The following is a 43,377-nucleotide window of genomic DNA, read 5'->3' on the forward strand; positions in this document are numbered from 1 at the left end:
CGATCCCATCCCGAACTCGGAAGTGAAACGCAGCTGCGCCGATGGTAGTGTGGACTTCCATGCAAGAGTAGGTCACCGCCAGGGGCTTTATCCCTAAAACGCCTTCCCAACCGGGAAGGCGTTTTACTTTATGGCTTTGGCTTTGGCATCGACGGTGGCGAGGTCGGGCGTTGCAGGGGCGCGCCATCCGAGAAAAGGAGCGGGACGCGTGCACCATGGATCGCTGCGCTTGTCATCAGGGCAGGCGCTTCGAAGGCTCCGCGTCGCGAGAACATCGCCGTTATCGCCTAAGATGTATCCCCGGAATGCTCGACCAGTGCGCTCGTCGAGGAGAACGCCGTGTTTGTGAATGTGGAAACCCGACGTCAGCCGCGTCTGCATTGGGCGGCCATGCTGCTGATCTTAATTTGCGTGGTGACATTTGTCGCTTTGGCTTTGATGTCCCCGCCGCGGCGAATCACGTTCCTGCTGGAGTGGGGCACTGTTCCGGCCAATGTATTCGATACGCACCAACCCATCTGGCAACAGCTTCGAGATCCCGCTTTGCTACGCCTGGTCACGGCGCTATTCATCCACGTTGCGTGGCTGCATTTGCTGAGCAATCTTTTGTTCCTCATGATCTTCGGGATTCCAGCGGAGCGCACCTTAGGATCGATCCGTTTCCTGATCCTGTTCCTGCTTGGCGGCGTCGTGGCTAATTTTGCCGGAGCCATCTCGCTCGCCGGGGAAGTCAGGCCCATTATTGGTTGCAGTGGTGCGGTATCGGCTGTGCTCGGTGCATACGTTTCTCTGTTTCCGCGAGCACGTTTGGGGTTGGTCCTTCCCCTTGGCTTCTATCTGGAATTCGTACGTGTGCCAGCATTTCTGCTGATCGGAATCTGGGCTCTGCTGCAGTTGCTTTTCAGTTACCTGGGTGGGCCCAGCTATGGCGGATACGCCTGGTGGACACACCTGGCAGGCTTTTTGTTCGGCGTATTGTTCGCGCTGTTATCACGCGATGCCATCATGCGTCGCATGCGCCGGTAAAATAAGCACTATGCGCAATCAAAAACTCTACAAAGTAACTTTCCTGCATCTGGGCAAATGCTACGAGCTATACGCCCGACACGTTGCATCGAGCAGCCTCTGGGGTTTCACCGAAGTTGGCGATCTGATATTCGAGCCGGCAGGCGAGGGCATTGTGGTGGATCCCACCGAAGAACGTCTGCGCGAGGAGTTCAAGGACACGCGCGTGCTGCATCTACCCATGCAAGCCGTGGTGCGCATTGAAGAAGTTGATCGCAAGGGTGTGCTTGCCATCCGCGACGCGGCGGATGGACAAAAAGTTACTCCGTTCCCGATGCCCCCACGTAATCGCTAACGCGGCGCCTGGCTGAGCCCGTGATGTCTTGAAAACATCCTGAGCAAACGCCTTGCAAGAGGTGTTGCGGCCACCTGCCTATAAGTGTGGTGCGGATCGAAACCTTCGCGATGCATGTCATGATGCTTGCGCCGAATGTAGGCACGCATCACGTCCGCATTGAATTCGGGATGAAACTGCACGCTGACGGCGCTACGGCCATAGCGAATCAGGTGATGCGGATCGCGCGCAGAGCGAGCCAGCACTTTTGCACCCTTTGGAATTTCAAGCACGCTTTGTTCGTGCGTCGTGTGCGCGCGAAATTGGGTAGGTAGAAAGGCGGTCAATGCATCGTGTTCCGCGCCAGGTAGCAGATCGATCGGCAAGGTACCGATTTCTCGCCCGCCCGGCAGATAGTCGACCCGCCCGCCCAACGCGTGCGCCATGAGCTGATGACCGTAACAGACGCCGAGCAATGGCAGGTCCACGTCCACTGCATGACGGATCCATCCCGCCGTTTGTTCGCTCCACGGCGCGCGATCGGTCACCATCGCTGCTGAGCCGGTAATCAATGCGCCGGATATCTCCTGCGGCGGCGGCAACGCTTCTCCCGCCGCAACATTCACGACCCGCACTTGCTGCGGCGCTAATTGCGCACTTAAACGAAACCAATGAGGAAAATCGCCGTGGCGCGCTTTGATATTATCGGGCGCCTGGCCGGTGCGGATGATCAGGACTGGCTTCATGCGAGCAAAATGGGTGATCGGGGTTTCATCAAGGAGGTGAATCTTCGACATGCTCGACCGGCGGTAACACAGTCAGCACTTCCTGTACGGTGGTCAGTCCACGCGCAACCTGATCCGCGGCGGAAATGCGCAACGGGCGCATCCCTTCAAGCAAGGCGCCCTGGCTGAAATGGATCAGATCCAGTTGCGCGCCGATCATGCTGCGCAAGCGTGGGCTCAACGGCATCATTTCATAAATGCCGGTACGGCCCATAAAGCCGGTATGGCGGCATTCCAAGCAGCCCGCCGGCTTGTAGACGCGCTCGGGCACGGGCATCGACCAGCCATGCGTCAACACCGTCCATTCGTGCGGATCCTGCTGCGTTTCCAGCTTGCAATGTGGACACAACGTACGCACCAGGCGCTGTGCAACCACACCGGTGAGCGTCGATTGAATCAAGTAATGCGGCACGCCTAGATCGAGCAAGCGCGTTACCGCGCTAGGCGCATCGTTGGTATGCAACGTCGATAACACCAGGTGGCCGGTCAACGAGGCCTGCACCGCCATCTGCGCGGTTTCAAGATCGCGAATTTCGCCGACCATGATGATGTCCGGATCCTGGCGCAACAGCGTGCGCACGCCAGCGGCGAAATCCAGATCGATCGAAGGCTGCACCTGCATTTGGTTGAATTCGGGCGAGACCATTTCGATCGGGTCTTCCACCGTGCACACGTTGATATCTGGCGTGGCCAGATGCTTCAACGTGGAATACAGCGTGGTGGTCTTGCCCGAACCGGTCGGTCCGGTTACCAGCACAATGCCGTGCGGACGCTCCACCATGCTTCGCCATAGCGTGTCTTCGGAAGGCGAGAAGCCGAGCTGCGAGAAATCCTTGGCGACGATGTCCGGATCGAAAATACGCATCACCATCTTTTCGCCGAACGCGGTGGGCATGCTTGAAATACGCAGTTCCACTTCGCGGCCCGACGAGGCGCGCGTCTTGATGCGGCCATCTTGCGGGCGGCGTTTTTCTGCGACGTCCATGCGCGAAAGAATCTTGATGCGCGACGTGACTGCCGTCATCACCGGCGGCGGCAGTTCAAATACTTTGTGCATTACGCCGTCGATGCGAAACCGCATCATGCCCGCTTCGCGGCGCGGTTCCAGATGGATATCCGACGCGCGCTGTTCAAACGCGTATTGCAGCAACCAGTCCACAATATGGACGACGTGCCGATCATCGGCACCGACCTCACCGGCTTTGCCGAGTTCCAGCAACTGCTCGAAGTTGAGCAAGGCTGAGGAGTCGTAACCGCTCTGGTTCTTGGCATCCTTCGCCAACTGGATCGAACGCTGGACGCCGTAGAACTCCTGCAGATACCGATTGATATCAATCGGACTGGACACAACGCGATGCACATCACGGCGTAACATCTGCGCCAGATCCTTCGACCAGGAATTGTCGAACGGTTCTGCCGTGGCAAACGTCACTTCGCCCGTCGTGGCTGCTACGGGAAGGATGCGATGCCGCTGCGCATAGGCGTGGCTCACCACCTGCGTCACGGCGGCCACATTGATCTTCATCGGATCAATTTTGAGATACGGCAGGCCGGCCTGGCCGGCCAGCCATTCGGTCAGGCCTTCCAGGCTCAGCGGCCGGCCGGGATCGCGGCGATTGATCAGCTTGGCGTTGGCAATGATCACCAGCGGATTCAACTCTACCGAGCTGCGCCCGGCGCGATTGCCGATGCGCAATTGCTTGGCATCGTCCGCCGAGAGGTAGCCATCCACCACCAGGGCTGCCAGAACGTCGTCCAGCGCCAGCCGGCCGCGACGGCCCAACATGGAGGCGATTTGTTGCGTTGCTGGCATGGGCGGATTCCCCTTGTATCGCGCAGAAAACCGGCGAAAAGACGCGCTGCGGCTATACTAACCCGCTTTACACTCAGGTTAGGAAAGAGATGTCCGCGCCTACCTTCCAGGATGTGATCCAGACCCTTAACCGCTACTGGGGCCGCCAGGGGTGCGTGCTGCTGCAACCGCTCGATACCGAGGTTGGCGCGGGCACGTTCCATCCCGCCACGTTTTTGCGTGCGCTTGGTCCGGAGCCTTGGGCTGCTGCCTACGTCCAACCGTCGCGCCGCCCCACCGATGGGCGCTACGGCGAAAACCCCAACCGCCTGCAGCACTACTACCAGTATCAGGTGGTGATGAAGCCGAATCCGGAAAACATCCTTGAGCTGTACATCGGCTCGCTCAAGGAGCTGGGCCTCGATCCGCAAGTGCACGATCTGCGCTTCGTGGAAGACAACTGGGAGTCCCCCACGCTTGGCGCCTGGGGCCTCGGGTGGGAAGTCTGGCTCAACGGCATGGAAGTGACCCAGTTCACCTACTTCCAGCAGGCCGGTGGCCTGGAATGCAGACCGGTCACGGGCGAGATCACCTACGGCCTGGAGCGCCTCACGATGTATCTGCAAAACGTGGACAACGTCTACGACCTGATCTGGACCGAAGGCCCGCACGGCAAGGTCACCTATGGCGATGTGTTCCACCAGAACGAAGTGGAGCAGAGCATCTACAACTTCGAGCACGCCAACGTCACCGAATTGCTGCGCTGGTTCGATGTGTGCGAAGGCGAGGCCAACAAGCTGATTGCAGCAGGCTTGCCATTGCCGGCCTATGAGCAGGTCATGAAAGCCAGTCATACGTTCAATCTGCTGGATGCCCGTCGCGCCATCAGCGTCACGGAACGCCAGCGTTACATCCTGCGCGTGCGCACCTTGTCACGCAGCGTGGCGGAAGCGTATGTGGCGCAGCGTGAAAAGCTTGGTTTTCCCGGATTGAAGCAACAGAAGGAGCAGGCCGCATGAGCGCTGCCAAGTCATTGCTCATCGAGCTGGGCACGGAAGAGCTGCCGCCGAAATCGCTGGATGAATTGGGTGCATCGTTCCTGCGTGGTATTTGCGAAGGACTGGGCAAGCGCGGTATTGACGCACAGCTTGAGCAGGCCGTGCTATACGTAACACCGCGGCGTTTGGCCGTCCATGTTCCTGAAGTCGCTGTAGCGCAGCCGGAACAATCCATCGAACGCCGCGGCCCGGCGGTGAACGCGTCGATCGACGCGCAGGGCCATCCCAGCAAGGCACTGGTCGGTTTTGCGCAATCGTGTGGCGTTGGTGTCGAGCAACTGGAAAAGCTGGAAACCGACAAGGGTTCCTGGTTTGTATATCGCACGGTAAAACCAGGCCAGCCGGTCGCGGCGCTGCTGCCGGAAATCGTCGAGGAAGCACTTAAAGGCTTGCCGATTCCGAAGCCGATGCGCTGGGCCGATCACGACTACAGCTTTGTGCGCCCGGTGCATTGGCTGGTCATGTTGCATGGCGCCACCATCATTGATGGCCAGGTGCTGGGTTTGCGCAGCGGACGTCAGTCACGCGGTCATCGTTTCATGCATCCGCAACCCGTGCATCTGGCGGATGCGGATAGCTACGTCGATGCATTGCGCATGGCGAAAGTGTTGGCCGACCCGATGGAACGCCGCCAACGCATTCGCGATGAAGTAGCACGTGTAGCCAAGGAAACCCGCGGTACACCGCGGCTTGACGATGCGTTGCTGGATGAAATCGCCAACCTTACCGAGTGGCCCGTCGCGATCGCCTGCACGTTTGATAGCGCATTCCTGAGCGTGCCGCCGGAAGCGCTTGTCACCACGATGGAAGCCAACCAGAAGTTCGTGCCGGTGTTCGATGCACACGACAAGCTCACCGAGCATTTCATCGGCATCGCCAATATCGACAGCAAGCGCCCGAATGAAATTCGCAAAGGCTACGAACGCGTCATTCGCCCGCGTTTTGCCGATGCGAAATTCTTCTGGGATGAAGACCTGAAGACACCGCTGGCAAGCTATCAAGAAGCGTTGAAGAACGTCACCTATCAGCAAGCGTTGGGCAGCTTGTGGGACAAAAGCGTGCGCGTAGCCGAGATCGCGCGCATCGTGGCCAATCGCGTCGAGGTGGACGCCGGTCAGGCAACGCGCGCGGCTGCGCTGGCCAAATGCGATTTGCTCACCCGCATGGTTGGCGAATTTCCAGAGCTGCAAGGCGTGATGGGTCGCTACTACGCGCAGCACGACAAGGAATCGCCCGAGGTGGCCGATGCGCTGGATAGCATCTATCAGCCACGCTTCGCCGGCGACACGATCGCCGCGGGCAAAGTTGGGCAAGTGCTTGCGATTGCCGAACGCGTCGACACGCTGGCCGGCATTTTTGCCGTGGGGTTGAAGCCTGGCGGCAACAAGGATCCCTTCGCGCTGCGCCGCGCGGCCTTGGGTCTGGCGCGCACGTTGATCGAAGGCGGCCTTGAGCTCGATCACAAGGCATTGTTCGCCGAAGCGCTGGAGTTGCTGCCGGAAGCCGCGCTTGCAGCCGGCCTGAAACCAGGCAGAGACGGCAAAGCACCTGTCCTTGATGCGGGCCAACGCCGAGCTGCACTCATGTCCGAGCTCAGTGAATTCGTGCTCGAACGCCTGCGTGGCTACTACGCAGAAAAGGGCTTTACGACCGAGCAATACGAAGCCGTGCTGGCCGTCGCGCCCATCAGCCTGGTCGATTTTGATCGCCGATTACGTGCCGTGCTCGAATTCGGCCGGCAGCCGGAGGCATTGAGCCTGGCCGGCGCCAACAAGCGCGTCGCCAACATCCTCCGCAAGCAACAGGAAGAACACGGCGCCCAGAGCATCCGCGAGCACGTTGATCCGGCGCACTTCGAAGAAGATGCGGAGCGCGCTTTGGCGCAAGCCTTGGAAGCGGCCCAGGCTGACACGGCCACAGCGCTGCAACGCCGCGATTACACCGCGGTGCTCGCACGTCTTGCGCAGCTGCAGGCGCCGGTCGATGCGTTCTTCGATCACGTGTTGGTGAATGCCGACAACCCGGTGGTGCGCGCCAACCGGCTTGCGTTGCTTGGGCGATTGAAGGCGCAGTTCACGGCCATTGCCGATATTGCGCGGCTGTAACGGTTGAACAAAAAAAGCGGCCCCAGAGGCCGCTTTTTTATCTGTCCGGATACTTGAATCAGGACGCCAAACGAGTCGCCGCACGGCCTTTCAGGCGTTCGGCCAGCCGGTGGTTGAAGGCCACCATCGCGGTCGCATCCACATCGTTGCCGCCCGGACCGAGGATGTCATAAAGCTCGGCAAGCATGTCCGAGTTCTCGGCCAGCGTCAGATGGCTGTCCGCCAGATCCAGCTCCGATTGCAGAATGCGCAGCGCCGTGTTCAAGCGCTGCACATCCATGCCAGTGGCTTCCAGCGTTTCGGCCGCCGTGCGCAGCTTGGAGCGATGGCGCGAGACGATGGATTCGGAGCTGGTGGTGGCGTTCATATCATCCGGGACCACGGCGCTGGGATCCAGCATCGATCCCTCGCCAGCCACCAGCCAGACCAGCGAAATTCCCAAGGTGCGGGCCAAAGTGACGCAACGGGCACGCGAGGGATCGGTGTTTCCGTCGCGCCAACTACGCACCACCCCTTCCGAGAACCCACACATTCGAGCGATTTCCGTCACGCTGCCCACGCGCTGGATCAGCAACTTTATGCGATCGGCAAAGGTGGTGGCGGGGAGGGTGAGGGGTGTGTGCGTTTGCAGATTCATCGCAAAAATTCCACAGATTTCGAGCGTTGGGGACTGGTAAGTACTTGCCAGCGTTCCGGTTTTATAGACCAGCCGGCCTTCGTGAAAGTGTCGGCTGCCGCAACTTTCTGATGTCATGCCGCATGAATTTGCGGGTGGCGGCATGATTCGAAGTCATCCTAGGCCGCACAAACGCGTCAGTCTGTTCGGGGTTGACACATCGGTATTGCGATGGGGCAAGAAACTGCGGTTGAGCAGGAATGAGCCCGCGGCTCGCGCTTCTTTACGAATTGAGGTGTGGTAACAGGGCCCTGCATCCGTGCGATTTTTTCGACTTTTTAAGTCGCGAGCTATCAGACAAAGTCGGTCGGTCATTCGAATTTGGTCCGTGCGAGAAGTACCGCCTCAAAGATAAACATACGGTCACGAATGGTACATCTGGCCCGTTGACTTTTCCGTCCGTGGTCTTTGGGCTATGCTCTGAGGCTCCCCCGCGCTGTTTGCGACGCGATGCGTTCGGCAGGCATCGCGTTCGAATCGATCCAACCCGAGGTTTCCATCCCATGCGCAGCGTTGTTTGGTCGCTGATGACAGTGGCAGCGGTGGCACTAGCCGGCTGCAACAATTCTTCAAATCCGTCGTCGTCGACCGACACGGGAAATACCGAAGCAAGTGCGCCGGCCGGTCCCGCGCACAGCGTTACCGGTACCGTCACGATCCGTGGCGGCGGCACGCCTTCGCAGCAGAGCAAGCTCGACATCAGTATCGTCGACGTGACGGCACAGGGCTCCGCGCCGCTGGCCACCAAGGAAATTGCGCCCGCCACCACCTTCCCGCAATCGTTCGAGCTGGATTTCAATCCCGCCAACGTAGCCACCAACGATCTGTACATCGTGCAGGCGCAGCTGGTGGATGGTGATCGTCACTACACCATGCCGCTGCAGGCGCCGGTGTTGACCAAGGGCAACCCGACCACCAACGTCAAGGTTGAACTCACCCCCGAACAGACGCCGGGCGAAAAGCTCCTGGCACAGTTCCAGGGCGTGCAGAAGCAGATCGGCGGCATGAAGCGCTCCGCCGGCACCAAACTGGAGAAGGATGCCTCGCTGGCCTGGCAGGTCTTCCGCGATGGCGGCGAAGTGAAGTTCATCCGCGAGCTGGTCGATTACGGCGACAAGGGCTTTACCAGCACGGATTACGCCTACAAGGATGGCAAGCCGTGGGTGGTGCAGCAGCAGAAGAAGTCCAGCCAGAACGCCAAGCCCAGTTCGGTGGATACCGCCGGTTGGGGTGACGATGGTTCGCTGGTGCTGAAGACGCATGAGGCGGATGGCAACAATTCGCCGTTGAGCGATAGCGATGCCCAGAACCTGCAGCAGCAGTCCAAGGACATCCTCAATCTGGCAACGGGCGGCAAGGGCAAGTAAGCCCGCTTCCCGCGCTGGAATAAAAAAGCCGTCCAAACTGGACGGCTTTTTTGTTGCCAGGGGAAAGTACGGCTTAGAAGCCGTACTTCACTCCCACGTTGAAGCCGTTCATGCTCTGGCTGTGATCGGCGAAATGGCTGTTGAAGGCTACCCAGGCGGACAGGTTCGAGGTGACCTGCGCGCTCAGGCCAGCGTTGACCGAGCCCCAGTTCTTGTCCGGCGTGAAGCCAGCCATGTCGAAGCTGCCGTTCATGCTGTTGAGGCCAGCGGTGACCATGTCGGTGCCAGCGCGGCTGTCATGGTTCCAACCCAACTCGACATAGGGCGTCACGGCCATGCCCTGGGTATGCAGCGTGCCCTGCAGGCGCCAACCCAATGTGCTGATCAAGGCATTGCGCGACTGGTGGCCGAACCACATGGCGGTCGCGTCATTGCCGTTTTCGTTATAGCTGTCCACCCTGATGTTCTGATACTCGAAGTTCGCGAACGGACCGGTCTTCACCGTGCCCACGTCGAACCAGTAGCCGCCGTGCAGCCCTAAACCGACATACGAGCCATCGACCTTGCCGCTTTCGTTCGTACGAGCGTCGCCGATCATGAACACGCGGTTGACATTGGTGTAGCTGGCCTGGCCGAAGTCACCATAGACGCCGGCGTAAGCACCGCCGCTGTGCCAGGTGACATAACCCAGTCCCGTGAGGGCCTGCAGCTTGTAGCCGCCGCCGCTGGTGACATCGGCGGTATGTTCACCGATGCCCAGCGCGACACCCGCGGAGATGTTGTCCGTCGCGTGAATGTCCGCACCCACGGTGAGATCGACATTATTGCTGCTGGTGCGGGGAGCGCCGGCACGCTGATCGAAATGCTGATTCGAATAGCTGAGATCGGCGAACGCACGCGTGGTGCTGCCGAAGCTATCGGCCATCATCTGGTTGCGCACCACGGCCGTCTGCGTAGTCACCGCGGCGAGCGGTGCTTCCTGCAACAGGGAAATCTGCTGCGGCGCGGCCAGCTCGGAGAGCACCACCTGCGAAAGCATCACGTCTGCTGCTGTGGTGGGATGCACGCCATCCGCGAACAGGTAGGTCTGATTGGTGCCTGCGGCATAGGTGTAGGGCAGGCCGGAACCTTGCGGGCCGCATTGCACTGAACTTGAGCCTGCACCGCACGCCGGCGTGGTGACATTGCTAAAGCCGTACGCCCCGGGATTCGCCACGACCTGATTGAGCAGGGCAAAGGTGTTGACGGGAATGATGCCTTTGCCCAAGTGGCCAAGACCCGCGTTGAGCTGGCTGTTGTAAATAACGCTGAGCCCGGTCAGCGATGAAGCCGCCGAGGCGCCCTGTGCGAGTGCTTCGGGTGTCAGGCCGATATTGGGCAGGTTGAACACCACGATGTTTTTCGCGCCAGCCGCCTGCAGGGCACCGATCAGCTTCACTTCCTGCTGTCCGGCAGCGGCAACGGTGGTTTGCGCCTGGGTGGCCGTCTGTAGCGAGGACACACCCGCCGCTGCGGCCACCTGTGCATTCACCTGGGCGGTGACCAGTGGCGTGATCTGCGCTTCGAACGCGGCAATGGCCACCGGATTATTCGGAATCAGGCCGGCGGTAACTGCCTGGGAAGCCTGTGCAGCCAGTGTTTGTGCAATCAGTTGCTGCGCGACTGAGCCGGCGGCTACCGACGTGGCGGCGTTGAAAATATCGTTGGCGCCACCCCAGATGGCATACAGCGCATGCGGATTCACGCTACTGCTCGCCAGATAGCTGGTCACCTGGCTGGTGATGGTCGGCACGGTGGAGGGCGTGCCCGGCGAGTTGTTGGTGATACCCGCGCCACCCCAGGCGTAGTCGGTGCCGCCAGCCAGCGAAGCGGTCAGCGAATAGCCGAGGCCGGCGGCTACGTTCTGAATCGTCACATTGCCGGGATTGGTCGTGAACTTCAGCGGGGGCTGGATGCTCGGATCGGTCGCCAGCGAAATGTTGCCGGCATCGCTAAGGCTGTCGCCAAAAACCACCACGCTGTTGAACGTGGAATTCGGATTGCCGGTAGCGTGAACCGCGCCAACCATGCCGAGGGCCAGCGCCACGGCGCCAGCGATCTTTCGAGGGTGGAACATGTGTGGGTGCTCCTGCGTTGTTTGTTATCGGAGTGTTACGTTAATGCATGCCATACGGCAGCGCATGCTGCGCTGCCGTATGGGGAACTCCGCTAGTGCGCCTCATGCTTGAGGACGCAAGCCGCTATGACAGAAGCAGCAATGTCTGCGCGTCAGCGCTTCAACGCCCGCGAAAGCGCATCGGCAAAAGCACTGTTGGCAGGCGCCGAAGCCGGTTTCGCTGCTGGTGAACCGCCAGGCCGCGAGCCGCCGCGGTTGTCCCTGCCTCCTCGCGCGTCACCAGCGGCCGGCTTGCCGCTGCGTGCCTGTTGGCCGGGTTCGTCGTCCAGGCGCATCGATAGCGCGATGCGCTGGCGGGGGATGTCCACGTCCATCACCTTCACCTTGACAATGTCGCCGGCTTTGACGGCGTCGCGCGGGTCTTTCACAAAGGTGTGGGATAGCGCAGAGACATGCACCAGCCCATCCTGATGCACGCCGATGTCGACGAAGGCACCGAATGCCGCCACGTTGGTGACGCGGCCTTCGAGGATCATGCCGAGCTTGAGATCCTTCAGGTCTTCCACGCCTTCGGCAAAACTCGGCGCGACGAATTCCGGACGCGGATCGCGGCCGGGCTTTTCCAGTTCCTTGAGAATGTCGCGCACCGTCGGCACGCCGAATCGCTCGTCGGTGTACTGCTCGGGCTTCAGGCTGCGCAGGAAGGTGATGTCGCCGACGATGCTTTTCACCTCGCGGCCGCATTGCGCGATGATGCGCTCCACCACCGGATAGGCCTCGGGATGCACCGAGCTTGCGTCCAACGGGCTGTCGCCGTTGGGAATGCGCAAAAAGCCGGCGCATTGTTCGAACGCCTTGTCACCCAGGCGCGGCACCTTCAACAGGGCTTTGCGGTTCGGGAAGGGGCCATTGGCGTCGCGATGCTTTACCACGTTCTCGGCGACGCTGGGCGTAAGGCCTGCCACGCGCGACAGCAAGGCGGCCGATGCGGTGTTGACGTCCACGCCGACCGCGTTGACGCAGTCTTCCACTTTCGCATCCAGCGCGCGCGCCAGCTTTACCTGATTCACGTCATGCTGGTATTGGCCGACGCCGATCGCTTTGGGCTCGATCTTCACCAGCTCTGCCAGCGGATCCTGCAGACGGCGCGCGATGGACACGGCACCGCGCAAGCTCACGTCGAGATCCGGAAATTCCTTGGCCGCCGTTTCCGAGGCGGAATACACCGACGCACCCGCTTCACTCACTACGATTTTTGACAGCTTCAAATCCGCGTGTTTCTTGATCAGCTCGCCGGCCAGTTTGTCCGTTTCGCGTGACGCCGTGCCATTACCGATAGCGATCAGGTTGACGCCATGCTGCTTGCTCAACACCGCCAACCGTGCGATCGACTGATCCCACTGGTTGCGCGGTTCGTGCGGATAGACAGTGTCGGTCGCCAGCAGTTTGCCGGTGGCATCGACCACGGCCACTTTCACGCCGGTGCGGATGCCGGGGTCCAGCCCCATCACCGTCTTGGCGCCAGCGGGTGCGGCCAACATCAGATCCTTGAGGTTGTCGCCGAACACGCGGATGGCTTCGTCTTCCGCGGTTTCGCGCACGCGACCGAACAGATCCAGCGTGAGATGCAAGTGCAGTTTCACGCGCCAGGTCATGCGCACCGTTTCACGCAGCCATGCATCGGCAGCACGGCCGCGATCGATGATGCCGCTGTGCGACGCGACGCGACCTTCGCCTTCCAGGTGACCTTGTTCGGCTTCTGCCGCGGGCAACAGCTCCAATTCGATCACGCCTTCGTTGCGCGCGCGCATCAGCGCCAACAGGCGATGCGAAGGAATCTTGCCGATCGCTTCCATGTGATCGAAATAGTCGCGGAATTTCGCGCCTTCATTTTCCTTGCCTTCGACAACTTTGGCGCGGATCTGGCCTTTCTCCCACAGCCAGTCGCGCAACTCGCCCAGCAGCTGCGCATCTTCGGCGATGCTTTCCATCAGAATGGCGCGTGCGCCATCGAGCGCGGCGCGCACGTCGGTCACGCCTTTTTCCGCGTCCACGAATTGCTCGGCGAATGCTTCGGGCGACTGCGTGGGGTCTTCGCGCAGGCCGATGGCGAGCGGTTCCAGGCCGGCTTCGCGTGCGATCTGCGCCTTGGTGCGGCGCTTGGGCTTGTACGGCAGGTAGAGATCTTCCAGGCGTGCCTTCGTTTCGGCTTCGAGAATGTCTTGCTTCAGCGCGTCAGTGAGTTTGCCTTGTTCTTCGACGCTGGCGAGGATCGCCGTGCGGCGTTCTTCCAGTTCGCGCAGATAGCGCAGGCGTTCTTCGAGCGTGCGCAATTGCGTGTCGTCGAGACCTCCGGTGACTTCCTTGCGGTAGCGCGCGATGAAGGGCACGGTGGCGCCACCATCGAGCAATTCCACTGCGGCGCGTACCTGTTCGGATTTGGCGGCGATGTCCTGGGCGATGCGTTGTTCAATGCTGAGCATGGGACTAAACGAAATTCCTGGAGTTTGGTAATGCGACAAACGCGTCTGGCGAGAACGTCATGCGTTGCCGGTGGGCGAGCATGACAAAAAAAGCGGCGCAAGCCCAGAAGGCTGCGCCGTATCGAGGTGATCAATCAGGCATTGAAGTGGCCGGGTTGTTCGCCGTTTGCGCGGCTCGGCGGCTGTTCCTGCGCGGTGCCGTTGAGCACGAAGGTGCTGGCCCACAGATCGTGCAGGCCCTGCTTGCGCTGCGTCCAAGTGATGGCCAGGTAGCAGACGATCGGGATCAAACCGAACACCGCGCCCAGCAATCTCACGATATTGCGTGCAGCCGAACGGCCAAGCGTAATGCGCTGCCCATTGAGGTCGGTCACGCGCAGGCGCAGCGCCAGCTTGCCTGGCGTGGCTTGCAGCTTGGATGTTTCAAAGATCATGTAATACAGGAATGTGATGGCCAGTGATGCCACATTGGCGCCTTCCGTTGCCTTGGCGTAATCACGCAAGGCCGTGGCCATATCGGCGCCGGCTTGAATCTGATCGAGCAGATGCTTGTAAGCTTCTACGCCGCCAAGTGCGTAGGTCACGATCATGGAGGGAATCATCAGGATCAGCAGATCGATTACCCACGCGCCGAAGCGTTGCCAGAAGCTGGCGTAATCGAAATGGATGGCGCGGCTTGCCGGTTGCGCCTGCTGGGTTTGCTGCAGCGGCGGCGGGCCATAGGGATTGGGTGCGGGCACCGGTTTGTCTTGCGGAAACAGCAGCGATAGCGGTCGCCAGTCTGCCAATCCTTCGTACCAGCCGAGATCCTCAGGACTGAGCTGGCCGCTGCGCAGCCACTCTTTCACCTGTTCTTCCTGATAAGGGCCGTGACGTTCGCCGTTGCGACCGATCCAAACTTCCATCGCTCAATTCTCACAGAGTGTAGCTGCGGATGATGCCATGCGGCACATGACCGGAGGGCGGGACGCGTGGCGCATCGTCAATCGAGCACTGTAAACACGCGGATTGTGGATCGCGGAGTTGTCACGAGCGCTGACTGGACGGACATGTGCTGCTGTCAGCATCACGCCGCGTCGCGACGCTTCAGATGCACCAGCAGCAATGAAATGGCTGCTGGCGTGACGCCACTGATACGCGCTGCCTGCCCGATCGTCGCCGGCGTGCTGCGTTTGAGCTTCAACAGCACTTCGGCAGACAGGCCGCGCACTTTGTCGTAATCGAAGCTGGCGGGAATAGCCGTGCTTTCATGGCGGCGCTGGCGTTCGATTTCCTCGCGCTGGCGTTCAAGATAACCGGCGTACTTGGTTTGGACCTCGACCTGTGCGGCGACGTCTTCGCGATCGACCATCGGCCCCAGTTCGGGCACCTTGGCCAGCGCTGCGTAGTCGAGTTCGGGCCGGCGCAGCAGGTCCAGTGCGTTGGTTTCACGGCTCACGGCAATGCCGAGCTGCCGTTCGATCGCCGCGCCCAGCGTGTTGTTCGGCGCCGCCCACAAGGCGCCCAGGCGCTGCGTTTCCCGTTCCACGGCTTCGCGTTTAGTGCGCAGCGCATCGAAGCGTGCCTGCGGCACGACGCCAAGCGCGTGGCCGGTTTCGGTAAGGCGCAGATCCGCGTTGTCCTCGCGCAGATGCAGGCGGTACTCCGCGCGCGAGGTGAACATGCGATAGGGCTCGATGGTGCCGTTGCTGGTGAGGTCGTCGATCAGTACGCCGATATAGGCTTCATCGCGACGCGGATACCACGGCGCCTTGCCCTGCACCGCCAGCGCGGCGTTCAGGCCCGCAATCAGTCCCTGCGCGGCGGCTTCTTCGTAGCCCGTGGTGCCGTTGATCTGGCCGGCGAAATATAGCCCGGGGATGGTCTTGGTCTCCAGCCAGGGGTGCAGGCCGCGCGGGTCGAAGTAGTCGTATTCGATCGCATAGCCGGGACGCGTGATGTGCGCCTTCTCGAAACCCTTGATCGAATGGACCAGCTCCAGTTGCACGTCGAACGGCAGCGACGTGGAGATGCCGTTCGGATAGATCTCGAAGCTGTCCAGGCCTTCCGGCTCGATGAAGATCTGGTGCGAGCCCTTGTCGGCAAAGCGCACTACCTTGTCCTCGATGGAAGGGCAATAGCGCGGACCGACGCCCTCGATCTGGCCGGTATACAGCGGCGAGCGATCGAGCGCGCCGCGAATGACGTCATGCGTGCGGGCGCTGGTATGGGTGATCCAGCAACTTACCTGGCGCGGATGGTCCTCGCGTGAGCCGAGATAGGAAAACACCGGCGCGGGATCATCCCCCGGCTGTTCTTCCAGGCCGCTGAAATCGATGCTGCGCATATCGATGCGCGGGGGGGTGCCGGTTTTGAGGCGGTCGGCCGCGACCGGCAGTTCACGCAGGCGTTGGGCCAGCGTGGTGGCCGGCGGATCGCCAGCGCGCCCGCCCGCGTATTGGGCGGGCCCGATATGGATCTTGCCGGCCAGAAAGGTGCCCGCCGTGAGCACTACAGACCTGGCACGGAAGGAAACGCCCATCTGCGTCACTACGCCGACCACGCGGCCTTGTTCGATCAGCAGATCGTCGACGGCTTGCTGGAACAGCTCCAGGTTCGGCTCGGTTTCCACCATGCGGTGGATGGCGGCCTTGTACAACACGCGATCCGCCTGGCAGCGCGTGGCGCGCACGGCCGGTCCTTTGGACGCGTTCAGCGTGCGCCACTGGATGCCGGCACGGTCCGCCGCGTGGGCCATGGCCCCGCCCAGCGCGTCGATTTCCTTCACCAGATGACCCTTGCCGATGCCGCCGATGGCGGGGTTGCAGCTCATCTGGCCGATCGTCTCGATGTTGTGGCTCAGCAGCAGCGTGCGCGCGCCGCAGCGCGCCGACGCAAGCGCGGCTTCAGTGCCGGCATGGCCGCCGCCGATCACGATCACGTCGTAGGGGGTCGGGTGAAGCATCGGAGGGTAAATGCAAGAAAGGACAAGCGCTTATGATACTGCGAAGCGTCCGTCAGCGATGACCTACGCATGCTTACGCCAAGCTGGCACGCTTTCTGCATTTGATAAATCGCACTTTCACGGGCAGATGCCGCGCGATTTGCGCGCTGAGACAGGACGGCAGGGGTCCTTTCGCGTACCGGGTGAGGAAGCAGAGACGGCGCCCTTTCGGGGCGCCGTCTATTTTTTTGATCTCTTGAAGAGAGATCTGGCGCCCGGCGGTCTCAGGAACAGGGGGAATCCAGGATGACCGTAGTGCCGGGCGCCAGAAACTGGTGGCCCATCGGGCAATAACGGATAAAGACCGCAACCCCCCGTGGCGTGAGAGGCATCATCGCCCCGCACGTGTGAATATGAAGTGACTGAAACGCAAATTTCTGTCGGCTAACGGCAACTGCTGACAGAAAAGGTCACAGCGTGATGTAAGCCAATGTGAAGATGTGAACTGCATCACGCGATGGCACGCCTGTTGCTCTGCATTCCATGCAACGCAGAGAAAGGGGTGTGTCATGGATAGCAGTAACGAATTTGCACCGGTGTATTTGCGGCATGACTTGATGGTGGAAATCGGTCGCCTCGAAATGGCGATGGATCACCTCGTCGAGCGCGATCCGGTCCAGCAAGAACAGCTTCGCCCGCGCATCGAATCGCGCATGAGTCATCTGATCAGCGAACTGGATCATCTTCCCGCTTGACGGGATCTTCAAAATACCGCCTCGCAACGGCGACCACATCGGTCGCCGTTTGCGTTTTCAACGCTGCAATACGTTGCCGGCGATTTCGCTCAAGTTAGGTGACAGTCCCTCGCGTTGTACCAATCCTTCCAGCGCTTGCCGTGCTGCATGTCGGCGCACGGGTTCGAGCCGCTGCCAACCGTTGAACGCCGTGGCAAGCCGCGCGGCGATCTGCGGATTAAGCGCGTCCAGTTGTGCGAGACGTTCGGCGAGAAATTGATAGGCCGCGCCATCCACACGGTGGAATCCACTCGGATTGCCGCTGGCGAATGCGCCGAGCAGGGAGCGGGCACGATTGGGATTCTTCAGCGTAAAGGAGGGATCGCTTTCCAGCAGCTTGACGATGGCAAGCGCAGGCTCGCCCGGCACCTGCGCCTGCACGGTGAACCATTTGTCCAGCGCCAGCGGATTGTTCGCATAGCGTTCGCGGAAATGCGCCAGCGCTGTGGCTGCCTGCGGCGCGCGATGGCGCACCAGTACGCTGAGCGCGGCGAGGCGATCGGTCATGCCGGAGGCAGCATCGTACTGCTTGGCCGCCAATGCAAACGCTTGCTCGGCATCGACCAGGGCCAGCAATTCAAGCACGCGCCGCTTCAGGCGGCGCTTCGCTTGGCTGGCGGCATCCAGTTGTGATGCTCCCGCATACGTGGCGAGGCTGCGATAGCGTGCAAGCAAGTTCTCGATGCCGATCTGCTCGGCCAGGCGATGCTGCATGGCCTGGCGTTGCGCATGAATGCGTGCCGGATCCACTTCGCTCTGCCGATCGGCAAACTCGATTTCGCCCGGCGGCGTCAGCAGATCAGCGAGCAACGCATCGTCGATCATTTCCTGCTGAAACAGAGCCGCCAATGCCTGCCGCCACGCCTTGCACGCGGCGGAATCATCGCCGTCACGCGAGGTGTCGAAAGCCAGCATGGCCAATTGCTGTCCTGCTTCCCAACGGTTGAATCCATCCGCATCGTGCGTAAGCAGCAGCGCCAATTCGTCCGGTGTGTAATCACATTCCAGCACTACCGGCGCAGAAAAGCCGCGCAGCAGCGACGGCACGGGTGGCGATGGAACTCGCTGGAATACGAAACGTTGGGACGGCCTGCTGAGCACGACAACCGTTTCGTTGCCATGCGCCTGGCCATCCAGATGCAGAGAAAGCATGTGGCCCTGGCGATCGAACAACGACAGCTTTACCGGAATGGGTACAGGCGCCTTTTCGACCTGGCCCGGCGTGGGGCGCATCTGCTGCGAAAGCGTGAGCGTGTATTCGTGCCGCGTGGCGTCGTACTCGCCCCTGGCTTGCAAGCGCGGCGTGCCTGCCTGCGCATACCAGGTGAGATACGGCGTCAGATCGATGTGATTGGCCTGTCCCAGCGCAGCCAGAAAATCTTCGATCGTCGCCGCCTGTCCATCGTGCCGCTCGAAATACAAATCCATGCCACGACGAAAACCTTCCTGCCCCAGCCGCCCGGCGATCATGCGCACCAGTTCCGAGCCTTTCTCGTACACCGTCGCGGTATAGAAATTGTTGATCTCGCGGTACTCGGCCGGACGCACCGGATGCGCCAGCGGGCCAGCATCTTCCGGAAATTGCGTGCGGCGTAGCAAGGCCACATCTTCGATGCGCTTCAAGGCCGCGGAGTTCATGTCCGCAGAAAATTGCTGTTCGCGAAATACCGTAAGGCCTTCCTTGAGGGATAGCTGGAACCAGTCGCGACAGGTGACGCGGTTGCCGGTCCAGTTATGGAAATATTCGTGCGCGACGACTGCTTCCACGGCGCGGTATTCGTCGTCCGTGCTGGTGTCCGGATCGGCCAGCAGGAACTTCGCGTTGAAAATATTCAGCCCCTTGTTCTCCATTGCGCCCATGTTGAAGTCGTGGGTGGCGACGACATGGAACACATCCAGATCGAAGTTGCGGCCATAGGCGCGTTCGTCCCAGCGCATCGAGCGTTCCAGTGCGTCGAGCGCGTAATGGCAGCAGTCGATCACGTTGGCTTCGGACCAGATCACCAGTTTCACCTTGCGCCCATCGGCCGTGATGTAGTCGCGCTGGATGTTCTCCAGGCGCCCGGCCACCAACGCAAACAGATAACAGGGCTTGGGATGCGGATCCACGAATCGCGCCCAATGCCGTCCATGGGGTAGCTCGCCGCCGCCTGCGGGGTTGCCGCCCGCCAACAGCACGGGAAAGCGTTCGCGATCGGCCCGCAAGGTCACCGTATAGCGTGCGAGCACATCCGGACGATCGGGAAAAAATGTGATGTGCCGGAAACCTTCCGCTTCACACTGCGTCAACAGAAAACCATGCTCGCGCGAACCGGACAGGTACAAGCCCTCCAGCGTGGTATTGGCCGCAGGCTGCACGCGCACGCGTGTTTCCAGCGCGCTGCCGTCGCGTGCGCCATGGATTTCCAGTACGCCTTTCTCAAAGCGATAGTCGCCGGCATCAAGTGCACGGCCGTCGAGCGAAATCGCCAACAGTTCCAACCCTTCACCATCCAGCCGCAGTGGCGCCGGCTGATGTGGATCGCTGCGTAGCGTGAGGCGCGAAGAAACTTCGGTCGTGTCGATCCCCAGGTCGATGTCCAGTTCGATGGTGTCCACCGACCATGCCGGAGGCTGATAGTCGCGCAAGTGGATCGGAGCAGTTTCGCTGACGAGGTTCATGTGCAGGAGCCAGTGAAGAATCGAGATATCTCAGGCTAACATGAGGCACTTTGGTCGACAGGACAAGCGAATGAGCGGATTCAGTCTCGAAAAGGTCCGGTGGGGCGAGCATGACATCGTCGTCTTATGCGATGCCAAGCACGGTCGCCGCGCCAGCGTGGCCCATCGTGGTGCGAATCTGGTCGCGCTCGAGCAAACGACGGATGGCACGACGCATGCGCTGATTGATGGCTACCGCGATGCCGGCGAGCTGGAACGCAGCCAGAGCGCGCGTTCCGCGATCATGGCGCCGTTCGCCAATCGCATTGCGGAGGCCCGCTACGACTTCGACGGCACGACCCATGACATGCAGCCTGGCGTGGAAACGCAGCGTGGCATTCGACACGGCTTTGTGCGCACGCTGGATTTCGACGTCGCCAACCAGCACGCTGATGCGCACGGCGCACACGTCACCTTAACCACCTCGGTCATTCGTCCCGGCGTGTTCCCAGGCTATCCGTTCGCGATCGATCTGGCGGTTACCTACACGCTCGATGCAAAGGGGCTGTCGCTGGCGGTGAGCATGCGCAATGTCGGTAGCGATGCCGCGCCATGCTTCTTCGGATGGCATCCGTATTTCCGTTTCGATGGCAGCGAGTTGGATACGTGGGAGTTGCAGGTGCCGGCCACCCAGCTGGTGCGTACCTCGCTCGAGCTGATTCCGCTGCCGGGCGCGGAGGCGTTCCTGCCGTTGGAGCAGGCACCGAAAGAACTGGATTTCCGCACGTCCCGGCCCATCGGCGCGGTGAAAATCGACAATGCTTTTGCCGGCCTCGTGCCCGATACCGATGGCCGCGTGCGCACGCGTTTGCGCGATCCAGCCAGCGGCCTGCGCATCAGCATGTGGCAGGAGCATGGCGTGGTGCTGGTGTTTACGGCCGATACGGTAAGCCGCGATGTGCGTCGCGCCGTGGCGATGGAGCCGATGGAAAGCCTGTCCAACGCCTTCAATCGCGCCGATTGCGCGGATGCCATTCGGCTGGAGGCCGGTGCTGAGCGTGTATTCCGCTGCGGTGTGGAGATCGATCGCACATGAACGTGCAGCTGCCTACTTTCGAAGACATTCATGACGCAGCTGCGCGCATTGCGCCGTATGCAGTAGTCACGCCGGTGTTGCGCAACACGGCGCTGGATGCCTTGGCTGGCGCCGAGCTGCATTTCAAATGCGAAAACCTGCAACGTGGTGGTGCGTTCAAATTTCGTGGTGCCTGCAACGCGGTGTGGTCGTTGATGGAAGACGAGGCACGCTGCGGCGTCGTCACGCATTCATCCGGCAATCACGGCAATGCATTGGCGATGGCAGCCGTGACACGCGGTATTGCGGCGCACGTGGTGGTGCCCGAAGGTGCCGTTCGCGCCAAGCTGGCGGCGATCGAGCAGGCTGGCGCGACGATCCATCGCTGCGCCGCCACCCAGGCTGCGCGAGAAGCCAAGGCCGCCGAGGTGCAACAGGCAACCGGCGCAGTCATGGTGCACCCGTATGCGAATGCGCGCGTCATGGCAGGGCAGGGCACGGCTGTGTTGGAACTGCTGCGGCAGAGCGAGGAACTGGACACCATCATCACACCGGTCGGCGGTGGCGGCCTGCTCTCCGGCTGCGCGATTGCCGCACATGGTTTAAAGCCGGCGGTCGACATGGTCGGTGCTGAGCCCGCTGGTGCGGCAGATGCGGCGGCCTCGCTTGCGCGCGGCGCGCGTGTCGAGCATTTCACGCCGGACACGATTTGCGATGGTTTGCGCGCACTGGTTGGTGAACCGAACCTGGTTGCCTTGCGCGAGCATCGCATCACGATAATCACGGTCAGCGATGAAGAAACCATTGCCGCGATGAAGCTGCTTTGGCAACACCTCAAGCTGACGGTGGAAGTATCAAGCGCCACCGTATTGGCGGCCATCCTCAAGCAGCGCGAGCGTTTTGCCGTGCGTCGGGTCGGCCTCGTGCTCACCGGTGGCAATGTCGATCTCGACGCGTTGCCGTGGTGAGGCAAACGGGGACAGGTGCGTGAGTGCACGTAAATCTCTCGCGCCACGTCACAGATCACACACGGCCACATTTGCTTAACCAAAAACCGACGCGTCATTCAACGCTGCACTGAAAAAGTCCCGCCACGTTTTCGACCTAACCCGGCGCCGGCTGCATGGCTGGCGCCGCTTCGATACGTCCAACGCTGGAGGGAGCCATCATGCCGTCGTCGATGATCGATCTGGACCACCCGCGCAAGAATGCCATCACCGTCATGCAAGCCAGCGTGCCGGTCGAGCTATGGCAGCAGAACGCCGATTTCGTCAAACACTTGAGGGAAGTCATCGCCGCGCATCCGGTCACCCGGCATGTGGCGATCGAGGTGCTGGGCCGTGGTGAACTGGATGCTGCTTCCATGCGCCGTATCCATCTGGAATACCGCCATGCCACCGTGCAGGTCTTTACCGATGCCTTGCTGGCAGCACAGATGCAGACGCGGCAGTTGGAACCGCGCTTGCAAGCCGGCGCCAAACTTGCGCCCCGCTTTCTGATCACGTTGAACGATCTGGACGAGTTCGGCTTTCGTCCCGGCAGCGATGCGGACGGCTATTACCGCGGCAATCCGGTGTACGCGCACTATCCCTTGTTCGAACGTGTGCTCGACGATTACGGCATCACGCAGGCAGAGCGCAAAGCCTACGCGCCCAGCCGCATCGCGCGCGCCGTGCGCTCGTTCCTGGAGCGCAGTTATCGCAATTACTTGGACGTGACGGCATTGCTGGCGGTTGCCGAAGAGGAAGTCGTATTGTTCAGCCCGCCCCTGCGGGCGGCTACCAAAGCGTTGAATATCGACGTCAACGATGGCTATTACTTCGTGCATGGCGTCAGCAGCGACGACACCGCCGAAGCTGCCGATGACGATCACGAAAACGACCTGTGGTTGATCCTTACGCAAGCACTGCTGCCGGATCAGTACACGCGCATCGAAACCCTTTGCTTGCAATATTGCGAGCTATGGGGTCGCTTCTGGACCTTCCAGATGAGCCGGGCCACGTCGCGGCGGCGAGTGCGGCGCACCCATCAGTCAACGCATACCTCCGTCGTAGGCAGCGAGCACTGGGTCGCATTTTGAAGGCGCCGGTAGGTGCGTGCCTGTCATGAGCGCGTAGCCGATGTGTCACTGGAGATACATCGGCCGTACGTGCAGGAAGCCACAAGCGCAAACGCATGGTGCGCGATGCAATCGCTACCTGCGCACGAGGATTTTTTGATGCCAATCACGGCTGCAAATCCAAAAATCGCTCATCCTGACAACGTAACCTGTGTCACCCAGCATCGAGCAACAGGGGGGCCTATGATCGAGCTGGAAATCCAGGTGCTCTCCGATCGGAGGGAGGGCCTGGTGATGGAACTTGGGCAAGTGATTGCCGCGCATCGCTATGCATTGCTACGCCAGCGCCTGACCCAAGACCGGCGCGGCGCGTGGCTGTCGATGGTGGTGCGTGGTCCTTCCGAACAGCGTTTTGCGCTGGAGGAAATGTTGGGATCGCATAACCGCGTGCTGAGCTTTGAAGCGGCACTTTGCGACGAAGCGAGCGCGATTTCCATGGCGCCACGATCAATGCAGCCTGCTTTCACGCCTGAGCTCAGGCGCGAGCCGGAGCAGATCGTCGTGGCGCCGGACCTTGAGCAGGTCGAGCAGATCCTGCCCAGGCTGACCGGGAATTTTCCAGACATCTATCCCTGGCTAAGGGTGTTGGAAAGCAGCGTGGCGAGTCCCGCGCGCGAGCCGTCGCTGTTCCTGGCTGGCCGGCGTGCCGGCGCATGGGTCTACAAGCGCGATTACGCCACCAACGCACCCTTGAACCTGGGTGATGCGATCAGGCGTGTCGCCGTGCCCGCCATGCAGCAGATTGCCCAGATCGAACAGCGCGGGGTGCATGTGCACGTGCTCAACTGCCCGCTATGCGCACCGAGCGGCCAATCCGGCTGCCGGTTCTACGGCGGCTACCTCGAAGGCTTGCTGGGTGCGGCGGTGGTGGCGGGCAAGAAGGTGCGCATCAGGCATCTCAGCTGCAGAAGTGCCGGCGCCGCGCAATGCAGTCTGGAAATCGCGCACTGAGTTGGCGGTATCCTGCGCATCCTTGATCAGGATGAAAAGGGGATACCGTGGCGACGACGCGACTACGCTGCCATTGGGCAGCCGATGGCGAACTGATGCAGGCCTACCACGATAGCGAGTGGGGCATTCCGCTGCACGATGACCGGAGTCTGTTCGAGTTCCTGTGCCTGGAAGGCGCGCAGGCAGGTCTGTCATGGCGCACCGTATTGCACAAGCGCGATCACTACCGCCGTGCGTTCCACGGTTTCGACATCGCCCGTGTGGCGGCGATGAAGGATCGCGAGCTGGAAAAGCTGCTGCTCGATCCGGGCTTGATCCGCAACCGCCTCAAGATCACCTCCGTGCGCGACAACGCCAAGGCGGCGCTGGACGTGATCGAGGAGCACGGCAGCCTGGATGCCTATCTCTGGTCGTTCGTCGACGGCAAGCCGGTCCGCAATAACTGGCGTACCCGCGCCGAGGTGCCGGCCAGCACCCAGGTCTCCGACCAGATGAGCAAGTCACTGAAAAAGCGCGGCTTCCGCTTTGTCGGCACCACCATCTGCTATGCCTTCATGCAGGCGACCGGCATGGTCAACGATCACCTGGTGGAATGCTTCCGGCACAAGGCATGCGCCAGCAAGCGTTGAGCATCCGTAGGCTGGGATGAAATCCCAGCATTGGGGAGTTCGAGAAAAGCTGGGATTAGCATCCCAGCCTACGAGATCAATAGAATGTCGCCACACTGGACCATGGAGTCGTTGCACATGAAGCCGTCCCAAGATTTCCGCGTGCGTTGCCGTGGCGGCTCCCTGCTCTGGCTAGGCATGGGCATCACCCTGTTCCTGTCACTGGCGGTCCAGGCCAAGACCGGCGACCGCAACCAGCCGATGACCACCTCTCAAGGTTCGGTCAACGGTTTCAACGCGCCCAATACCACCACCACCCTCACCGGCAACGTGGTGGTGACCCAGGGCACCATGAAGGCCAAGGGCGATGTCGCGCAGCTCTACCTGGATGCCGACAGCCAGGTCAGCCGCATCGTCATGAAGGGGCGCCCCGCGCACATCCAGCAGCTGGACGACAACGATCATCTGATGACCGGCGAAGCGCCTACCCTGGATTACGACAACATCAACGGCATCGCCGTGCTGCAGCCGAATGCGGTAGTGACGCAGCAAGGCATGGGTGAGGCGCATGCCGACAAGCTCACCTACAACACCAACACCTCGTATTTCACCGGCACCGGCAACGTGAGCATGACCTACCTGCCCAAGCAGCGGCAGAACGACAACGCTGCCCCGGTCTCCGCGGCCAGTGCAGCGCCCGCCAGGTAGGTTGGGGTGCGAACCCCAACATCGGAATCCAGGTATGCAGAGAATGTTGGGGTTTGCACCCCAACCTACGCGGATCAGCGCCGACGCGAACCACGCAAGCTATCAATCGAGAAACTGGCAATCTCGCCGCCACCTTTCGCACGCCGCGATTGCCCCGGCGCAGGTCCCCACGCATGCGCCGTCACCACTTCCCAGGTGGCCGGAATACGGCCATCCACGCGCATTGCTTCATACGCAGCCAGCATGGCCTGAAAATGTCGCTTGCCGGTAAGGCCGCGCTCGCGGCCACGATCGGCATGGGTGGCGCCGAGGCCTTTCAGTTCGCGCAGTAGTGCTTTCGGCTCGCTATAGGTCAGCGTAAAGCGGTCAACGTCCAGGACCGGATCACGCAAGCCGGCGGTAATCATCGCATCGCCCAAGTCATGCATGTCCAAAAACCGGCTGACGTGCGAATGCTGATCCACCGCAGCCCAGGCCGAGCGCAGCTCGCGCAGCGTATCTGGGCCAAAAGTGGAAAAGAGCAGGATGCCGCCCGGCTTCAAAACGCGCACGCATTCGCCGAACAACGCCGGCAGATCATCAATCCACTGGAAGCACAGATTGGAATGCAACACATCCACGCTGTGATCCGGCAGCGGCAGAGCCGTCGCCTCGCCGCACACACGCACGAACGGCTTGAGCCAGCTGGCATGCGATTTGGCCGTGCGCAGCATCGGCAGCGCTGCATCCACGGCGATCACTTGCGACTTGCCATAGCGCTTCTTCAGCAGCGCGCTGCCACGACCGGTGCCTGCGCCCACATCAATAACGCGTTCGGGCTGTTGCAGATAGAAGTCCAAACGCTCCAGCAGCAACTGCTGCACTTCCCGCTGCAATACATCGTGCTGCTCGTAACTGTTGGCCGCGTGGCTGAAATTGGCGCGCACGCGTTGTGCGTCGATGTGGAAATCACTCATGCGTTCGCCTCCAGCCATGGCCGCAGTATGTGCGCGACAGCATCGGCATGGCTGAGAAAAGGAGCGTGCCCGGCATGCGCGATCACATGGAACTCGCCCTGGCTGGTTTGCGCGGACCATTCCATCGCGGAGGGATGCACGAGACGATCGAGCCGCCCGGCGCACCACCAATTGCTGCGGGCCAACTGAGGCAAGCAATCGCGCAAATCGGTGCCGTCCAGCACGCGAATACCTTCCTGCAACACACGCAGATCAGGCTCGCCGCGTGCGAAGACTTCGGCGCGCAGCTTACGCAGTTCGGCTTTGGGATCAGGGCTGCCCATCACTTCCAGCGCGAGGAAGCGTTCGATAGTGGCGTGATAGTCGCTTTCCAAGTCGGTAGCGAGTTGGCGCACCAGCGCAGGATCGCGCCCTTGCGGCCAGTTCTCTCCGCTCACAAAACGCGGCGTCGCGCACAGCATGGCAAGTCCACGTACGTGATGCGGAAAATCCAGCGCGCCCTGCAAGGCGATCAGGCCGCCGAGCGACCAGCCCAGCCAGATGGCCGAGGGCGTGGCATCGGCGATCGCGCGAGCACAAGCTTGTGGTTCCAGTGGTAACTCGCAGTCGCGCGAAAAGCCATGGCCGGGCAGGTCAACCAGGTATATCGTGCATTGCTCGCGCAGTACATCCACCAACGGGTTGAAAATGCCGCCATGCATGGCCCAGCCGTGCAGCATGACCAGCGGAATCGGGCCGCTGCCTTGGGTTTCGATATACAGACTCATGCGCGCGACTCGTCGCCCCTGCGAACGCGGGGAGCCAGCGACTTTGCAGATGCATCAAGACACTGGGTGCCGGCTTTCGCCGGGACGACGGAAATCTCTGCGGGGCTCAAGCCCTTGTCCACCGCGCCGCGCTCGTCAAACACAAAGCAATCGCCCCGCCAGTGCGTGCCGCCGACTTCCTCGAAGTACTTCAGAATGCCGCCTTCCAACTGAAACACGCGCTCCATGCCGATGTCCTGCATATACAGCGCAAATTTCTCGCAACGAATGCCGCCGGTGCAGTACGACACGATGGTTTTTTCCGCGTAGCGATCATGATCACCCGCCACGGCGGATGGCAGTTCGGTAAAGCTTGCAATGCGATAGTCGACCGCCTGGGGAAACATGCCCACATCGGTTTCGTAAGCGTTGCGCGTATCCAGCAACACGACGTCGCGGCCTTCGTCATCGTGTCCTTGATCCAGCCAGCGCTTGAGGGTGGCCGCATCGACTGCCGGTGCGCGGCCACCTTCTGGCCGAATGGTGGGATGGCGCAGCGTGATGATTTCTTTCTTCAGCCGCACGCGCATGCGTTTGAACGGCACATCGTCGGAGAGCGACTCCTTGCCTTCCACGCCGGCAAAGCGCGGGTCCTCGCGCAACCAGCTCATGAAAGCATCAATGGCTTCGCGCGGTGCGGCGAGAAACAGGTTGATACCCTCCGGCGCCAGCAAGATCGTGCCCTTCAAGGCCAGTGCGTGGCATTGCGCAAGCATGCGCTCGCGCAGCACGGGCAGATCGTCCAGGCTGACGAAGCGGTAGGCGGAGATATTCAGAATCGACATGGCGGTGATTAAACGTGCGAGGCGCAATTATACCGGGGCACTCGCGAGCCGAAGGCTCGCCAGCGCTTCCAGCAACCGATCCACATGCGCGTCCTCATGGGCGGCAGACAAGGTAATGCGAAGGCGCGCGTGGCCCAGCGGCACCGTGGGCGGGCGAATTGCCACCACCAGCAGGCCGTTTGCCTCCAACGCGCGCGAGGCTTCCAATGCGCGCTGCGCATCACCGAGCAACAAGGGCTGGATCGCCGTACGCGACGGCATCAATGGCAGGCCCAGTTGTTCCGCACCATGACGGAAGCGCTGGATCAATGCATTGAGCTTTTGCCGGCGCCAGCTTTCCGTACGTGCAAGGGTGACGGCGCAACGCGTTGCCGCCGCCAGCGCGGGCGGCATCGCGGTGGTGTAGATGTACGTACGCGCGAATTGGATCAAGCCGTCGATCAATGCGGCAGGCCCGGCGACGAACGCGCCGCTGCATCCCACAGCCTTGCCCAGCGTTGCCATCAACACCGGTACGTCTCGCTCGCTAAGCCCCGCTTCCGCCACGCTGCCGGCGCCATTCGTGCCGAGCACACCCAGGCCATGTGCGTCATCCACCATCAGCGTCGCGCCTTCGCCTGCGCATAAGGCGGCCAGTTCGCGCAGCGGTGCGATGTCGCCGTCCATGCTGAAGACGCCATCGGTGGCAAGCAAGGCACAAGCTTCTTTATTACTTTGTAGCTGGCGCGCGGCGGCTTCCACGTCCGCATGCGGATAACGCTTCAGCGTTGCACCTGCCAGTTGTGATCCGTCGAGCAGACAGGCGTGATTGAGCTTGTCCTGCACGCACAACTCATCCCGCTGCAGCAGCGCCTGGATCACGCCGAGATTGGCCATGTAGCCGGTGGAAAACAGCAAGGCACGTTCGCGGCCGGTCCATTCGGCCAGTGCCTCTTCCAGTTCGGCATGCTCGCGGCGATGGCCGCAGATGAGATGCGCGGAACCGCTTCCAACGCCGCTGTCGTCTGCCGCCTGTTTCCAGGCTTCGATCAAGCGGGGATCCTGGGCCAGCCCTAAATAATCATTGGTGCAGAAAGCCAGCAGGCGCTGACCATTGCTTTCCACAAAAGGACCTTCGGTGCGACTCACTGTGCGCAAGCGCCGCTGCAATTGCGCCTGCGCACGCTCAGCCGTTTGGACGGCTATTCGTTCGAGCAGGTCAGGCCGCGGCACTGCAGCCACAGCTATGTCCGCAGCCGCTTGCTTCCGTTTCGAGGATATCCGCGTGCACGGTATCGGTATCTTCCGTCACTTCCAAGGCGTGCAGATCGAGGCGGCGGAACAGCGCGCGATCGTGCTCCACATCGGGATTGCCGGTGGTCAGCAGCTTTTCGCCGTAGAAAATCGAATTGGCGCCGGCAAAGAAACACAGCGCCTGCACGGCATCGTCCATCTGCTGACGGCCGGCGGAGAGCCGTACCATCGAGGCTGGCATCAGGATGCGCGCCACGGCGATCGTGCGCACGAACTCGAACGGATCCAATGCTTCGGTGCCGTGCAGCGGCGTACCCGGCACCTGCACCAGCTGGTTGATCGGCACCGACTGCGGATGCTCCGGCAGATTGGCCAGCGTCTGCAGCAGTCCGGCGCGCTGTTCACGGGTTTCGCCCATGCCGACGATGCCGCCGCAGCAGGTTTTCAAGCCGACCTGGCGCACGTGTTCCAGCGTATCCAGGCGATCCTGGTACTGGCGCGTATGGATGATTTCGCCGTAGAACTCGGGCGCGGTGTCGAGGTTGTGGTTGTAGTAATCCAGGCCGGCCCGCTTCAGCGTTTTCGCCTGTTCGCCGTTTAGCATGCCCAAGGTGGCGCAGGTCTCGAGGCCTAGCGCCTTCACCGCCGAAACGATTTCTGCCACTTGGGCGACGTCGCGATCCTTCGGGCTGCGCCACGCAGCACCCATGCAGAAGCGGCTGGCGCCGGCGTTCTTGGCGGCTTGTGCGCGGGCGACCACGCTTTCCACCGACATCAGCTTTTCGGCCTTCACGCCGGTGTGGTAGCGCGCCGCCTGGGGGCAGTAACCGCAATCCTCGGGGCATCCGCCGGTCTTGATCGACAGCAGGGTCGATACCTGCACCGCGTTGGGATCGTGATGCTCGCGATGCACGCTGTGCGCCCGATGCAGCAACTCGTTGAAAGGCAGGGCGAACAGGGCGACGACTTCGTCGCGGGTCCAGTCGTGGCGAAGAGCAGCTGCAGTCATGGGGAGGCTCCGGGAAACCGGCGCACAGTGTGGGAGTCGTCCGATAGGCTGTCAACTCGATCCGCTGCCGAATGGTTGACGATGCGGAACTACTCCTCCGCGTCGCCGTCCTTGTTGCCCGACAGCAGCGCGCCCAGCCGAAACCGACACACATGTCCGCCGCGCACGATGCATTCCATATGGTGGACGCGCCGGCCGCTGGCGGCTTCCATATAGGCCAGGTCGAATTTGCAGACTTGCGGATACTGTCTGGCCAGGGCGTGGAACACGCAGTTGAATGCCTCGATCTGCCATTCCTCGCCATGGCGTGCGGCGGTGGCTTCGTAACCGAGTGCGTCAAGCTTCTGTGCCACGCCGTGCACCACGTCCTTGAGCTGCGTATCCGGCGCGGGGGCAATTTCCTGGCTACCGAGATGGTGGCCGAGTTCGCGCAACGTGCTTTCCATCGCCGCATCGCCCCATTGGGCATGCAACTGCGCCAGCAAGCCCGTGGCGATCACGCCGTAATGGCGCGGGAACAAAGCATGTCCTTCCTCGGTAAGCCGATAGCACGCTGTGGGTCGTCCGCCGCTGGCTTTCGATTGCGTGCGTACTACGTAACGGCGTGCGATCAAGGCGCTCAGGTGCTGACGCACGGCGTTGTGACTGATGCGCAGTTGTGCGCATAGCGATTCCACCGTGCCGCCTTCGTTCGCCATCAGCAGCTGCCGTAACAGGCGCTGCTGCGTGGTTCCGAGTTGCCTGAGCGCCACCATCGTTCAGTGCGCCTTGTCCGGAAATTGCTTGGCGATGCCGCTGGCGAATGCATCGGCAATGGTGTCCATATGCGCTTGCATCTCGGTCCAGGTGGACTGCTCGCCCTTGGTGTCGCCACTCATGATTTGCTTGATCTGTGCGGCGTGCTCCGCCACATGGGTGGCGAACAGGCTCTGCAAGGCGCTTTCCGGCAAGTTGGGGTTGGCGCTGGAGAAGAATTTGGCGATCGCAGTGACATTCGTATTGAGATCCGCCATGGCTTTCTGTTCGCCAGCGGTATCGCCAGCCGCGCTGGCGTCGGCAAGTGCCTTGACACCACCCCAGTGTCCCGCAAGCAACTGCAGCGTCTGATCGCCGGCTGGCTTGCCATAGAAGCTGCCTACCGCGTCCGCGATCTGCTTGGCATTGGCGACCACTGCATTGGCAGCCGCCTCGGCTTTGGCGCCGTCGTGGGCATGCACGGCGAGCGCATATTCGCGCGTATGCATGATGTGCCCATGCCACAACGTACGCATGGCTGCATGCAGCTTCGGTGCAGTGGTTGGCGCGTGCTGCGAGGCCTGCGCCATGTCGTGCGGGGATGGGGTGGCCTGTACGAAACCAACCGTCGCCAAGGTCGTGCCGGCAAGTACGAACAACATGTTTCGAATCTTCATGAGGTGTCTCCGTGGTGTCGCTCAATGCGACTCGGGACAGTCTGGATGGCTCTCATTTTCGCGCAAGCTATCTATGTGTAAAGGCCTCCTGTCAATGAATTTACGAATCCGAAGGCAGGCCGGGAAGCCGGCACGGAAATACCAGGCAGGCTCCAGGGGTAAGCTCGACCGGGGCAGCGCCCGCAACATTTCCAGAACGCCAGCCATGCCTCTACCATCGGCAAATCATCCATCGAAGGAGTCGTCATGAGTGCAGCAGGTCAGGGCAGTGCCGGGAATGTCATCGCCGCCATCTGCAGCCTGTTCATCCCAGGGCTGGGTCAATTGGTACAGGGGCGTTTCCTGAAAGCCGTGCTGATGTTCGTGCTGGCCGGCGTGCTGTGGATTTTCTGGATGGGCTGGATCATCCATCTCTGGTCGATTCTCGACGCGGCGATGTTCAAGCCGAACCGCTGATCGAAGACCCACGCGCATGGATGCGCCTACTCGCTGGCTTTCCGCGCTGCACCGATGGCTGCTGCCCTGGCGTTGCCTGCTGTGCGGTGATGCTGGCGCGCATGGCATGGACCTCTGTGCCGACTGCGCGGCAGAGCTGCCGCGCAATACCCAATGTTGCCAACGTTGCGCGCTGCCGTTGCCGCTCTCAGCGCCGCTTTGCGGACGCTGCCAGCGGAAAGCGCCGCCGTGGGATGCCGCGTGGGCTCCTTTCCGTTATGCGTGGCCCTTGGATCGATTGGAAACGCGCTTCAAGTTTGGTCGAGATCTTGCCGCCGGGCGTGTGCTGGCGACGCTGTGGCAACGCGAAACCTTTCCCATTGATGTGCCGCAGATGATCATCCCGGTGCCGCTGCATCGCCATCGCTTGCGCAAGCGGGGCTACAACCAGGCACTGGAGCTTGCAAGGTCGCTTGCGAGCAGCCTCGACATTCCTTGCCGGCACGACGTCTTGCTGCGCACGCGACATACCCACGCACAAACCGGGCTGGATGCCATAGAGCGCCGCCGCAATCTTCGTGGCGCGTTCGCAGTATGCAACGGTGTGGCGCTGCCTGCGCACGTTGTTGTGCTCGATGACGTATTCACCACCGGCGCCACGCTTGCGGAATGTGTGCGTACTCTGAGACGTGCCGGCGTAGCACGCGTGGATGCATGGGCGCTCGCGCGTGCGCCAACACCGGGTGATGCAAAGTAACTCCACGTGATAGCCATGCCTGCCCTCAATGCACGCCAAGGATGCGGACTCGCTAGGACCTGCGGCTTTTTCGTCATCGTATGACTTCCCAAACGAAAGCCATGTAGCGCGGATAACGGCGCGTTTCGCGGTTGCACACCCAAGCAGCCACGCCTCGAAGCGCGAACTCAGCTGATCCGAACAAACAACGCCGTCATAGACCTGTGCGCGCCGCGAAAGTGAGTGTGGCCGCGCTCGTCGGTCGCTCGTTAATGCCGGAGGCGACGCGCGATTGGAATGCTGGAACGCGATGGATCAACGGATCGCCAGCGCCAGTGCAATACCGATCCACAAGGTCAGACCCACCCAGTTGTTGTGCCGGAACGCTGCCAGGCACGCGTCGCGTTCGCGGTTGCGGATCAGCCACTGCTGCCAGGCGAATAGGCCCGCGGCAGCGGCAACGCCCAGCCAATATGGCCAGCCTAGATGCGCACGCGTGCCGATCATCACCAGCGCCACCGTCAGCGTGCCCATCAGCACGCCGATGATCAGCAAGTCCGCATCGCCAAACAGAATCGCCGTGGAGCGCGCGCCGGCCTTGATGTCGTCCTCGCGGTCGACCATCGCATACTCCGTGTCGTAAATCACCGACCACAGAATATTGCCGATAAACAGCAACCAGCCGACCGGTGGCACGGTGCTTTGCACGGCAGCGAACGCCATCGGTATCGACCAACCGAACGCCGCGCCCAGCACGACTTGCGGCAGGTCGGTATGGCGTTTGGTGAAAGGGTAGAGTGCGGCCAGTGCGGCGCCGATAAAGGAAAGCTTGATGGTCAGTGCATTGGTCATCAGCACCAGCAAAAAGGCGAAAACCAGCAAGCTCGCAAAAACGATGAGTGCTTCGCGCGGCGTGACGCGACCGGAGGCAACCGGTCGGCCTGCCGTACGCGCCACTTGCGGATCCAGATTGCGATCGGCGTAGTCATTGATGGCGCAACCGGCTGCACGCATGGCGAACACGCCCAGCGTAAAGATGATCAGCGGCTTCCAAGGCGGAAAATCCCCCGCTGCCAGCCATAGCGCCCACCATGTCGGCCACAGCAACAGCAGGGCGCCGATGGGGCGGTCCATGCGGGTGAGCACGAGGATGTCGTGCGCTTTCTGGCGGTGTTGCTCAGGCAGTTTCTGCAGCAGCCAGTCCAGTACACGCGCGGCGCGGGTGGAACTGTCGGCAGGGCGCGCAGGCTGCACGCGCTGCGTCGTGGCGGCAGCGCGCGCGCGATGCGGGGCGGGCGCGGGAGAGGTGCGCCGTGGGCGCTTGCGGGAAGTCGGGGCCATGGCGGCAAGTGTAGCGTGCCGTATTTACCTCGAAATGATGCACCATGCCTTGGACAGGCCTGCAAGCTGGCATGCGACGGCCAAAAGCTCAGGCCGCCCATGCCCCGGGCGGCTGGGAAAAAGCATCCATCCCGCGCTGGTAGTAAAGTGTCGGCCCCAAGGGGACAGGTCCAGGCATGCGCAACATAGGGGTGGGTCGTTCATGAGCACGTCCATCGGTCATATCGCCCTCATTGTGCGCGATCCCGCGCGCACGGCGGAGCTATTCGCCGGTGTGCTCGGCGCGCAAGTGGTTGCCGATTGCCCGGATGATGGCGGGCATCCGCAGACGTTTGCCAAGTTCGGTGGCGTATGGTTTCTACTGCGGCAGGGCGAGGGGCCGCCTTGCCGCAATGGCGACCATATCGCCTTTGAAGTAAGCCGCGGCCAGCTGAGAGATTGCGCGGATAAACTGGCCACCTTCGAGGTCGAGCATTTCATGGCGCGCGAAGACACCGCGCTGTATTTCACCGATTACGACAACCATGTCTTCGAGCTGGACGCCGGCAGTCCCATGGACGAGGCGCTCAGCGGTTTTCTACGCGCATAGCAGCAGGCGATAGGCGGGGTTGTCGCTCTCGTCCACGTACGGATAGCCCAGCGTGGCAAGAAAATCCTGCAGCAAGGCCAGCTCGCCCGGCGGTACCTGGAGGCCGACCAGGATGCGCCCGTAGTCAGCACCATGGTTGCGATAGTGGAACAGGCTGATGTTCCAGTCCGGATGCATGCGATCGAGAAAGCGCGCCAGCGCGCCGGGACGTTCCGGGAAGTCGAAGCGATAAAGGCGTTCGTCGCGTGCGAGCGGTGAACGGCCGCCGATCATGTGGCGCAAATGCAGCTTCGCCAGTTCGTCGTCGGTGAGATCGAGCACGCCGAAATCGTTGGCGCGAAACGCGTCGGCCAGCGCTTCGCGTTCACCGCGTTTGGCCGTCTGGATGCCCACGAAGATGTGCGCGGCCTTGGCGTCGCTGATGCGATAGTTGAATTCGGTAATCGAATGCTGCCCCAGCGCAGCACAGAAGCGGCGGAAGCTGCCGCGCTGTTCGGGAATGGTTACCGCAAACACCGCTTCGCGTTGTTCACCCACTTCCGCACGTTCGGCGACGAAGCGCAGGCGATCGAAATTCATGTTGGCGCCGGACACCACCGCGACGAGCGAACCGTCGCCCTTTCCATGCGCAGCCACGTATTGCTTCAAGCCGGCCAGCGCAAGCGCGCCGGAGGGCTCGGGAATGCTGCGCGTGTCCTGATAGATGTCCCGAATGGCGGCGCAGATGGCATCGGTATCCACGCGCAAGACGTCATCCAGATACTGCTGGCACAGCGAGAATGTCAGCGTTCCCACTTGCTTGACGGCGGTGCCATCGGCAAACAGGCCCACTTCGTCCAGCAAGACGCGCTCGCCGGCTTCCATTGCGCGCGCCATCGCATCGGCATCGCTGGCCTGTACGCCGATCACCTTTGCGCCGGGACGCCGCGCCTTGATCACCGACGCAATGCCGGCCGCCAGGCCGCCGCCACCGACAGGCACGAACACCGCCTGCAGCGGTCCCTGGTGTTGATCGAGCAATTCCAGCGCGATGGTGGCCTGGCCGGCGATCACGTCCAGGTCATCGAACGGATGCACGAAGGTGGCACCGCGTTGCTCGCGCAGGCGCTGTGCTTCAGCCTGCGCATCGCTGTAGGAATCGCCGTGCAGGATGACTTCCGTATAAGCGCCGCCGAAGCGCCGCACGGCATCCACTTTCACTTGCGGTGCCGTCATCGGCATCACGATCGCGGCATGGATTTTCAAGCGCGAGGCGGCCAGCGCCACGCCTTGCGCATGATTGCCGGCCGACGCCGCCACCACGCCACGCGCACGCTCCCCTGCATCGAGCTGGGCCATGCGGTTGTACGCACCGCGCAGCTTGAACGAAAACACCGGTTGTTGATCTTCACGCTTGAGCAGTACGTCGGCATGCAGGCGAGCCGACAGCAACGAGGCGCGCTCCAGCGCCGTGTGCTGCGCCACTTCGTACACGCGCGCCACTTCGGCACGCCGCAGGACGGCGGTGGCAGTCGGGGCCGGTGCCTGGTCAGCCAGTTGCGCGTTCATGCGTGGGTGGCGTGCTGTACCTGCAAGACATCCACCAGCTTGCGTGTCTGCTGCAGGATCTGGGTGAGCACGGAGTCATCCCCGCGCACAGTCAGGATCAAGTGCGATACCGCCGGATCGGCCGTGGGAGCTACCGTCAGCGTGTCGATGTTATGTCCGCGTGCCGCAAACAGGCCTGCGACGCGCACCAGCGCGCCGGCTTCGTTCTGCAAAAGTATGGAAAGCGTGTGTTGCATGACCTGTTCCTGTGTAGCGGTGTATGGCGGGGGGAGTTCAAAAGGCGTCAGGGGCGGCGACTTCGCCCGTGTGTGCCACTTGGCGGGAGGGAATGAAATCGCCGGTGATCATTTGCGAGTAATTGGCGCCGGGGCCGACCATCGGATACACGCCGGCATCCGGATCGATCATCACTTCAAGAAACGCCGGGCCCTCGAAGGCCAGGAATTCGGCGATGGTGGCGGCCATGTCCTCGCGGCGTTCCAGACGGCGTGCCCAGCCAAAGCCATCGGCCTCGGCGGCCCGCACGAAATCCTTGCGATGCAGGCTCTTGTCGGAGGAGGCAAAGCGGCCTTTGAAGAACAGCTTCTGCCACTGCCGCACCATGCCGTCGCCGACGTTGTTCAACACCAGCACTTTTACCGGCAAACCATACGTGGTGACCGTTTCCAATTCACCCAGATTCATGCGGATGCTGGCATCGCCATCCACGTCGATCACCAAGGCATCGCGGCGTGCGAATTGCGCGCCGACGGCGGCAGGCAATCCAAAACCCATCGTGCCCATCGAGCCGGACGTGAGCCAATGCCGCGGCGAGCGGAAATCCAGATACTGCGCAGCCCACATCTGATGCTGGCCGACGCCGGTGCTGATGATGGCGCGGCCTTGCGTATGCCGGTTGATTTCTTCCAGCACGGCATACGGTTGAATCAATGCGCTGTCACGATCGTAGTTCATCGCATGCTGCTGTTTCAGTGCAGCGATGTGCGCATGCCAGTCGGCCAGTGCCGGTTGATGGCCGTGAACCTTGCCGTACTGCGTGAGGCGTTGCAGTGCGCGATCCAAAGGGCCGACGTGATGCCAATCGGCCGGCTTTACCTTGTTGATCTCGGCCGGATCGATATCGATGTGGGCAATGAACTTCGCCTTGGGGGCGAACTGCGACGGCACGCCGGCCACGCGGTCATCGAAGCGCGCGCCCAACGCAAACAGAAAATCGCAATCTTCCACGGCGTAATTCGCATATGCCGTGCCGTGCATGCCCAGCATGTGCAGCGCCAGCGGATGGGTGGTGTCGACACTGCCGATACCCATCAACGTGGTGGTGACGGGCAGTGCAAATGTTTCGGCAAACTGGCGCAGCAAGGCGGATGAACCACTGGCAATGACGCCGCCGCCGGCGTAGATCAGCGGACGCCTGGCCTGCAGCAACGCCTGGAAAAAAGTCTCGCAGTCGGCATCGCTCAGCGTGGCCTGCTCGATGGCGCGCAAGCGTGCGCGATAACCGGGCAGCGGCAGTTCCTCTTTGCCGTCGAACACGACCGTGGTGTTCTGCACATCCTTGGGCACGTCCACGACGACCGGACCGGGCCTGCCGCTGCGCGCGATGGTGAAGGCGGTGCGCAAGGTGGCTTCCAGCTTGTCCGCTTCGGTCACCAGGAACACATGCTTGGCGCAGGAACTCATGATGTTGCTGATAGGCGCTTCCTGGAACGCGTCGCTGCCGATGGCCTGCGTCGCCACCTGGCCGCAGATCACCACCATCGGAATCGAGTCGGCGGTGCAATCGCGCACCGGCGTCACCATGTTGGTGGCGCCCGGGCCAGATGTGACGATCGCCACGCCCACCTTGCCCGACGCACGCGCAAAGCCGGCGGCCATAAAGCCCGCGCCTTGCTCGTTGGCTGGCACGATCAGCGGCATCGGCTCGCTGCCATCGGGCCGCAAATGCTCGGCGTTGTGACGGAACACGGCGTCGTAAACGGGCAGGATCGCGCCGCCGGAATAACCAAACAGTACCTCGACGCCTTCATCCGCCAGCACTTGTACGACGACATCCGCACCGCTCATGGCAGTACCTGCCAGCGGATGGCGCGCGATGGCCGGTTCGGCCTCGGCGGCGGGTGTAGGTTTCAGCAGTGGCATGTTCACGTCGTTCCCTTGTGATGTCTAAAGCGTTTGTGCGGTTGGAGTGATAGCGAAAACGGTCGGGAGCTGCGTGCCCATCAAGCCCGAACGGGCACGCCGTACATCTCCACGATGCGTTCGTCCTGCGCTTGCGCGGAAAAGAGTTCCCACTCAATGCCGTTCACGTCCGCGGTGCTGGCAAAACCTGTTGCCTCGTCATCCTCGAAACCGACGTGCCGCAACTGGCCGGCACGTTCGGCGTTCTGGTTGATCGAGAAATTCAACAGCTCGGTGCGCCACATCGCGTACTTGCCCTCGACCACCACATTCGGTGATTGGCCAAGGCGCACGCTGTAATCGGCGATAGAAGCGCCGAGTTCGCGGACAGCCAATGCGATGTGGAACCGTTTCATCGATGCATTCCTGTAAGAAACCATGCGGCGCTCACCGGCCGGAGACAGGGGGAGCGGGATGAGCGCCGCATGGCGTTTAACCGACCTTCTTCAATGCAGGCTGAGCTTTTTCACCGCTCTGCAGCCACGCCATGCGTGCGCGCAACTTGGCGCCGACCTGTTCGATCGGATGATCGAGATCGGCCTGCTTCCACTTCTTGTAGTTCGGCAGGCCGGCCTGGTATTCGGCGACCCAGTTGCGTGTAAAGGTGCCGTCCTGGATGTCCTTCAACACCGCCTTCATGCGCTCCTTGGTACCGGCGTCGATCACGCGCGGGCCGCTGACGTAGTCGCCGTACTGCGCGGTCTCGGAGACGAACTCCAGCATCTTGGTGATGCCGCCTTCGTAGAACAGGTCCACGATCAGCTTCAGTTCGTGCAGCACTTCGTAATAGGCGATCTCAGGCTGGTAGCCGGCTTCCACCAGCGTCTCGAAACCCTTCATCACCAGCTCGCTGGCGCCGCCGCACAGCACGGCCTGTTCGCCGAACAGATCCGTTTCGGTCTCTTCCTTGAAATCGGTCTTGATCAGCATCGCGCGCGCGCCGCCCAGGCCTGCGGCATACGCCGTCGCCTTCTCTTCGGCGTGACCGCTCACGTCCTGGTACACGGCGTAGATGCAGGGCACGCCACGGCCGCGTTCGTATTCGGTGCGCACCAGTGCGCCCGGGCCCTTCGGCGCGACCAGCACCACGTCGATGTCGCTGCGCGGCTCGATCATCTTGAAATGCACGTTCAAGCCGTGCGCGAACAACAACGCTGCGCCGGGCTTGATGTTCGGCTCGATCGATGCCTTGTACAGCGCGGCCTGCACCATGTCCGGCGTCAGCACGGCAACCAGGTCGGCACCGCGCACGGCTTCACCCGGTTCGACCACGCGGAAGCCATCGGCAACGGCCTTTTGCCAGGTGGGGCCATTCGGACGCAGGCCAACGACAACGTCCAGACCGGAGTCTTTCAAGTTGAGCGCGTGGGCGCGGCCCTGGCTGCCGTAGCCAAGCACGGCGATGCGTGCCTTGGCGAGCGATTCGGTGGTGGCGGTGGTGCTCATGCGGTGACTCCTGCGTCGGTATGTGTTGGCTTGGTTGTGTGTGTGGAGAGATGAAGTGGTTTGTTCGGCTTGCTACGCATCGTGCATCAGCCGCATGCGCGCAGGCCGCTCAAAAAAGCGGGCGTGGCGACGTCGTCCAGGGCAGCGATCACGGCATCGCGGATGTCCTGCGTGCCGGCCTTGCCGCCGATATCGCGGCTGTGTGGTCCGTTGGTCAGCACGTGGCTGACGGCTGCCTCGATGGTGGTTGCTTCCACGTCCAGCTCCAGCGAGTGGCGCAGCAGCAACGCGGCGGACAGGATCGCGCCCAACGGATTGGCGACACCTTGGCCGGCGATGTCCGGCGCGGAGCCGTGGATCGGTTCGTACAAGCCGACCTTGCCCTCGCCCAGCGAAGCAGACGGCAGCAGGCCCAGCGAGCCGGCCAGTGCCGCGGCTTCGTCGGTGAGAATGTCGCCGAACAGGTTTTCGGTAACGACCACGTCGTAGCGCGAAGGCTGCGTCAGCAACAGCATTGCCATCGAATCGACCAGCTGATGTTCCAGCTTCACGTCCGGGTATTCGGCGGCGATGCGCGTGACCGTGCTGCGCCACAGGCGCGAGGTTTCCAGCACGTTGGCCTTGTCCACCGAAGTGACGTGCTGGCGGCGTTCGCGCGCCAGTTCGAACGCCCGGCGCGTCACACGCTCGATCTCGGCGACGGTGTATTTGCACTCGTCGGTGGCGGTGTCGGTGGTGCGCGTCTTCGCACCGAAATACGCGCCGCCGGTCAGTTCGCGCACGAACAGCACGTCGACGTTCTTCAGCTTTTCGTTTTTTAGCGGCGACAGCGAAGCAAGTGCCGGATGCACCTGCAGCGGACGCAGGTTGGCAAACACGCCCAACGCCGCGCGAATGGCGAGCAAGCCTTGCTCAGGACGGACCTTGGCTTGCGGATCGGACCACTTCGGTCCTCCGACGGCGCCGAGCAGCACGGCGTCGGCCTTCTTGCAGGCTTCCAGCGTGGCAGCCGGCAACGGTTCGCCGGTGGCGTCGATGGCGCAGCCGCCGATCAGGTGCGATTCGAATTCAAACGTGTGGCCGCTGCGCTCGGCAACGGCTTCCAGTACGGCAACGGCCGCGTCGAGAACTTCCGGGCCCACGCCGTCGCCGGGCAGGGTAACGATGCGCGCTTTCATGCCGCCTTCTCCTGGTGCTGTTCGAAATGAGTGATTGCGTCGTTGTGCTGCAGCAGAAAGCCGAGCTGGTCGACGCCGTTGAGCAGGCAATGCCGCGCGAAGGGTTCGAGCTGGAAGCGGATGCGTCCACCGTCAGGCAATTCGATCGCCTGCTCGCGCACGTCGATGGAAAGCTCGATGCCGGGGTTCTTCAGCAGCCAGCGGTGCTCGGCCTCGTCCAGCACGATGGCGAACAGGCCGTTCTTCAGCGCGTTGCCGCGGAAGATGTCGGCGATCTCGCTGCACAGCACGGCCTGGATGCCGTAATCGAGCAAGGCCCACGGCGCATGTTCGCGCGAAGAACCGCAACCGAAATTGCGGCCGGCCACGAGAATCGAGCAGCCTTTCGCTTCCGGTTTGTTGAGCGGGAAGGCTGGGTTGTCGCTGCCGTCCTGGGCGTAGCGCCAGTCGTTGAAGCAGAACTTGCCCAGGCCGGCGCGCTCGGTGGTGGTGAGGAAACGCGCCGGGATGATGCGGTCGGTGTCGATGTTTTCGTCCAGCAGGACTGCTGTGCGGGAATGAATGCGGGTGATGGGTTTCATAGCCAAACTCCAGCAAAGCGAGCCTCCTCTCCCCGTTGGGGAGAGGATTGAGGTGAGGGGGAGCGCTTCGTATGAAGCGCGTGGCGAGGTTGGCCCCTCACCCCAGCCCTCTCCCCGGAGGGGAGCGGGAGTGAGATCGCGTTCATGCAGCCACCTCCGTCAGGTATTCGCGTGGATCGGCAATCGCACCGGCAATCGCGGATGCAGCGGCGGTGGCGGGGCTGGCCAGCACGGTGCGCGCGCCCTTGCCCTGGCGGCCTTCGAAATTGCGATTGGACGTGCTTACTACCAACTGGCCGGGTTGTGCGAGGTCGCCGTTCATGGCGATGCACATCGAGCAGCCGGGAATGCGCCATTCCGCGCCGGCAGCCAGGAACACTTCGTGCAGGCCTTCCTTCTCCGCATCGCGACGCACAGCTTCGGAGCCAGGCACGACCAGCACGCGCACACCCTTGGCGACGTGGCGGCCGCGCATCACGTTGGCGGCTTCGCGCAGATCGGACAGGCGCGAGTTGGTGCAGCTGCCGATGAACACGACGTCGACCGACGTGCCCTGCATCGGCTGATTCGCCTTTGCCTGCATGTAGTCCAGCGCGCGTTGCTCGACCGCATTGCGTGCGGCGGGCACGGGCTTGTCCATCGCAATCGCCATGCCCGGATGAGTACCGTAGGTGACAGTGGGACGGATCTGGCGGGCGTCGATGCGCACTTCGCGGTCGTACTTGGCACCTTCGTCGCTGCACAGCCCGCGCCAGTGTTGTACGGCGGCATCCCATGCCGCACCTTGCGGTGCACGCGGGCGGCCTTTCAGCCAGGCGAAGGTGGTTTCGTCCGGCGCGATCAAGCCGGCACGCGCGCCGGCTTCGATCGACATGTTGCACACCGTCATGCGCTCTTCCATCGACAGCGCTTCGATCGCCTCGCCGCGATACTCGAGCACGTAGCCGGTGCCGCCGTCGACGCCGATCTCGCCGATGATGTGCAGGATCAAGTCCTTTGCACCGACGCCGCGCGGCAGCTTGCCGTCGACGTGGATGGCGAAGGTTTTCGGCTTGCGCTGCAGCAGGCATTGCGTGGCCATCACATGGCCGACTTCGGTGGTACCGATGCCGAATGCCAGCGCACCAAATGCGCCGTGGGTGGAGGTGTGGCTGTCGCCGCAGACGATCGTCATGCCCGGCTGGGTAGCGCCCAATTCGGGGCCGATCACGTGCACGATGCCGCGATCGCTGCTGTCCCACCCATACAGCTGCACACCGAATTCGCTGCAATTGGCTTCCAGCTGCGCGACCTGCGCTTTCGCTTCGGCGTTGGCGTACGGACGCTCGCCGTTCGCCGCCGCCGGCAACGTGGGCGTGGAGTGATCCAGCGTCGCGAGCGTGCGATCCGGACGGCGCAGTTTCAAACCGCGCGAGCGCAATTCGCTGAACGCCTGCGGCGAAGTGACTTCATGCACCAGGTGCAGATCGATATACAGCACGGCCGGCGTATCGGCCGTTTCGGGCGCTACGACATGAGCGTCCCAGATCTTCTCGAATAACGTGCGGGCGCTCATGCCGCCTCCTTTGCGGTGGTGGTCTCAACGTGGGTCAGCCAGCCGTA

The 43,377-nt window shown here is 62.0% G+C and carries 39 protein-coding genes and 1 rRNA gene; 16 read left to right on the forward strand and 24 right to left on the reverse strand.

Going from position 1 to position 43,377, the window contains the following annotated elements; genetic code table 11:
• The 3 genes from rrf to VJR68_RS05605 form a co-directional block, all read left to right on the forward strand.
• Positions 1-84, forward strand: a 5S ribosomal RNA gene (gene rrf, locus VJR68_RS05595); the annotation flags it as partial.
• Positions 85-339: 255 nt separating this feature from the next.
• Positions 340-1,026, forward strand: a complete 687-nt coding sequence (locus tag VJR68_RS05600; protein WP_324146581.1) for a rhomboid family intramembrane serine protease — start codon at positions 340-342, stop codon at positions 1,024-1,026.
• A gap of 10 nt (positions 1,027-1,036) precedes the next feature.
• On the forward strand, positions 1,037-1,360 hold the full coding sequence (locus VJR68_RS05605) for a DUF1820 family protein (RefSeq protein ID WP_324146582.1): 324 nt from the start codon (positions 1,037-1,039) through the stop codon (positions 1,358-1,360).
• Here VJR68_RS05605 and VJR68_RS05610 read toward each other — a convergent pair.
• Positions 1,357-2,085 (reverse strand): glutamine amidotransferase, encoded by a 729-nt coding sequence (locus VJR68_RS05610; RefSeq protein WP_324146583.1) that lies wholly within the window; start codon positions 2,083-2,085, stop codon positions 1,357-1,359. The two genes, VJR68_RS05605 and VJR68_RS05610, sit on opposite strands and share 4 nt — an antisense overlap.
• A gap of 28 nt (positions 2,086-2,113) precedes the next feature.
• On the reverse strand, positions 2,114-3,937 hold the full coding sequence (locus VJR68_RS05615; protein WP_324146584.1) for a GspE/PulE family protein: 1,824 nt from the start codon (positions 3,935-3,937) through the stop codon (positions 2,114-2,116).
• A gap of 89 nt (positions 3,938-4,026) precedes the next feature.
• On the opposite strand from VJR68_RS05615, the gene glyQ reads away from it, so the two are divergent.
• Both glyQ and glyS read left to right on the forward strand, forming a co-directional pair.
• Positions 4,027-4,935 carry a glycine--tRNA ligase subunit alpha gene (glyQ, locus tag VJR68_RS05620; RefSeq protein WP_324146585.1) on the forward strand — a complete coding sequence of 303 codons (909 nt, stop codon included), beginning with the start codon at positions 4,027-4,029 and terminating at the stop codon, positions 4,933-4,935.
• Complete coding sequence (gene glyS / locus VJR68_RS05625) at positions 4,932-7,079, forward strand: glycine--tRNA ligase subunit beta (RefSeq protein WP_324146586.1); 2,148 nt, start codon at positions 4,932-4,934, stop codon at positions 7,077-7,079. Before glyQ ends, glyS begins: the two co-directional genes overlap by 4 nt.
• 58 nt (positions 7,080-7,137) lie before the next feature.
• Here glyS and VJR68_RS05630 read toward each other — a convergent pair whose 3' ends face one another.
• On the reverse strand, positions 7,138-7,716 hold the full coding sequence (locus VJR68_RS05630) for a helix-turn-helix transcriptional regulator (RefSeq protein ID WP_324146587.1): 579 nt from the start codon (positions 7,714-7,716) through the stop codon (positions 7,138-7,140).
• A gap of 542 nt (positions 7,717-8,258) precedes the next feature.
• On the opposite strand from VJR68_RS05630, the gene VJR68_RS05635 reads away from it, so the two are divergent.
• Entirely contained in the window at positions 8,259-9,122 is an 864-nt protein-coding gene (locus VJR68_RS05635) for a YbaY family lipoprotein (RefSeq protein ID WP_324146588.1), read from the forward strand.
• A gap of 73 nt (positions 9,123-9,195) precedes the next feature.
• Here the strand turns inward: VJR68_RS05635 and VJR68_RS05640 are convergent, their stop codons facing one another.
• The 4 genes from VJR68_RS05640 to mnmG all read right to left on the reverse strand — a co-directional run bounded on the left by VJR68_RS05640 (position 9,196) and on the right by mnmG (position 16,665).
• Positions 9,196-11,238 carry an autotransporter outer membrane beta-barrel domain-containing protein gene (locus VJR68_RS05640; RefSeq protein WP_324146589.1) on the reverse strand — a complete coding sequence of 681 codons (2,043 nt, stop codon included), beginning with the start codon at positions 11,236-11,238 and terminating at the stop codon, positions 9,196-9,198.
• Between the two features lie 152 nt (positions 11,239-11,390).
• On the reverse strand, positions 11,391-13,721 hold the full coding sequence (locus tag VJR68_RS05645; RefSeq protein WP_324146590.1) for a Tex family protein: 2,331 nt from the start codon (positions 13,719-13,721) through the stop codon (positions 11,391-11,393).
• 134 nt (positions 13,722-13,855) lie between these two features.
• Complete coding sequence (locus tag VJR68_RS05650; protein WP_324146591.1) at positions 13,856-14,626, reverse strand: RDD family protein; 771 nt, start codon at positions 14,624-14,626, stop codon at positions 13,856-13,858.
• Positions 14,627-14,787: 161 nt separating this feature from the next.
• Positions 14,788-16,665 carry a tRNA uridine-5-carboxymethylaminomethyl(34) synthesis enzyme MnmG gene (gene mnmG / locus VJR68_RS05655; protein ID WP_324146592.1) on the reverse strand — a complete coding sequence of 626 codons (1,878 nt, stop codon included), beginning with the start codon at positions 16,663-16,665 and terminating at the stop codon, positions 14,788-14,790.
• 548 nt (positions 16,666-17,213) lie between these two features.
• Between mnmG and VJR68_RS05660 the strand changes: the two genes are divergently transcribed.
• Positions 17,214-17,399 carry a hypothetical protein gene (locus VJR68_RS05660; RefSeq protein ID WP_324146593.1) on the forward strand — a complete coding sequence of 62 codons (186 nt, stop codon included), beginning with the start codon at positions 17,214-17,216 and terminating at the stop codon, positions 17,397-17,399.
• 57 nt (positions 17,400-17,456) lie between these two features.
• Here the strand turns inward: VJR68_RS05660 and pepN are convergent, their stop codons facing one another.
• Positions 17,457-20,099, reverse strand: coding sequence for an aminopeptidase N (gene pepN, locus VJR68_RS05665; protein WP_324146594.1), 2,643 nt, complete (start codon positions 20,097-20,099; stop codon positions 17,457-17,459).
• A gap of 70 nt (positions 20,100-20,169) precedes the next feature.
• On the opposite strand from pepN, the gene VJR68_RS05670 reads away from it, so the two are divergent.
• The 6 genes from VJR68_RS05670 (at position 20,170) to lptA (ending at position 25,539) form a co-directional block, all read left to right on the forward strand.
• The gene (locus VJR68_RS05670; protein WP_324146595.1) at positions 20,170-21,174 is read left to right on the forward strand and encodes an aldose epimerase; all 1,005 of its coding nucleotides are present in this window, start codon (positions 20,170-20,172) and stop codon (positions 21,172-21,174) included.
• Complete coding sequence (locus VJR68_RS05675; RefSeq protein ID WP_324146596.1) at positions 21,171-22,121, forward strand: pyridoxal-phosphate dependent enzyme; 951 nt, start codon at positions 21,171-21,173, stop codon at positions 22,119-22,121. Before VJR68_RS05670 ends, VJR68_RS05675 begins: the two co-directional genes overlap by 4 nt.
• 200 nt (positions 22,122-22,321) lie before the next feature.
• Positions 22,322-23,233, forward strand: a complete 912-nt coding sequence (locus VJR68_RS05680; protein WP_324146597.1) for a hypothetical protein — start codon at positions 22,322-22,324, stop codon at positions 23,231-23,233.
• Positions 23,234-23,455: 222 nt separating this feature from the next.
• Positions 23,456-24,223 (forward strand): 4-vinyl reductase, encoded by a 768-nt coding sequence (locus VJR68_RS05685; protein WP_324146598.1) that lies wholly within the window; start codon positions 23,456-23,458, stop codon positions 24,221-24,223.
• 47 nt (positions 24,224-24,270) lie between these two features.
• Positions 24,271-24,852 carry a DNA-3-methyladenine glycosylase I gene (locus tag VJR68_RS05690; protein ID WP_324146599.1) on the forward strand — a complete coding sequence of 194 codons (582 nt, stop codon included), beginning with the start codon at positions 24,271-24,273 and terminating at the stop codon, positions 24,850-24,852.
• A gap of 117 nt (positions 24,853-24,969) precedes the next feature.
• Positions 24,970-25,539 (forward strand): lipopolysaccharide transport periplasmic protein LptA, encoded by a 570-nt coding sequence (gene lptA / locus VJR68_RS05695; protein ID WP_324146601.1) that lies wholly within the window; start codon positions 24,970-24,972, stop codon positions 25,537-25,539.
• Between the two features lie 74 nt (positions 25,540-25,613).
• Here the strand turns inward: lptA and bioC are convergent, their stop codons facing one another.
• The 7 genes from bioC to VJR68_RS05730 form a co-directional block, all read right to left on the reverse strand.
• Positions 25,614-26,495: a malonyl-ACP O-methyltransferase BioC gene (bioC, locus tag VJR68_RS05700; RefSeq protein WP_324146602.1), complete on the reverse strand. Its 882-nt coding sequence runs from the start codon at positions 26,493-26,495 to the stop codon at positions 25,614-25,616.
• Positions 26,492-27,262 (reverse strand): pimeloyl-ACP methyl ester esterase BioH, encoded by a 771-nt coding sequence (gene bioH / locus VJR68_RS05705; protein WP_324146603.1) that lies wholly within the window; start codon positions 27,260-27,262, stop codon positions 26,492-26,494. Before bioH ends, bioC begins: the two co-directional genes overlap by 4 nt.
• Positions 27,259-28,086, reverse strand: a complete 828-nt coding sequence (locus VJR68_RS05710; protein WP_324146605.1) for a sulfurtransferase — start codon at positions 28,084-28,086, stop codon at positions 27,259-27,261. Before VJR68_RS05710 ends, bioH begins: the two co-directional genes overlap by 4 nt.
• Positions 28,087-28,113: 27 nt before the next feature.
• Positions 28,114-29,298 carry an 8-amino-7-oxononanoate synthase gene (bioF, locus tag VJR68_RS05715; RefSeq protein ID WP_324146636.1) on the reverse strand — a complete coding sequence of 395 codons (1,185 nt, stop codon included), beginning with the start codon at positions 29,296-29,298 and terminating at the stop codon, positions 28,114-28,116.
• Positions 29,285-30,328 carry a biotin synthase BioB gene (bioB, locus tag VJR68_RS05720; RefSeq protein ID WP_324146607.1) on the reverse strand — a complete coding sequence of 348 codons (1,044 nt, stop codon included), beginning with the start codon at positions 30,326-30,328 and terminating at the stop codon, positions 29,285-29,287. Before bioB ends, bioF begins: the two co-directional genes overlap by 14 nt.
• Positions 30,329-30,417: 89 nt before the next feature.
• Entirely contained in the window at positions 30,418-31,083 is a 666-nt protein-coding gene (locus VJR68_RS05725; RefSeq protein WP_324146609.1) for a helix-turn-helix transcriptional regulator, read from the reverse strand.
• Between the two features lie 3 nt (positions 31,084-31,086).
• Positions 31,087-31,740: a hypothetical protein gene (locus VJR68_RS05730; protein ID WP_324146611.1), complete on the reverse strand. Its 654-nt coding sequence runs from the start codon at positions 31,738-31,740 to the stop codon at positions 31,087-31,089.
• 246 nt (positions 31,741-31,986) lie between these two features.
• Between VJR68_RS05730 and VJR68_RS05735 the strand changes: the two genes are divergently transcribed.
• Positions 31,987-32,196: a hypothetical protein gene (locus VJR68_RS05735; RefSeq protein WP_324146613.1), complete on the forward strand. Its 210-nt coding sequence runs from the start codon at positions 31,987-31,989 to the stop codon at positions 32,194-32,196.
• Positions 32,197-32,212: 16 nt separating this feature from the next.
• Positions 32,213-32,932, forward strand: coding sequence for a ComF family protein (locus tag VJR68_RS05740; RefSeq protein ID WP_324146615.1), 720 nt, complete (start codon positions 32,213-32,215; stop codon positions 32,930-32,932).
• Positions 32,933-33,226: 294 nt separating this feature from the next.
• Here VJR68_RS05740 and ubiA read toward each other — a convergent pair whose 3' ends face one another.
• Entirely contained in the window at positions 33,227-34,252 is a 1,026-nt protein-coding gene (ubiA, locus tag VJR68_RS05745) for a 4-hydroxybenzoate octaprenyltransferase (RefSeq protein WP_324146616.1), read from the reverse strand.
• A gap of 202 nt (positions 34,253-34,454) precedes the next feature.
• Here ubiA and VJR68_RS05750 point away from each other — a divergent pair, with 202 nt between their 5' ends.
• Positions 34,455-34,841, forward strand: coding sequence for a VOC family protein (locus VJR68_RS05750; RefSeq protein ID WP_324146617.1), 387 nt, complete (start codon positions 34,455-34,457; stop codon positions 34,839-34,841).
• Here the strand turns inward: VJR68_RS05750 and ilvA are convergent.
• The 8 genes from ilvA to leuC all read right to left on the reverse strand — a co-directional run bounded on the left by ilvA (position 34,830) and on the right by leuC (position 43,330).
• Entirely contained in the window at positions 34,830-36,389 is a 1,560-nt protein-coding gene (gene ilvA / locus VJR68_RS05755) for a threonine ammonia-lyase, biosynthetic (protein ID WP_324146619.1), read from the reverse strand. The two genes, VJR68_RS05750 and ilvA, sit on opposite strands and share 12 nt — an antisense overlap.
• Positions 36,386-36,625 carry an acetolactate synthase small subunit gene (ilvN, locus tag VJR68_RS05760; protein ID WP_324146622.1) on the reverse strand — a complete coding sequence of 80 codons (240 nt, stop codon included), beginning with the start codon at positions 36,623-36,625 and terminating at the stop codon, positions 36,386-36,388. The genes ilvA and ilvN overlap by 4 nt, the downstream gene beginning before the upstream one ends.
• Positions 36,626-36,662: 37 nt before the next feature.
• Positions 36,663-38,531: a biosynthetic-type acetolactate synthase large subunit gene (gene ilvB, locus VJR68_RS05765; RefSeq protein ID WP_324146624.1), complete on the reverse strand. Its 1,869-nt coding sequence runs from the start codon at positions 38,529-38,531 to the stop codon at positions 36,663-36,665.
• 80 nt (positions 38,532-38,611) lie between these two features.
• Complete coding sequence (locus VJR68_RS05770) at positions 38,612-38,926, reverse strand: hypothetical protein (RefSeq protein ID WP_324146626.1); 315 nt, start codon at positions 38,924-38,926, stop codon at positions 38,612-38,614.
• A 76-nt stretch (positions 38,927-39,002) separates the two neighbouring features.
• The gene (ilvC, locus tag VJR68_RS05775) at positions 39,003-40,016 is read right to left on the reverse strand and encodes a ketol-acid reductoisomerase (protein WP_324146628.1); all 1,014 of its coding nucleotides are present in this window, start codon (positions 40,014-40,016) and stop codon (positions 39,003-39,005) included.
• 86 nt (positions 40,017-40,102) lie between these two features.
• A complete protein-coding gene (leuB, locus tag VJR68_RS05780) occupies positions 40,103-41,194 on the reverse strand; it encodes a 3-isopropylmalate dehydrogenase (RefSeq protein WP_324146630.1) in 1,092 nt (363 codons plus the stop codon).
• Positions 41,191-41,775 carry a 3-isopropylmalate dehydratase small subunit gene (gene leuD, locus VJR68_RS05785; RefSeq protein ID WP_324146632.1) on the reverse strand — a complete coding sequence of 195 codons (585 nt, stop codon included), beginning with the start codon at positions 41,773-41,775 and terminating at the stop codon, positions 41,191-41,193. Before leuD ends, leuB begins: the two co-directional genes overlap by 4 nt.
• 142 nt (positions 41,776-41,917) lie before the next feature.
• Complete coding sequence (gene leuC / locus VJR68_RS05790) at positions 41,918-43,330, reverse strand: 3-isopropylmalate dehydratase large subunit (RefSeq protein WP_324146634.1); 1,413 nt, start codon at positions 43,328-43,330, stop codon at positions 41,918-41,920.
• Positions 43,331-43,377 lie beyond the last annotated feature (47 nt).

It is taken from the genome of Dyella sp., from assembly GCF_035277725.1.
GTDB lineage: Bacteria > Pseudomonadota > Gammaproteobacteria > Xanthomonadales > Rhodanobacteraceae > Dyella_B.

Coding starts and splice junctions, on each gene's coding strand:
- VJR68_RS05605 (WP_324146582.1), top strand. CDS start 1,037: ATGCGCAATCAAAAACTCTACAAAGTAACTTTCCTGCATCTGGGCAAA.
- VJR68_RS05610 (WP_324146583.1), bottom strand. CDS start 2,085: ATGAAGCCAGTCCTGATCATCCGCACCGGCCAGGCGCCCGATAATATC.
- VJR68_RS05615 (WP_324146584.1), bottom strand. CDS start 3,937: ATGCCAGCAACGCAACAAATCGCCTCCATGTTGGGCCGTCGCGGCCGG.
- glyQ (WP_324146585.1), top strand. CDS start 4,027: ATGTCCGCGCCTACCTTCCAGGATGTGATCCAGACCCTTAACCGCTAC.
- glyS (WP_324146586.1), top strand. CDS start 4,932: ATGAGCGCTGCCAAGTCATTGCTCATCGAGCTGGGCACGGAAGAGCTG.
- VJR68_RS05630 (WP_324146587.1), bottom strand. CDS start 7,716: ATGAATCTGCAAACGCACACACCCCTCACCCTCCCCGCCACCACCTTT.
- VJR68_RS05635 (WP_324146588.1), top strand. CDS start 8,259: ATGCGCAGCGTTGTTTGGTCGCTGATGACAGTGGCAGCGGTGGCACTA.
- VJR68_RS05640 (WP_324146589.1), bottom strand. CDS start 11,238: ATGTTCCACCCTCGAAAGATCGCTGGCGCCGTGGCGCTGGCCCTCGGC.
- VJR68_RS05645 (WP_324146590.1), bottom strand. CDS start 13,721: ATGCTCAGCATTGAACAACGCATCGCCCAGGACATCGCCGCCAAATCC.
- VJR68_RS05650 (WP_324146591.1), bottom strand. CDS start 14,626: ATGGAAGTTTGGATCGGTCGCAACGGCGAACGTCACGGCCCTTATCAG.
- mnmG (WP_324146592.1), bottom strand. CDS start 16,665: ATGCTTCACCCGACCCCCTACGACGTGATCGTGATCGGCGGCGGCCAT.
- VJR68_RS05660 (WP_324146593.1), top strand. CDS start 17,214: ATGGATAGCAGTAACGAATTTGCACCGGTGTATTTGCGGCATGACTTG.
- pepN (WP_324146594.1), bottom strand. CDS start 20,099: ATGAACCTCGTCAGCGAAACTGCTCCGATCCACTTGCGCGACTATCAG.
- VJR68_RS05670 (WP_324146595.1), top strand. CDS start 20,170: ATGAGCGGATTCAGTCTCGAAAAGGTCCGGTGGGGCGAGCATGACATC.
- VJR68_RS05675 (WP_324146596.1), top strand. CDS start 21,171: ATGAACGTGCAGCTGCCTACTTTCGAAGACATTCATGACGCAGCTGCG.
- VJR68_RS05680 (WP_324146597.1), top strand. CDS start 22,322: ATGCCGTCGTCGATGATCGATCTGGACCACCCGCGCAAGAATGCCATC.
- VJR68_RS05685 (WP_324146598.1), top strand. CDS start 23,456: ATGATCGAGCTGGAAATCCAGGTGCTCTCCGATCGGAGGGAGGGCCTG.
- lptA (WP_324146601.1), top strand. CDS start 24,970: ATGAAGCCGTCCCAAGATTTCCGCGTGCGTTGCCGTGGCGGCTCCCTG.
- bioC (WP_324146602.1), bottom strand. CDS start 26,495: ATGAGTGATTTCCACATCGACGCACAACGCGTGCGCGCCAATTTCAGC.
- bioH (WP_324146603.1), bottom strand. CDS start 27,262: ATGAGTCTGTATATCGAAACCCAAGGCAGCGGCCCGATTCCGCTGGTC.
- VJR68_RS05710 (WP_324146605.1), bottom strand. CDS start 28,086: ATGTCGATTCTGAATATCTCCGCCTACCGCTTCGTCAGCCTGGACGAT.
- bioB (WP_324146607.1), bottom strand. CDS start 30,328: ATGACTGCAGCTGCTCTTCGCCACGACTGGACCCGCGACGAAGTCGTC.
- VJR68_RS05725 (WP_324146609.1), bottom strand. CDS start 31,083: ATGGTGGCGCTCAGGCAACTCGGAACCACGCAGCAGCGCCTGTTACGG.
- VJR68_RS05730 (WP_324146611.1), bottom strand. CDS start 31,740: ATGAAGATTCGAAACATGTTGTTCGTACTTGCCGGCACGACCTTGGCG.
- VJR68_RS05735 (WP_324146613.1), top strand. CDS start 31,987: ATGAGTGCAGCAGGTCAGGGCAGTGCCGGGAATGTCATCGCCGCCATC.
- VJR68_RS05740 (WP_324146615.1), top strand. CDS start 32,213: ATGGATGCGCCTACTCGCTGGCTTTCCGCGCTGCACCGATGGCTGCTG.
- ubiA (WP_324146616.1), bottom strand. CDS start 34,252: ATGGCCCCGACTTCCCGCAAGCGCCCACGGCGCACCTCTCCCGCGCCC.
- VJR68_RS05750 (WP_324146617.1), top strand. CDS start 34,455: ATGAGCACGTCCATCGGTCATATCGCCCTCATTGTGCGCGATCCCGCG.
- ilvA (WP_324146619.1), bottom strand. CDS start 36,389: ATGAACGCGCAACTGGCTGACCAGGCACCGGCCCCGACTGCCACCGCC.
- ilvN (WP_324146622.1), bottom strand. CDS start 36,625: ATGCAACACACGCTTTCCATACTTTTGCAGAACGAAGCCGGCGCGCTG.
- ilvB (WP_324146624.1), bottom strand. CDS start 38,531: ATGCCACTGCTGAAACCTACACCCGCCGCCGAGGCCGAACCGGCCATC.
- VJR68_RS05770 (WP_324146626.1), bottom strand. CDS start 38,926: ATGAAACGGTTCCACATCGCATTGGCTGTCCGCGAACTCGGCGCTTCT.
- ilvC (WP_324146628.1), bottom strand. CDS start 40,016: ATGAGCACCACCGCCACCACCGAATCGCTCGCCAAGGCACGCATCGCC.
- leuB (WP_324146630.1), bottom strand. CDS start 41,194: ATGAAAGCGCGCATCGTTACCCTGCCCGGCGACGGCGTGGGCCCGGAA.
- leuD (WP_324146632.1), bottom strand. CDS start 41,775: ATGAAACCCATCACCCGCATTCATTCCCGCACAGCAGTCCTGCTGGAC.
- leuC (WP_324146634.1), bottom strand. CDS start 43,330: ATGAGCGCCCGCACGTTATTCGAGAAGATCTGGGACGCTCATGTCGTA.